Source organism: Chryseobacterium aahli (assembly GCF_022699665.1).
Taxonomy (GTDB): Bacteria; Bacteroidota; Bacteroidia; order Flavobacteriales; family Weeksellaceae; genus Chryseobacterium; species Chryseobacterium aahli.
This window is the reverse complement of record NZ_JALDNB010000002.1, coordinates 402734-460404: the sequence shown is the minus strand read 5'-3', so window position 1 is coordinate 460404 and position 57671 is coordinate 402734. Positions and strand designations below refer to the sequence as shown.

The window sequence follows — 57671 nt, the reverse complement described above, 5'->3', positions numbered from 1 at the left end:
AAGTACCTCACGCCCTTTTTTTGCAACCTGAGAAGTATTGTGAAGAAAAAATTTAAAAAAACCACCAATTAGCTACGCCGAACCACTTCGTTAGGTTTCTTCTCACCGATACCCTGTTGTAGAGAATTATATGAATTAGAATTTTTAGGTTAAAAACAGCAAATAGGTCTGGGTGTCAGATATTATCTATATCCATACAGGTCTGGTTTGGTTGTACCTTATTACGGTCATTGATCTGTTTGACAGAAAGGTTATTTTCGTCAATAACTGGAAAAAACATTACCCGAAGTATGAGCGGAATTGCGAAGCACATCACGAATACCAAAATAAAAACTAATAAGTAAAAGGAAATTGTTATGACAATGTTTTATTCCAATAACAATAATTTATATTTTTGAAGTTCAGCAGCAATAGTCTCAGCTTGTGGTCTGAAAAATGATAAATTTTTAAACATCTCATCATAATAAGCAATCCCATTCAGTATATTTTGTTTAAAATAATTCCATTTTTTTTGTTCCGTTAAATTTGTTTCAGATAGTTTTGAGATATGCTTTTTAAAGTAATCTACGTACATTTTTAATTCGTTGACAAACATATTTGGACGATAAGAGGATGAAAGGATATTACCATTTCCATAAATATGCTGTATCATTTGTGAAAGAGTCACTTCACTGTCGAAATAAGCAAGATTAGGCCCGGGGCAAATAACTACTCCTTGTTTTTCACCTTTTATTTCGATTCCGTGTTCTAAGTAAGCCGCATTTGCGAGACCTACACATAAGCATGATTTCTCTATAATTTCCTCTTTTTCTTTTGAAAATTCTTGTGAATTCTTAATATCTTTAGTTTTCAACAGCTCATCAAGCTTTAAATTCTGAAACTTTTTAGATGCTGTACAAATGCCTTTAGGTGAATATTCTTTATTTAAAGCCAATAATTTTTTAGGACAAGAGCTGCCATAATTCTTTTTTGATTTCCTGAGAATTTCATTGGATGAACCTCTTACTGTGTTAAATGGAACTCCTAATGGCGATATATTACTAAGGTAAAAATCATTCTCTTTTGACATTGCTAATAGTTTTCGGGTTTCAAAATCTACAGACGTTGCTTCCGGAACCAGTAAAAACGGTGAACCCCAGCCTACACTATCAATATTATAATTTTCTAAAAGAAATAGATGTTCTTCAGCAGTTCCCACTCCTCCTTGTACCGTAATTTTCATTAAAGACGGTTTGCTGGGAATATGTTTGTTTTTATTTTGAAGTGACGACACCATTAAAGTAAAAGCAGACTCAATCAGCTCATGTTTTCTTTGCTTGAATTCTTCTAAAATAGGACCCAATAAAAAGCCATCTGAAGCAAATGCATGTCCGCCACAGTTTAATCCTGATTCGATTCTGTATTCACTGACCCACAAACCCTTTTTCGCCAAAAAGTTACCTTGAATCATAGCAGATCTGAAATCGCTGACCTTGATAATGATTTGCTTCTTGAGATAATCGTTATTGTCAGGATAAAAATCCTCAAATTGTTCTATATAACTGTATAATTTAGGATTAAAACCGGCAGAAAGTACCATTGAAGAAGATAACTTACTTTTTGCAAAACCACGCAGAGATGAGTGAGCATCATTGTAGATATTAGGCAGCTGTTCATTTTTGAGAAAATTTTCCTTGTCGACTTTAGTCATAATGTTAACGTCAATGCTGCCAGGAGAAAGGTGTTTGTTTACATAGTTTTTTAAATCTGCCATTTGATCTCCTTTGCTCGAAATAAATTGCTGCAATTGTGCTTTTATTAATGAGGTATTGGGAAGTATGGCAATAAAGTTTTTCAGGGTAACTATATTGCTTATAAGATCTTTTTTGAAAGCTTGAAATTTATTATTGACAATATCATCTACCATGTTAAGATATGCTGTTATTCTTTCACAGCGGTAATCATAGGTCTTTGTTGAAATTGCCTTGTATTTTATATTAAACTTCTCACTGTAAAAGCTTCTCATTTTTTCGATAATCTCATCATCAATAATAGAAATCACAGATGATATTCCTAAATGAGCCAGACGAATAGGGGTATCGATAGTGTAAGCTAATCCCATCACAGGAATATGGAAGTTGTGTATAGGTTTGATATTCATTTTTTTTAATAAATAAAGTGAAATTGTTTGTAGAGTTTTAAAAAATGCCCTTGTCAAAGCAAACTCATTGAGATGGAAAAAGTGAATAGTTTAGAAATTTTGTAAACTAAGACAAAGGCAATATCTTCTTAATTATTGATTTATAAATTTGACGAGACATACTACTCCCAATTGGCTGCTTTACCTTGAGGTGCCGCACCACCCAAAGCTTCGGTAATTGGTGATTTTTCCTGATTGATGTGGTAAATGTAAGCTGCAACTTTCTCTGCTTCTCGTCCTGTTATTGTACCATCTTTGATGAATGGCCGCATGGTAGGATTATTGGGCGAACCATTTTCAAGCATCCAGAATACATTTTTGAAAAGACTTTTTTCTTTAATATTGATCCAATAAGTATCGGTTAGATTGGGGCCAATTCCGCCTTTTCCTGAATCTGAATGACACGATACGCAATTGGTTTTGAAAATCTGTTCACCTTCTGCAATATTATCAGCATTATATTTTGCGGTTTCTATATCAATTTGCGGGGTAGTTTTTTCATATTCTGCGATTGATGCAAGCATGGTTTTGGTTTCTTTGTCATATTCGGCATCAGGATGAGCATAATCTGTGAATGCAAATGCAATGATGTAGACGACGCAGAAGACAATTCCGAAATAGAAAAGACCAATCCACCATTTGGGTAAAGAGTTGTCTAGCTCTGTGATTCCGTCGAAACCGTGGTCGATAAGAAGGTCTTTTTCCTCAGTCTGAGATTGTTTTTTAAAGGCAGAGTTCCAAAGTTTCTGAAAATAAGGTGTTGATTTTTCTGTTAAATATTCCTTTTTCTCATCATCTGATAGCTTGTTAAAATTTTCGTTTTCTACTAAATCTCCGATAGAATGCATGATGAAAAGCAGAATGACAACAATCACAAGCAATGCCCAGAAAAATGGTGAAGTAAAGTAACCGGAATCTGATGCGAACATCTCGAATGCCATAAAGGTAAATCCTAATGTTACTGCGATGTATATTGATATTGGGGTTCTCGTTTTCATTTTAATTAAAATTTTTACGATTCATTATTTTACGCTTGCCGTTTTGATGTCGGTTGTTTTGATGTCTGTTCCTAATCTTTGCAAATACGCAATCATAGCGATAATTTCTCTTTGCTCAAGTGGAACAAATGTATTTCCTTTGGCGGTTTTTTCTTCTTCCATTTGATCTTTTACATCAGCTGCTTCAGAATAAATTCGCTTGACAATCGCTGCAGATTGATTATTTGCCCATTGATCTGCAGAATCGATTTGAGCTTTTGTGTAAGGAATGTCAAAAGTGTTTTTCATTAACTTTATCTTGTCAACCATTTGTGAACGATCTAGTTTATTGGTAATCAGCCAAGGGAAACGTGGCATGATTGAACCTGCTGATGTAATTCTTGGGTTGTACATGTGCTTGAAGTGCCATGAATCAGGATTTCTGTCGCCTTCACGATGCAAATCTGGACCTGTTCTTTTTGATCCCCATAAAAATGGTCTGTCATAAACGAATTCTCCTGCTTTGGAATACTGTCCGTTTTTACCGTCAAATCTCATTACCTCATCTCGGAAGGGTCTTATCATTTGAGAGTGGCAAGAATTACAGCCTTCTCTTATGTATAAATCTCTGCCTTCCAATTCAAGTGGAGTATAGGGTTTTACTGCTGATATTTGGGGTAAATTACTCTTTACCGTGAGTGTAGGAACGATTTCTACCAAACCACCGATTGCAATGGCAACAAATGCTAATATGGATAGGAGGTGAGGAGTTCTTTCGAGCCAAAGATGTACGCCTTCGCCTTCTTTTCTTGCACTTCCTACATTGGCCAAAGCTGGTGCTTCTGCTGGAACTTCTTTTTGAAATAAACCTGCTTTGATGGTTTTAAAAACATTAACGACCATTAAAATAGCTCCACTCAAATAAAATAATCCGCCTAAGAATCTTAATTTAAAATAAGGAATAATTGCAGTCACCGTATCTAGCCAGTTTTTCCATAATAAGGTTCCGTCCGGATTAAATTGTTTCCACATCAAACCTTGGGTAAATCCTGCAATATACATTGGTACGGCATAGAAAATAATTCCTAATGTTCCCAACCAGAAGTGCCAATTGGCGAGTTTTTTAGACCAAATTTCGGTTCTCCACATGATCGGTACCAAGTAGTAAACCACTCCGAATGCCATAAAACCATTCCATCCTAAAGCTCCTAAATGTACGTGACCGATAACCCAGTCTGTATAATGCCCGATTTTGTTTAAAGATTTTGTTGCTAAAAGCGGTCCTTCGAAAGTGGCCATTCCGTAACAGGTAATTGCAACTACGAAAAATTTAAGAATAGGATTTTCTCTTACTTTATCCCAAGCACCTCTTAAGGTTAATAGCCCGTTCAGCATTCCACCCCAAGATGGTGCAATCAACATGATTGAAAAACCAGTTCCCACCGCCTGAGCCCAAGCCGGTAAAGCAGTGTACTGAAGATGGTGAGGCCCTGCCCAAAGGTAAACGAAGATCAATGACCAAAAGTGAATGATTGATAATTTGTAAGAAAATACAGGTCTGTTGGCAGCTTTTGGCATAAAGTAATACATTAAACCTAAAACCGGTGTTGTTAATACGAATGCCACTGCATTATGACCGTACCACCACTGTACCAAAGCATCTTTTACTCCTGCGTAGGCAGAATAAGACTTCCAGCTTGTGAATGATAACGGAACTTCAAGATTATTGAAGATATGCAGCATGGCAACAGCAATCCACGTGGCAATATAGAACCAAATCGCTACATATAAATGACGCACTCTTCTTTTGGCAATCGTTCCAAACATATTGATTCCGAAAATAACCCAAGAGAATGTGATCAAAATATCAATCGGCCATTCGTGCTCAGCATACTCTTTTGAAGTGTTGATTCCCATTAAAAATGTAATCACAACGGCAATAATCATAATTTGCCAAGACCAGAAATGAATCCAGGAAAGCGTATCGCTGTACATTCTGGTTTTCAGAAGTCTCTGCATACTGTAATATGCACCGCAAAAGAAAGAATTACACACAAAAGCAAAAATAACAGCACTCGTATGAAGCATTCTGATTCTTCCAAAGCCTAAAGCTCCCTGCGAATTAATCAGCCCCTGAATGTTTCCGCTTCTTAAACTTTGGATAGTTGTATCATCAGTTCCGAATAAAAATTCTGGCAATTCCGGATAAAACAGCATTAAAGCGGCTGTTAATCCTAAAATAAAACCAATAATTCCGAATACGATAGTGGCATAGAGGAATGCCCTGACAATATTATTGTCATAGTGAAATTTTTGCGTCTCCATAATTCCTGTTTGTTGTAAAGAATGATTTTATTTCCTAGAAAACACTTTAAATAAAGGCTTTGCCGAAGTAAAAATAAATATCATGTTACGTGTCTAATGTTTTTTCAAAGGTAATGAGTAACTTTGGTAGAGACTATTAGCTTAGCTTCTAAAATATACCAAAAACTACTAAAGATAAACGGGATGAAAGTGTGTGGGCAGAATATCAGAAAAATCAGAAGAGATCGTGATTTAACGCAAGAATACATGGCATTTGAGATGGGAATTTCTCAAAAAGCATATTCTGATATCGAAAACTCAAAAGTGAAAATTAATCTTGAAATACTTACCAAAATTTCAAAAATTTTAGATATAAAACCTTCGGATGTTTGTAGTATTTCTGATCAATGTAGTGGTGGGGATTATGAAGAAAAGTATAAAGATTTACTTGAATTTATGAAAAAAAATAATCTTCCATTGCCAGAAGAACACTTATAATACCACTGATTTCAGAAAAGAAACAATGGATGTTCTTTGAAAAAATGAAATCATTTACATTATTGAAAAACAATTTTATAATGTCCTTTTTCGTCTTTTACATCAATACCCACACCTTTAAAGGTTAATTTATTAATTTGGTAACCATCACAACCACCTTTGAATTCTGACGATTCTATTGAAAAATTAAACACCTTAAGTGAAGAATAAAAAGTATAGTTTTTTGTACCATTGTAAGCACCCACATTTTCTAAGATAACTTTTCCGTCATCTGTTTTTGTAAGCGTTACCCCGACTTTATTTTCGTCACTGATTGAAAAGGGATCAAGAGTTCCATTGGTGATCAGGTTTTTGTCATCGGCATCAACGAATTCAAAAACAATCGGCATAGGAGCATTATAGCATTCTTCGCCGCAAGCTGTGAAAACAAAAGTCATTAAAAGAAAAAGTACTATTTTTTTCATAGGATAAAGATTAACTCGGTGAAATGTAAAGTTAATCATTAAACTTTTGTCTCCAAAATAAAAAAACGTTGCAGTAGGAGAGTATGAAGGGAGTTATTTGGCTTGCAAATAATTATAAAGATTTGGGTTGGAAAACTGTATGGAAATTTACTTCGGTAGCATAATCATTCTGGCGTTTCCACCTTCACGAATGACGATCAGTTTTCTGTTCACCATGTTTTGCAGGAATGCATTTCTCTCAGCAATTGGGAGATTCAGGATATGATCAAAGTCTCCGAAAAAGTTCCCATTATTTCCACCGGTTTCCTCGTGTTTTTTTCTTACTAACAGAAGTATTTGGTTTTCCATTTCTACTGAGTCCATAGCTTTTTATCGATTAAAAATTGCAGTTGATTACAAATATAGGTTTATAAAATTGTGAAAGAATGCCAATAGAATTTTAAATTAAAAAAAATAAAACATGAAAATAGCTGTTGGAACTTTGCTCTAAAAAGATGTTGAGAATTGATCTAAATTATTCTATGAAAGTCTTATTTTTCTTTAATTAAAAGACAAAAAAATCATTACAATAATTAAGAATCCGTATTTTTTTTAACGACATCAATCATGTCATCAATTCCAAATGGTTTGCCAATAAAGTCATCAGCCAGACATTCTGCCGCCTCGGAAGCAATATTATTAGATGTCGACGTAAGAACAGCAGGTATTTCTTCAGTATCAGGATCAGATTTTAATTCTTTGATAACCTGCGAACCTTTTACAGAACCTTTTATGTGATCATCTACAATTACAATATCCGGATCTATTTTATCAATATTCTTTATGGGGTCTGTGGTCAAAGATCCGGTCACATCAAATCCTTCTTCCTCCAGCACCTGATCCATTATTTGAAGGATATCTTTATTATCTTGTACAAGTACAACTTTCTTCTTCATTTTAAATGGTTAATAATACTGCGAATATAATCAATATTTGTATATTATTGAGCGTACTTTTGATGGTGAAATAATTTTTAAGGTTATTAAAATCTACTAGAAATACCAATCATCATCTGTGGTTTTGGTAACGAATTGACGTTTTTGTGTTTTACAAATCAGATTGTAAGACCTTTAGCAATTCAGTTTGCTGCATCACTTCATTTTTACTGCTGATCAGATTATAATTTGCCTGAAGCCAGTTATTTCTTACCACAAAAAAGGTATATGCATCCATCAATCCTTCTTTGTATTTTTCTTCAGACTTTTGGAAAGATAATCTTTGGTTTTCAAAATTCGATTTCAGCAGTGTATATTTTTCTTCAGAATTCTTAAACTGTACTTTTATAGAATTAATGCTTTTTGTGAGATTATTGATGACAATTTCCTTCTCGTAGTTATAATTAATGACATTCAATTTTGCGATTTCAACATTATTTTTAACCTGTAATTTATTAAATACAGGAATAGAAAGCCCGAAAGCAACCTGTTGACTCTTATTTCTTTTAAATTGATCAGAGAACAAATCTGCAGGCTCGCCTAAGGTTTTACTATAAAAACTTGACCAGTTGTATAACCCGTTGATTGTTGGTAAATAGGCAGATCTGGTAATACTTATATTTTTTTCTGCTGCTTTCGTATCTGCAATTACCGTTTTGTACGCCGGATTTTTCTCCAAAAGAGTTCTTACGAATTCGGGGTCATCAAAATTAAAGGAAGCCAGATTTTCCTCATCCATTTGAAATTCGATAGAGTCATCGCTTATTGCCAAAGCATTCAATAAATTTATTTTAGAAAGATCCCGTGAGTTTTTGGCAGAAACCCACTGTTCCTGCAGCGTTCCGAGGTTGGCTTTGATGTCATACACATCGCTTTTCGGGCGGTTTCCTATCTCAACCTCTTTTTCGGTACGTTTAATCTGATCCTCGATTCCTGAGATTTGAGTTTCCAGAACTTCGAGCCAGCTTTTGCTGTTTTGATAACTGAAAAACATTTGAATAACATTCAGTTTTACTTCATTCTGAGTCTGTTTCATTTTATAGATTGAGCTCTCTTTATTGATTTTAGACAATGAAATATTGAGGTAATTTCGCCAGTTCAACAATTCCCAGTTGGCTTGTGCGTATACATTGTCGTATTGGGTATTAATGGCTTCTCTTTGGTTATTGCTTTGATTAATACCTAATCCGAAATTATAATTATGATTAAGTCCCGCTTCTATTGACGGCAGCAGCATTCCTTTTGCGGCAGAAATCTGACGTTCATTTTTTTGAATATTTACAGTAGCCTGCTTAATCAGTGGATGATTTTTAGCTGCGTAATTCAAGCTTTCCTGAAGTGTCCAGCTTTGCTGAGCGGGAAAGAGATTTAATATTAGTATGAAGAATAGTTTTTTCATTTTTTTTTTGAATTATTTGATAACCATGTAAACCACCCCGTCAAAAATTCTTTCGAATTTTCGCCACCCCTCCAAAGGAGGGGAATCTGATTGGCGGTTATTCGTATTTCAAATGTTTTACAAGATTGATTTTTGTGGCTCGATAAGCTTTAAAACTAACGACAATAAATGTCAGAAGGAGAAGTGAAATCATGCTTAGAACATAAGGCCAAACGGGCATATCAATTCGATAAGAGAAATCTTTCAGCCATTCATTCATTGCATAATATCCAAACGGAATGCTTATTAAAACAGCAATTACACAAATAAGTAAAAATCTTTTCGTTAAATCCCAGATAATTGTTTTTTCGTCTGCACCTAAGGCTTTTTTGATGGCTACATCTTTTAATTTTTGTTCAATTAATAATGATGACAGAGCGAATAATCCTAACAATGCAATGACAAGGACAACAATATTTAAGATGGTAAAAAGAGTCTGTTGTTTTTGAAATTTTTCGAAAGTTTTGGCAAATTGCTTATCTACAAATTCATAGTTGATAGGGTAGCCCGGTTCAGCTTTTGTGAGCCAAAATTCTTTGATCTGCTCTAATGTTCCGTTAATATCATCTCCCGAAAGTTTGATCTGAAGATTTCCCATATTGTTTTTCGCCCAGTTTCTATCATAATTAAAAAACAACATGGGCTCTACAGGTATATCAACTCCATTGATATGAAAGTCTTTCAAAACACCGATAATTTTATATTTCTTTTTCTGTTCCCAACCCGGAAAAACTTCTTTTCCGAGAGCCTGATCTTTATTCCAGCCCATTTTTTTGATGAATGATTCGTTGGCAACAGTTCCGGAAATTGTATCAGAAGCATAGCGAAGATCCATATCTCTTCCTGAAGCAAATTTCATCTTATAGAATTTAAAATAATTGTAATCAATAGCTCCTACAAGAACATTCTCCACTGTTTTTGTAGTATCTAAGGCATTTTTCACAAGTGATGCATTTGCCATTCCCAATCCGATAGAGTTTACCGAACCAGTAATGTCTTCTACACCTGGAATTTTCAACACTTCATTTTTCAGACGTACATACTTTTTAAAATTATAATCATTCTCCCAATCTGTTTTATTAAACTGAATGTTCACAACCTGATCTCCTTTAAAACCTAGGTCTTTATTCATCATAAATTTTACCTGAGAATGAATGATCAGAGAGCAAATAATGAAAAAAGAAGAGATGATGAGTTGCGAAGTCAGAATAGAATTACGCAGCCAGACTCCGTTTCTGCTTCTCGAAAAATTTCCTTTCAGCGTATTAATCGGTTTAAAATTTGAAAGATATAATGCCGGAATTAATCCTGAAATGAATGAGAATACAATTAAAAGTAAGGCACTGTAGATAAATAGATTCGTGTCATTCAGTTTTATCTCTTTCCCCAAAAACTTGTTGTATGAAGGAAGCAGAAGTTCAACCATTGCAAAAGCCAAAATGTACGCTGTAAAACAGATGGTAAAAGTTTCCAGCAAAAACTGGAGAATCAGCTTTGATTTTGAACTTCCCACAACTTTTCTCACGCCTACTTCTTTTGCTCTTTGTGACGCCTGTGCTGTTTTAAGATTAATTAAATTGATGCCTGATAAAAGCAATATCAGCGCAGATAATCCCAAAAGAATCATAATTGATTTTTTGTCGCCTTTATCAATTCCTTCACTTTTGGCATCCAGCTTCATCTTACTTATCGGGGTGAGATACACTTTTGCGCTGTTCTTTTCATCATATTTTTCGCCCCATTTTTCGGAACTTATTTTTTCTTGTCGAGACTGCTGCTCAGAAAGTTTTTTTTCTAAAGCGGCAATATCTGTTCCCGGTTTTATTTTAAAATATCCTACATAGCTGTAATTTGTCCATTCTAAATTCTGTTTATCGATATTGGGATGTCTCATTATAAACCCAGGACGAAAGACTGTATTTCCCGTAGGGATTTTATAAACAGCAGTCACAACGTAAGATTTGTTTTCAGAATCGTCAAGCTTCAATGTTTTGCCGATACAGTCTTTATACTCATCTCCGAATAAAACCTTTGCTGTTTCTTCAGAAATTGCTACTTTGCTGTCGTCGCTTATTGCATTTTTAAAGCTTCCGGCAATTTTTTCCATCGGAAAAAAATCAAAATAAGAATCTGTTGCTCTCGCATTGGTTGTATAAGCCGACTTATTTCCATACATCAATCGTACTTTATACCCATACCATGAATTTGCAATAGCGAAATCTTCAATCTCAGAAAATTTTTCTTTTGAAACAGTTAATTCCGGATAACTGGAAACTACCATTGTACCGAAAGATGAGTTTCCATTTTCAACTAAATAAATATTGTCCTTATTCGGAATCCAGTCTTCATAAGATTTTTCGTCCTGCCAATGAATAAAAATCAATAGAAAAACACACAAACCAACACTTAACCCCAAAATATTGATGATTGTGGAAAGCCAGTTTTTTCTATAGTTGATGAATGCTATCTTGAGCCAGTTTTTTAACATAGTTGTTGGTTTTTGGTTGTCAGTTGATGGTTGTCGGTCGATGGTTTTTGAGAATAGCCTCCATCAACTATCAACCGACAACTATTAACAAATTTTACTCGTACTTCAGATATTTTATCAGATTCACTTTAGTAGCTTGGTAGGCTTTGATGCTTACAACAGTAAACGTTAGCAGAAGTAAAACCACAAGGCTGAGAATGAATGGTAAGATGGGCATATCGATTCGGTAAGCGAAGTCTTTCAGCCATTCGTTCATCAGATAATAACTGATCGGAATACTAATGATCACAGCGATTAACGTAATCCAAAGAAACTGTTTCGTCAAACCAAAAATCAGGATTTTGTCGGATGCGCCTAGCGTTTTTCTGATGGCAACATCTTTCAACTTCTGTTCAATCATTAATGATGACAAAGCGAATAATCCAAGTAAAGCCACCATCAAAACCATTGCATTTAAGATTGTAAAAAGTGTTTGTTGTTTCTGATATTTTACAAAACTCTCGGCAAATTTTTTATCAATAAAATAAGAATCGAAAGGATAGCCTGGCTCTACATTTTTCTGCCAGTAAGATTTGAGTCTTTTTATCGTTCCATCGATGTCATCAGGCTTTAATTTTAATTGAATGTTATACACCCCAAATCTTTTCCAAGTAGTTTCTTTATAATGGAAAAATGTGATTGGTTCCACCGTACTTTTCGGATTCCAAATATTAAAATCGTTCACAATTCCTACAATATGATACGGTTTGTTATCAAAACCCGGACGAATTTCATTTGTCAAAGCTTCATCATCTGTCCATCCAAATTTCTTAACAAAAGCTTCGTTTACCATAACATTTGAAATTGTATCGGAAGCTAAATTAGGATTCAGCCAACGTCCTTTTTTCAGTTTTACATTCATAAATTGGAGATAATTAAAATCCATAGAACCGTGTTGAGCATTGATACTTTTATCTCTAAAATCTACGTTTGAGCTACTGAATCTGCCACTTCCGGGAACTGCTTCTCCGAAAGAAATACTTTCAACACCTTCAATTTTACTTAACTCATTTTTCAAACGTTCATATTTCAGCCAAGGTTTTTCTACGTTCTCGCTAAAATTAACATACAATATTTGCTTCCCACTAAAACCAAGGTCTTTATCCATCATATATTTCACTTGTGAGTTTACAACTAAACCTCCTATAATGAAAAATGAAGAAATAATTAATTGCAAGGTCAGGATTCCATTTCTCAACCAAACGCCGTGTTTGCTTCTGGCGAAATTTCCTTTCAAAGTTTCAATAGCTTTGAAATTTGATAAATAGATTGCTGGAATTAATCCGGAAATCAAGGTAACCGCTAAAACCATCGAGAAAGAATAAAAGTAAATATGCCAATCATTCATCACGATTTCTTTGGCATAAAACTTATTGAAGCTTGGTAAAAGAAGCTCTGTCAAAGCCAAAGAAAGAAGATATGAAGCGAAACAAATGATAAATGTTTCCAATAAAAATTGAAGAACCAAACTTGATTTTGTACTTCCGATGGCTTTTCTTATACCGATTTCTTTGGCACGTTGAGAAGCCTGAGCTGTTTTTAGATTAATAAAATTTATGGCCGAAAGAATGACAATCAAAATAGAAAGTGTCAGTAAAATCATCATTATTTGGAGATCGCCATTTCCGAACCAATAAGCTTTTGCGTGAAGTTTTAATTTATCTAATGGTATCAGTTCACAAGTATTCGGACCATATAGTTCCATATATTTCTCAACAGTAACACCAGGAGCTCCTTCCTCATTGAGTTTTGCTCTATGTTCGAAAACTTCTTTTACCAATTTATTTTGCACAGCAACTATATCAGCATCGTTTTTCAACATAAAAAAACATCCGTAATTAAAACTTCCCCAAGCTTCTTTATCATTTTTTATCTGTTCATAAGCCAGAATTATAAATTCAGGTTTTATGATAGTATTTTCCTTTGGCAATTCATAAACTGCAGTTACAGCATAATTTTTACCATTAAATTTCACGCTTTCTCCTGCAACATTGGTTTTTCCGAAAATATTTTTGGCTGAAGTTGTAGAAAGAGCAACCGCATTTCCGCTTTTTAGAGCGTCTTTAAAACTTCCTGAAATCAATTTAAATGGAAAAAAATTGAAGAAATTTTCGGAAGTCGCTATTCCGTCTTGTTGATAAATCGTTTTGTTTTTGGTTGTCATCTTGAAACCCATTCCTGACGAACTAAAAAGAATAAAATCTTTCACTTCTGGAATTAGCTTCGCAGCGCGTTCCGCCATAGGGATAGAGATATTGCTTCCGTAAGTATTATCTTTTTTATAATAACTCTGAATCCCATAGATTTGATCCTTCTTCGGATTCCATTTTTCAAAGGATTCTTCGTCATTCCAATGCATCAGGATGAGCATAAAGCCGGTAAGTCCAATCGTTAATCCAAATAGATTGATGATGGTGGAAAGCCAGTTCTTTTTATAATTAATAAAGGCAATTTTAAGCCAGTTCTTTAACATAAGTGATAGTTTATGATTGATAAACGATTTTATAAACCTCAGAGAAACAGAATGGTTCCGAATCTCTGAGATCAGTTATAAAATGGATGAATGAATGTAATTTTTATAGAATCGATTACTCGAAAATCTTTGCATCTGCTTTTTCAAAAACATCTTTTCTTTGGGAAGAATGTTCTTCTGAGAAAATCTCACCGTCTTTCATATTTACAATTTTAGAAGCATAGCCTGCGTCGTAAGAAGAGTGCGTTACCATTGCAATTGTAGAACCCTCTCTGTGAAGTTCTGCGAGAAGATTCATCACTTCGTTTCCGTTGGAACTGTCTAGATTTCCGGTGGGCTCATCGGCAAGAATTAATTTTGGTTTTGTAACCAAAGCTCTTGCAACGGCTGCTCTTTGTTGCTGTCCACCGGAAAGCTGCTGGGGATAATGTTTTGCTCTGTGAGCAATGTTAATTTTCTCCATGATTTCTTCCACTCGTTTTTTTCTCTCGGAAGAAGAAATGCCGTTGTATATTAAAGGTAATTCTATATTTTCATAAACTGTCAGTTCATCAATCAGATTAAAATTTTGGAAAATGAAGCCGATGTTTTTCTTTCTGATATCAGATTTTTTCTTTTCAGAAGTTCCGATAGTTTCTATCGATTCAAACTGATAAGAGCCGGAAGAAGCGCTGTCCAAAAGCCCAAGAATATTGAGGAAAGTAGATTTTCCGCAACCTGAAGGTCCCATGATTGCTACAAATTCGCCTTCTTTGATATTTAAGCTTACATTATTAAGCGCATTGGTTTGAACGTCTTCAGTTTTATAAATTTTTGAAAGATTTTGAATATTGATCATTTTATTAATTTTTTAAAGGTTTATTTAAATAACTCATTGCTTCAGATAATTGTGAATCATATTTGACAGGATATAAAACATCATTCAAATTTCTTTTAACAATAATATTTGGCTTTATTCCAATTCCTACAAATTCTTCTCCGTTAGGTAATGTTACTTTTTTTGTACAGATCCAGGCAGTGGTGTTACCGGGTAGATCTATTTGTAATGGTTGACCTGTGCTTCCATTGGTAAAATCTCCAACTCTGATTATATTCTTTTCATTAAACAAATAAATTAGAAAATCTTCCGCAGCAGAAGCTGTATTGTTGTTTGTAAGTATCACCGTTGGGACTGAGAATTTAACATCTGACTTAACGATTGTTGGCTTGTACTCAAAATTGTGAAATTTTGTTCCCAAATAGGCTTTATACAAATTAGTGGCTTCTTCTTTAGATAATCCCCATTGATGCTTTCCATTGATGGTATCTTGAGCCGTTAGGAATGAACCAATTGCTCTTTCTGTCGGTATAATTTCTCTGCTGTAATTTTTAGCACCGTAGATTGTATCACTCTTCACAAAATACTTCGCAATATTTAATGCGTTTTTGCCACTACCACCACCATTATTTCTAAGGTCTATAATTATTTTTTTTGCCTTTTTAAGTTCAGTTAATTTTGATTCAAAACCGCTTACAGCAATAGCATCATCAAAGGTTTTGATGACAACATAAGCTACATCATCTTTCATCCATTTAAATTCGAAAGCACCATTATTTGGCAACGGCTCAGAACTTAATTCTTTCTCTTCGGTCTTGGAATGAATCAAATGGAACTTTTTAATTTCACCTTTTGGAGTTTTTATTTCTATATCAAATTGATCACCAGATAATCCTGATAATAAATTATAACTCGCTTGATTATTCAAATCATTTTCCGTAGAAGTGGATATATATGGAGTTACAAATTTTTGTTGATATTCATTAGGTGGCAGACCATTCACTTTTACAATTTCGCTCCCAACAGGAATTTCTTCTGCCTTGCTTTTATTTACATCGTACACAAATATTTTCCCTTGTACATTGGTCAAAAAAAGACGGTACGCTCCAAAATGAGTAGTCATTATCTGACTTTGAATAGCCTCGGGAAAATAAACTTTTGTATGCCCATCTTTTAGAATTGAACATAACTTTTGAAGTTCTCTAAAATATTCGTAATCATTTTTAGTTTTTTGAACATTTTCAATCGCTTCTTTATAGGCATCATTCCATTTTTGCGGTTCTACTTTGTACATATAAACAAAGTTGTAATTCGCATCGCTCCAAAACTTAGAAAGACCATATATCTTATCATTTGCAGATAATGTATTGGGAATCTGACTCTGTATAAGATTGCAGATAAAAAAAACAGAACATAATATTAATAATTTTATTTTCATAATACTTTTATTTTTGAATATCTAATATTTCATATTTCTTCAATTCGGTATAATCTGATGTAATGATGGTTTCTCCTTTTTTCAGTCCGGAAACAACTTCATAATACATTGGGTTTTCTCTACCGAGGCTGATGTTTCTCTTCGCAGCTTTATTGTTTTTCACCACAAAAATCCATTTTCCGTTGGTGTCTTTGTAGAAATTTCCTTTAGGAATCATTAAACTTTGTGTGTCTGCAGAGAGTTTCAGCTTTACTCCAAATGTCATCCCGATTTTTAGGTTTTCAGGTTTAGCATCAACGAAATTAAGTTCCACAGAAAACTGCCCATCTTTCACTTCTGGAAGAATTTTGGTAATAATGACTTCAAATTGTTGTGCATTAATTTCCAGACTTCCTTTAATTCCGTTTTGAAGCTTGTTAATGTAATATTCATCCACTTTTGCAATCAATTTGTAACCGCCCATCAAATCTACTTTACCAATGCTTTCGCCAGTTGTTAAATTTTGCCCCAACGAAATATTAAACGAAGATAATCTTCCCGAAACAGGCGACATAATTAGGAAATTATTTTTATTAGAACGAAGAATGCTCAGGCTTTTATCCATTTGATTGATAGAATTATTAATGGCTGCAAACTGAGAATTTCTGGAATTTTTTTCACTTGAAGCTCCTTTTTCCACAATCATTTTTCTTTGTTTCTGATAATTCAGATTTTGAAGACTGGTGTCATAATCTGTTTTCTTTCCGATTTCTGCATCATATAATCTTTTTTGAAGATTAAAAGTCTGCAAAGCCGTATTATAATCATTTTGAGATTGTAACAACTCCTTATCCTGATTGAATTCCTGATTCTTCAATTCTAAAAGCGAACTTCTCATCTGGCTGATCTGCTGCATAATTCCGGTTTCCTGATTGAGATAATTAAATTCTGTATTAGGATTGTAAACTCTTGCGATGGGTTGGCCTTTGGTTACCATTTGTCCGTCCTCTGCAAAAATTTCCTTTACAGCGCCACCTTCCAAAACATTAACTAAAGATGAATTGAGAGATTGTGTTTGTGCTGTAACCATCAGCATATCTTCAAATCTTCCTCTCGTAACTTCTTCTACCTGAATGTCTTCAAGTTTTACATTGTACGTTTTTTTCTGATTCAAAAAATACCATCCAAAAACCGAAACTGCCAACGCAGATGCAATGATGATTAATATTAATTTTAGTTTAGATTTCTTTTTTACTATTTTCGTATCCATATTTAAGATAACTAATTTACTTACAATATATTAGACAAATCAAATACCAGAGATTTAAAAATTTGTAAGCATCTGAAAATCTGAACGAAAATAATTTTAAATATTTTTAAACTGTTCATTAACGGACACTATTTGTGCGAAAACGGACATTTTTAGATGATTTGCAAAATATGATGTATAAAGTACAAAGTAGAAACTAAGCTTATGCGAAAAAAAGAAGCACATATTTTAATTGTTGATGATGACGAAGATATTTTATTTTCGGCAAGAGTTTGGCTCAAGAAATTCTTTACCGAAGTTACTTGTCTCAGTCAGCCGAAAAATATTCTGAAGTTTTTGTCTGAACAACAAGTTGACACCGTACTTTTGGATATGAATTTCCGGAAAGGTTTTGAAAACGGACAAGACGGATTGTATTGGATGCAGGAAATCAAAACTTTGGAACCCCAGCTTCCAATCATTTTGATGACGGCGTACGGCGAAGTGGAATTGGCTGTTGAAGCTCTGAAAAACGGTGCTTCAGATTTTATTTTGAAACCCTGGAATAATGAAAAATTATATGCTTCTGTGAATCTTGCAGTAGATATTTCCAGAAAAAATAAAAAACTCAATCAGTGGGAAAATGTCAGCGTAAAAACTAATCAATATCAGTTAGAAACTGCGTCTTTTGCAATGCAGGAAGTGATGGAACAAATCACGAAAGTTGCGCCGACCGATGCTAATGTTTTACTTTTAGGAGAAAACGGAACGGGTAAGTATGTTTTGGCAGAACACATCCACGAGTTATCTGAAAGGAAAAATCAACCTTTTGTTCACATCGATTTGGGAAGTCTTTCTGAGAATCTTTTTGAAGCAGAATTATTTGGTTACAAAAAAGGCGCTTTTACCGATGCCAATCAGGATTATTCCGGGAAGATTGAAAATGCGCAGAACGGAACTGTTTTTTTGGATGAAATTGGTAATCTCCCGCTACATCTTCAAACCAAATTATTAAGTTTAATTCAGAATCGAAAACTAACGAGAATCGGAGAAAACAAGGAAAGAAATTTGGACGTTAGATTTATTTTTGCAACCAATGAAAACCTTAAAAAAGCAGTTGCAGAAAGTCGTTTCAGAAAAGACCTTTATTATAGAATCAATACTGTAGAGCTTCAAATACCAAGTCTGAGAGAACGGTTGGAAGATATTCCTACTTTAGCGAATTATTTCCTTGAAAAGTACAAACAGAAATATCACAAACCCGATTTGGTTTTAAATGAATCTTTAATTACTGAACTCACAACTTACTCGTGGCCTGGGAATATTCGGGAACTCGATCATTGTATTGAGAGAAGTGTGATTTTATCTAATGAGAAAAACCTGAAATTGCTGATGCCTCAAGATGAAGAGTCAGAGAAAACGATCATCAATCTCAACATCGAAGAAATGGAAGGAATTCTGATCAAAAAAGCACTTAAAAAACATAGAGGGAATATTTCTCTCGCAGCGGAAGATTTGGGATTGTCGCGTGCGGCACTTTACAGGAGAATGGAAAAATTTGAGTTATAAATGAACAAGCAAAAATTTATCTGGCTTTTATTTATTCTTCTGGCGATTGTCAGTGGAATTTTCGCTTTTGATTTTTATTCGAAAAACAAATTGATCAATTTCGGGTTGTTTACCACAATAAGTATTGGATGTGTTATTTTGGCACAAGTCTCCGCTTTATCTTTCATTCAGAAAAGTGAAAAAATACTGTTGGCTATTCAGAAAAAAGACTTTTCTCTTTATCCGATTGCAGAAGGTAATAGTTTGGTTGATAATGCTGTAAAACTCTACTATCAAAGCAAAGAAGAGCATTTATCGCTGTCTTCGTATAAACTTTTGTACGAAGAAATTTTAAATCAATTGGAAATTGGGCTCATGATTCTTTCTGAGAAAGATAATCATTGGGAAGTATTTTATGTAAATCCGGTTTTTCTTGAAATATTGCAAATCCCGAAATATAATTCTTGGGAATTGTACGAATCTAAGACACCGGAATTTTATAAAATTATAGACGAAACCTATTACGAAAATTCACAGGAGTTTTTTGATATTTCGATCAATGAAAATGTAAAGCAATCTTTTTCTCTTCGTACCAAGAAAGTTCAGAATATCAAAAACCGTTTCTGCATCATCAGTTTGGAATCTGTGCAGAAAATTATTGAGCAAAAAGAAAAACTGGCTTGGAATAATCTGATGAAGGTAATTTCGCACGAACTTCTCAATACTTTAACACCCGTCAATAGCTTAATTCAAAATTTAGAATATATTGCCAATCAAGATGTTGTAGAGAAAGAGGATCAGCAAGAGATGAAGGAAAGTTTAACCATCATCAATTCAAAATCAAAACAATTACTGAATTTTGTGGACGATTACCGACAGGTTGCTGAACTTCCGAAACCTATTTTCAAAATGATTTCGTTGACAAATATTGTAGAATCTGCACTCGGTTTTCTGAAGCCGGAATTTGAGAAAAACCATATCGCCATCATCAATTCATTAGAAAATCAAACGATCTTTGCTGATCAAAAAATGATTGAAAGATGTCTAATCAACCTTTATTTAAATGCTATCTATGCTGTTGTAGACTCTTCTGAAAAAATTATAAAAACAGAAATCAAAATCATTAATAAAAGAACAATTCTGAGCGTAGAAGATAATGGAGTAGGAGTTTCTAACGAAATAAAAGATAAAATTTTCCTTCCTTTCTTCACTACCAGATCAAGCGGTTCGGGAATCGGGCTTACCTTAAGCAAGAGTATTATCGAAGCGCACAAAGGTTATTTAAACTATAAACCTTTAGAGCAAGGAAGCCGTTTTGAAATCTGGTTTTTGGAATAGGTCTTGATAATCTGGTGTTTTCGTATTTGTAACGGAATCCTATTCTGAGAAAAAATATTTTTAAAAATAATAATTTACAATTGAGTATAAGCGAGTTAGCTATAATAAAACCATCTTAACTAAATTTAACACATACCTGATGTAACAAAATTTCCCTTTACGGTGTCTTATAATTGAAAAAAACTCAGTTTTTAATGAAAACTATATTAGCACCAATTATTTTATTAGCGGGAACTTTAGCTTTCGCACAAACAACAAAAGATACTGTACAGTCGAAAGAAAAAGAAATTGAAGCTGTTACGCTAACCTATAAAAAACCTACCGTAGAATCAAAAGTAGACCGTACTGTTTTTAATGTTGCCAACAGCTCTATTCTTGCAGGAAACACCACTTGGGACGTATTACGTATGACTCCATTGCTGAGTGTTGATAATAATGATGCCTTAAAAGCTGAAGGTGAATCTGTAACCGTCTATATAAACGACAGAAAATCTGTTTTTACCGGAAAAGAGTTGAAAGAATACCTCCAGACTATTCCTGCAGATAACCTGATGAAAATTGAGGTAATTACAAGTCCTTCTTCGAGATATGAAGCAACAGGTTCTGTAGTCAATATTGTTTTGAAAAAGCGTGATGATGAAGGAATGAAAGGCAGTATCACTTTAAATAACCGACAGAATACGAAAAACTCTCAATACACCAATTTTAATTTAAATTATCACAAGAAAAAATTCACTCAAACACTTATTGGAAGTTACAGCGACAATATTTTTGTTCAGGAAAATTCTTTGCTTAATACCTTATACAAAAATAATGAGGTTACCAAAATTGATAACTACATCATTTACAAAGGTAAAAATCCGTCTATTTCATCAACTTCTGAATACGAACTCAATGATAAAAACAGCATTGGTACAATTCTCGAATTTTATAAAGGAATAAGAAGCAACAGCTCCGAAACCAATGCTCAGATTTTTGAAAATGATCAATTAAATCGTTCTTATTTCCAAAATCAGACTTCATCATCATCAAATCCGACTTTTGGAACGAATGTTTTTTATAAATACTACGACAAAGAAAAAAACAGAATTTTAGATGTTAATTTAGGTACAAATTACGATTCTGAAAAGGATAACAGTTATTATCTTAAAAATACAATAACCAATACAGGAGCAACTTCTGTAGACGAAATTGGAGTTTTAACTGATCTTCAAAACAGAAATTATTATTTGAAAGTAGACTATACTCAGCCTTTAGGAAAATCGGGAGCAACTTTTGAAGTCGGTGGTAAAATGGACTTTCATAATAACGTCGTTCCAAATTCTTTATATGGAATTCTACCTGATGGTTTAAGTAGAAATGATACATTCAGATATAAAGACAATATCAACTCTTTATATGCCAATTTTACGAAAACTTTTTTCAAAAAATTAGAGACGAGAGTTGGTATTCGTTATGAATATATTGATTATAAAATAGGTCAGGATATTGCAGGAACTTCAAGGAAAGATTCTTACGGACGATTTTTGCCTAATTTATTGCTGAAATATTCTTTTACAGACAAATATGATTTAAGTTTAACCTACACCAGAAATCTTTGGAGACCTTGGTATTCTGAGTTTAACCCGTTTTTATTGCCAAGAAACGACGGAATGTATACTCGCGGGAATATGGAATTAAATCCTAACCCAAGTGACAGAGTTTACATGAAGTTTGGCTTTATGAAAAAATACTTTCTTTCGGCAAGATATACCTTTACCAATCAGGACTACTGGACTGATTATGTGGTACAAACCGGAGCAACACCAAAAGATAATAAAACCATTTCGCAGGAAAGTAATTTTACAGGAAATGTGCACAAGTATTTCCTTTATGCGAACACCAATCAATCTTTCCTGAAGAATAAACTAAGTGTGAATCTAAGTTTTGGTTATAATTATATTGATAACAGCGATTTTAATGCAAGAAATGATCTTAAAGGAGCAGATTATATAAGTTTTTGGGCTGGATCCAGTAATTTAACTTACACCAATCTTTTTAATAAAAATATTAATTTGAGCGCTTGGGTAGAAATCTCAAATCAGAATAACGGAAATTCTTATGCTAACAAAACCAATGTTTTTCATAATATTTCAGCAACAAAGATTTTCCCAAAAACACAAATGGAAGTTAGTCTACAGCTAATGAATATATTTCAAAGACCCAATTTTGATGCAACATCTTACAGCCAAATCGGAACATTCAGAAATTCATCAAAATCTGACTGGTACGGTTTCTCACTTTCTTTTGTGAAAAGATTCGGAAATCAAAAAGTAAAAGAAAATACAAAAACCGATGTTGAGAAAAATAGTGGAGGAGGTAAATAACACAATGAGAATGATAACGGATGGTAAATTTTTACTGTCCGTTTTTTTTAGATAAATTTTAAATTGAGATATTGAAATTCAATTAAAAGTTATTTTGGAAGTTCCGGCGGGGTCAATCTTTGGGTTTTCGTACTCAATGTTCCCAAAAAAGCTTCTAATTGAGTGATTTCTTTTTCGTTCAAATCTAAAAACTTCAGCATTTCAGATTTTTGTGATGTTAAAGTAATTCCTTCGTGAACGGTTGATTTTTTCTGAGATATTTCAGAGTTTCCGTTGCTGTAAAAAGTAAGAACATCTCGCAAAGAGGTAAGTGATCCGTTGTGCATCCAAGGACCTGTACGAGTCAACTCTCTTAATGTGGGTACTCTGAATTTACCTGCATCATTCGGATCTTTAGTCACTAAATATCTTCCTAAATCTTCCTGTTTTGAACCAAATAAAGAAGTTCCGTCATTTTCAAATTGATTGTTCGAAAAATATCCTGAGCTGTGACAGTTCATGCATTGTGCTTTGGTACGAAAAAGATGCAGCCCCATCACCTCGTCATCAGAAAAAAGAGCAGCCTGCCCATCAATGAATTGATCAAACTTACTTTGAGGACTTATCAACGTTCTCTCAAAAGTTGCAATTGCTTTTCCTATCTTGTATTTAGTAACCTTTTTACTCCCGAATGCTTTTTCAAAAAGTACTTCGTACCCTTTTATTTTCGCAATCTTCCCTGTGGCAATGTCAATATGCTGATTCATTTCTCTTAAATCTTCGATAGGGATGTGGGATTGCTTTTCTATGCTTTCAGCTCTGCCGTCCCAAAAGAGAGATTTTGCAAAAGCTATGTTCATTATTGTCATTGCATTTCGGATGCCCAATTGGCGGTCGTGCCCGAAGGATAGAGTTCTATTATCTGTCCAGCCTAATTCAGGGTCGTGGCATGATGCGCAGGCAATTTGATTAGAAGCTGATAATCTTGGATCAAAAAAAAGGGTTTTACCTAACACTACTTTATCAATCGAGTAGGCATTATCTTCCGGGAATTCTACTTTTGGTAAATGTCCTATCTCAGAAAAATGAGGTATTGCCATCTCATCAAGTATGGGTTTTGGCCATTTTGAAGAGTCACCTGATGAATAGAGCTTTCTGATTTTATCAATGAAAGACTGGTCATGAGATATCTCCTTGTAAACATTGGTTTGCAAGCAGTTATTCAAAAAGAAAAAACTAATGAGTAAAATCAAAATCCAGCTTAAGGCATTCTTCATTCCCAAATATTTTTCAGCAAAAATAATGATTCTAAAATTGCATCGTAATTTTTTCGTCGTTAATTTGTTTTGATAAATGCTTATTCATTATTCATTAAAAAACATTTAGAATCTCGAAATTAATTGAGATGATTTTAAATAAAAAGCTCCAAAATCTAAAGACTTTGGAGCTTTTATTTGTTTAAGAATTTATAAAGTAAAAATAAGAACCTATTGAGTCGTCAGTTTTTCTATTTTCACAAGAACATCATCAATGTCAAAAGGTTTTGGGATAAATTCATCTGCTTGGCAAGACTGAGTTACATTCTCAGCTTTAGCGTGTGCGCTGATAATCATCACTGGGATATTTGAGGTTTCAGGTGCTTCTTTAAGCTGATTGCACAAATCTGTACCTAAACCATCCGGCAACATAACATCCAATATAAAGATATCGGGAACTACAGATTGGTCTCTGTTGTTGAATGCTTCCACAGTTGAGAAAGATCTTACATCATAATTTTCGAATGACAGGAGCAACTGTAATGCATCTCTGATGCCTGTCTCATCTTCTACGATAAATATTGTTTTCATATACCGTTGCTTGGCAAAAACAAAGCCAACAGATCACAGAGATAATAAAAATTTATAAAAATATTTTCAAATCATAGAATGATCTTGAGAATGTAAAATCGGAGAAAAAAAACAAAAGGCAAAACAGTGAAGTTTTGCCTTTGTTAATATAAAGTGAAATGGTGTGGTGTCTATTTATAAGTAATTATTTGATTGGTGTATTTCTCTTGTCATTTTTCTTATTTCAAAGATAGATTCGTTTAGTTCAATTAGCAAACTTGTGCTGTCATGATTTATAAATTCTTACGTAAAAATTCTTTAAAACGGCTTTTCAGTATATTCAGGCAATGATTTTTTATTTTTAATTATTAGTTTCAATAAAAAATATTTAGGAAAAATTTATAAATAAATCCTTAAATCAAGTGAACTTTATATTGGTAATATTAAATTTCATCCGACGATTATCATTGTTTTTATAAATGTATTAAACTATCAATGTTCAGCTACATCATTCCTTTAGAAGAAACTGAAGCGAATGTTACACATCGAGCCGCAAGATATTATAAGTTTGATACTAAAATATATAAGAAGAACAACAATAAACTTATCAAATAAATTCAAACTGTTTTATTGTTAAAATAATGTTATCATTTCCTTTGATGGGCAATATTTCAGCTATTATCCATTATATTTGATGTTTAAAGAATGTTTCTGCAAAGAAAATAAATGATTTATGAAGGATATTAAAATGATCGTGACAGATATGGATGGGACTTTTCTCAATTCAAAACATGAAGTAAGTCCGGAATTTCCGGAAATCTATGAAGAACTCAAAAAAAGAAATATTCTTTTCGTGCCCGCAAGTGGAAGGCAGATGCTAGGAATTACCAAATATTTTGGCGACAAAGAAAATGAAATGGCTTTCATCGCTGAGAATGGCGGCTACATGATTTATAAAAATGAAGAATTGTTTGCCGATAAGCTAGAAGAGCAATACGTTGAGGAAATTATCACAACCATAAGAGGAATTGAAGGAGCTACTGTGGTGGTTTCCGGTAAAAAGAGGGCTTATTACGAATCAATAAATCAAGATTTTATTGATTATATTGCTCAATTCTACACTGGAAATCAGTATGTAGAAGATCTCACAAAAAGTGTAGATGACAGCATCTTTAAAATTGCTGTTTATCATCCCGAAGGTTCAGAAGAACATTTGTATCCTGCATTAAAACTGTTTGAAAAATACAATCTTGAGGTTGTTGTTTCAGGGAAATTCTGGTTAGATATCATGAATAAAGATGTCAACAAAGGAAATGCGCTCGAAAAACTTCAGAAAACCTTAAATATAACGCCGCAACAGACCATGGTTTTCGGAGATTATATGAACGATATCGAAATGCTTAAAAAAGCTGAGTATTCTTACGCTATGGAAAATGCTCATCCGTCGGTAAAGGAAGCAGCAAAATTTGAGGCTTTGTGCAACAATAATTTTGGGGTAATGCAAACAATAAAAACCTATCTTAATTCAAATTAAGATAGGTTTCTATTAAATTTTAAATTAGATATTTTTTCAATCCTTCCATAATTCCCTGCCAAAGCATACTGAAAAAACTTCTGTCGGATTCTCGCTTTTTCTCAATCACGACGTGATCAGGTTCACCTGTAGATTCGTTTTTCACAAACCAGTTGGCTACTTTTGAGAGAAGCTTCCTTTCGTTACCTTTTTTATTCAGAAAATTCACATACATTTCATTGTATTTAAAGTAGAAATTTCCTGCAATACCAGCATTGTTTCCATAATAATCAAATTTCAGGTAATCGATATTTCCGTCTAAAGTAACGTTCAGATAAGGTCGTACAAAGAGATTTACATTTTCTGCAGACAGTTTTAGGATTTTTCCATTGATGGTAAATTTATCCTCCAAATTCATTACATCAAATTTCCAATTGACTTGTGTATCTGCTTTTCCGTAGAAAGCGAATCGAGCGTCAGCGTTAATTACAGTGGGTCTCCCTTTTATTTTTCCGTTATTAACATTCGTGATATTAATTCCAAATTTGTCGAAAGTTAATTTCCCTGGAATATTACTGTTCTCAGCATTCTCTTCATATTCCAAACTAGAATTTTTGATGGCAACATTTTTTACAAACATCGGCATTTTCATTCCACGCAGTTTTTTGCTGAAGAGATATCTCGCTTCGGTATCATCGGGTGGTGCGAGATCATGATAAATATTACAGTCTAGACCATCAATATCAACCTTGCTGATGTCAATTTGTTGATTTTTAAATAGTTTTGAATTGAAATCTGTAATTCCAATTTTTTTCACTGTAATCGTATACAAATCACTTTCTTTCGCAATCACTTTACTGAAACCTGCTCTCGAATATTTTGGAAGATATTTCAAATCTTTAATCTCAGTCTGTTTTCCGGAATTTTTCACATCACCTATTTTTAATGTGTAGTATTTTCCAGCATCCAAAAATACTTTCTGAGCAGTTATTAAATGACTTGAGAAATTGATTGGCAAATCTTTTTTCAGCTGCTCATTGTTTGAAACAATATTATTCAGCTGAATATCAAATTTACCAACAGCTAATTTTTCTTTACCCAAACTGCTTTGTGAAATTTTACCATTTGAAATTTTAATGAAACCAAGTTTTGCATTGAATTCAGGAGTTTCAGATTTTTCTTTTTTCGGCTTCGATTTTTGAGCGGCTGAAATTACTTTAATGTCCGGAGTTTTGACTTCCAAACCGTCAAACTGAATATTCAGTTTCTGACCGATATATTTAGTTTTATTGTTGATAATTTTAATTTCATCTGTAGTCACATTAAATAAATCTTTATGAGCACTTTTTCCCAACGCAATCATCTGGAATTTTTCAACGGTAATGTTTGAATTGCGGGAAGAGATTTTCTTAATTTTTAATGCCTGAAGATTGTTGGCTTTAAAATAAATATTGTCTGCTTCAATATCGTGATTGGTAAATCTGAACGGAATTTTTTCTTTTACCGTATTCTTATCAAAAACAATATTGGTCAGTTTAAAATTAAAATTGTCAACTGAAGCTGTTTTATCTTTATTGGCTTGCAAAACAGCTATTTTACCTTTTTGAAAATCAATATTTTTCAATCCGATTTTCATTTCAACTTCTTTCGGATTCTTATCTTTTTCTACAATGTTCTTTCCTGTTGATGTCACTTTCAAATCAGGATGGGTAAAAGTAATATCTGAAACAATCAAAGAATCTTTGCTGATATTAAAATCTGTTGCTAAAAGACGCTCAGAAGAAAAATCAAAAATGTTTTTGGCATTGTAATTTTCAGGTTTTTGAATAGGCTGCAGATGAAATTTTCTTAAATCTAAAGTTTTATTGGCTGCAAATATCTGGTCTGCATTGATTTGGTAAAATTCATTGACACCGATATGAACTTCCTTGGCATCAATTTTAAATTCTTTGAAAGCAAAAGGGATTTTTGAATCATCGTCATTCTGCTCAATATCTTTTAATTTGATATTGATGTTTTTTCCCATGAAGACCGGTTTGTCTTCAGCATTTGTAATATCAGCAAAAACATTACTAAACACGATGTTATTGATATGCAAATCTGTTTTTTTGGTAGACTTTTTTTCTTTATCTGTCTTTGGAGCTAGTTTAATTTTCAAATCAGAATCAGACAACAGAAATTGATCGGCGTGATAAGATTTATTGAACAAAACTTTCCAGATACTGAAATCATGAATCTCAATTTTTTTTATCGTTCCTTGTATCTGTGTAATTTTCTTATCGTTCGGATTTTTTGTAGAAATTTTAAGATCAGTTGCCGAAAAATCACCCGAAACCAAGCTCAAATCGAAGTTTTTCAATTGAAGTTGGTACGGTGTTTTTTTATTGATTAAATCTGGAAGCTTTCTTTGTAAAAAAAAGTCCAGCGCAAAAGGGAACGCTGCAAAAATTAAAACAATTACGACCGCAATTCTTATCAGCCATTTTTTGCGGTTACTTTTCTGGTTAGGGTTGTTTTTTTCCATCAGTGATTAGTTCAGATTTGTTAGCTAAACAAAACGTATTCCAATTCACGTAAATATCATTATTAAAACGATTTATGGATTATAATTTTTTAAAAGTAAATAAAATTAAGTAAAAATTTAATTTAAATAAAGATTAATCTTAATTAAATATTTCATTTTCTTCTGTCAGAATAATTGGTTTTCCGTCTGTAATCACGATGGTGTGCTCGTGTTGCGCCATATATCCTCCTTTATCGCCAACCATTGTCCAGCCGTCGTTCAGTTCTGTTGCGTAGGATGAGTCTGTCGAAATAAATGTTTCAATGGCCACCACAGAATTCTTCTTGAATCGTCTTTGGTCAAAACGATTTCGATAATTCATCAGTTCTTCCGGTTGCTCGTGCAAACTTCTTCCGATGCCGTGACCGCCCAGATTTCTGATTACTCTATAACCTCTTTTTTTAGCCTCGGTTTCCATCAAATGTCCTATTTCAGGAATTTTCACACCGCCTTTGATGTTGCTAATGGCTTTCCTTAAAATATCTTTAGAAGCATCTACCAATTTCTGATGGTGATGAACATCTTCACCAACGACAAATGAAGCGCCGTTGTCAGACCAAAAACCATTCAATTCTGCTGACACATCGATGTTGATTAAATCTCCTTCCTTCAAAATTCTCTTTTCTGAAGGAACGCCGTGACAAAATTCGTTGTCAACACTGATGCAGGTATGCCCCGGAAAACCGTAAGTTAAAAAAGGGGCAGATTTTGCTCCCAGATCTGATAATATTTTTGATCCGTATTCATCCAAATCTTTCGTTGTCATTCCCGGTTGGGCATATTTAATCATTTGTTTTAATGCAAATGCAACGGCGTGGCTGGCTTTCTGCATTCCGAGTAATTCTGATTCGTTTGTTATAGACATTGTGTGTGTTTAGATTGTTTTTGTTTAAAATACTATGTACTAGATGATAATTATTATAATGAAACTGATGAATTGAACTGTAAATCTCATCTAAATCACAAAATTAGTAATTTCATTTTGGTTAATAAAAATCGATCTGTTTTGTACTCAAAAATTTAAAAATAATTTTTTCATTTTCACCTATTCATATTCTATAATCTATTCCCAAACGTGAGCTAAATAAACGATAAGATAACTCAAAATACAAATCAGACTGTTTGTATTCAGCGGACGAAAAATATTTTGTCTTGAGTTTTCATACTTTATAAGATAATTTGCAATCGCCCAAAAAGCAGTAGAGAAACCAATATCCCAAAAATCAAATCGTCCGTTGGTGAAATTGAACAGCTGAAAAAATTCTAAACCTATTGAAAATATTAAAGGCAAAAAAAGGAGATTAATTTCTCTATTTCCGATTTTCAAGAATAAATTTTTAGACGTTAAGGTGATGCAGAAAACCCACAAACCTTCCGGTAATGAATTAATGATGTGTTCATTCAGCGATAAATTATTCACAATGATTTCTTTCAAACCAACATATCTATCCAATGAAATTAACGAAATAAAAAGATCGGTAACCACAGTTTTTTCCGTTCGATAAAATAAGTAAATGAACAAGCTTATTGCTAAGGACACAATGATTAAAAAATATTTCTTTCTCACGACTTGCAGTAAATTAAAAGTTTAAAATAAGAGAAAGCACCAAAATCAACCTCTTTCTCCAATCTGAATTTCTCTAAAGTTTTTAATTTTTCAACATGAAAAACAGATTTAAAATGAAATATTTTTGAGAAAAAATGAAAAGAGTAATCAATCACTTTTAGCCAATTTTTAGGAGTGAAATGATTGAGAATAAATATTTTTCCGTTCGGTTTTAAAACCCGGCAGCTTTCTTCCAATAATTTCTCAGGATTGTCTACGACAGCGATTGTGTGTGATAATACGATGTAATCAAAGTTTTCATCTTGAAATAGAAGGGTTTCTCCGTTCATCTGTAGCAGATTGATATTGCTTGGATTATGTTTTTTGGCAATTTCAAGCATACTCAATGAGGTGTCGATGCCTGTGATCCCATGAGTCTTGTAAAGAGGAAGATGAGCGCCGTTTCCAACGCCTATTTCAAGCAATTTCCCAAACGGAAGAGTATTGATTTCGTGAAAGAGTTTTCGTTTTTGTGGTTTTAAAAATACATCTACCAAAGGGTAGAAAACTGAAAATTTATTGTAAAAATTGGCTGTTTGCTGACTCACTTTTTTAAATTCATTTGGTTTTTTTGCGCATTCATAGACAAATTACGAATTCACTTTCTGGAAATCTAATTTAATTAAAATACTTGAGTTGGAAAAAATGCCTTTGATGTTTTTAATTTTTTCAAAAAATAGAAAGGTATTTGTTACATACAAATGTCATTTGAACTTAGCAAGGACACGTCAATAATTTTTTGTTCTTTTGCAAATTGTTTTTAAACCTTAGAAATTCCATGTCGAAGTTTGATAATATCAGATCTTTTGATGACTGCGAAGTCAATGAAGCAGTGAAAAGTATAGTCCGCCATCCCATGATGAAAGCGCTGATGAATTTCACATTTCCTGAAACTGATGAAAAAATTTGGTCAGAAAATTTGAAAGAAACATATTCAATACACGATTTTCAGAAGAATTTTATCTCGCACACGATTCGGAAAATTTTAGAAACGAGTTCTCAGGGATTAACTCATTCAGGATTTGATCAATTGGATAAAAATACGGCTTATCTCTTTGTGTCAAATCATCGGGATATTATTTTAGATACCTCATTGCTGAATTTGATTTTATTAGAAAATGGTCATGTGATGACCGCTTCAGCCATTGGAGATAATCTGGTTCAACAAACGTTTCTCCACAAATTAGCTAAACTCAACCGAAATTTCTTAGTACAAAGAGGATTGCCGCTTCGTGAACAACTGAAGAGTTCAAAATTGATGTCTGAATACATTTTTCAACTTTTATGTGTGGAAAACCGTTCAGTTTGGATTGCTCAGCGTGAAGGTCGTACCAAAGACGGAAATGACTCAACGCAGCAAGGTATTCTAAAAATGCTTGCGATGGCGGCTGAAGGAATTTCACTCCCAGAATTTTTAAAAAAAATTAAAATTGTTCCGTTATCGATCTCTTATGAATACGATCCTACAGATGTTTTGAAAATGCCCCAACTTTTAGCAAAGCATAACGATGAGATTTATGTAAAAGCCAAAGATGAGGATTTCAATACCATGATGAGTGGAGTATTGGGTCAGAAAAAACGCATTCACCTTCATGCAGGAAAAGTTCTAGAGTCAGAATATAATGAAATTGCAGCTCAATACGATCATAAAAACCGACAATTGCAAGCTATTGCGCAGGTGATCGATGATTCTATTATTCAAAACTATCAGCTTTGGCCAACGAATTTTATCGCTTACGATTTGCTTCACAAAACCAATCAGTTTTCGAAAAACTACACCGAAAAAGAAAAACAATTATTTGAAAGAAGGCTCGAAATGAGAATCGGTATTTCTGATGATGTTTTAAAAGAAGGTTTTTTGGCGATGTATGCAAATCCGGTAATTAATAAGATGAAATACTAAAAGCTTTAATTTTATTCTTCTTTCTTAAAGCTCACCACCTGATATTCTTCGTCAGTACAATACTTTTTGCAGCTTTCATCATCAAAGGCTTCAGGATCTTTTGAAAAATCCTCAATGTGTTTGAAACTTTCGTCAGTGTTTGCAGGAGTGATGACGATGTGATATAATTTTAGCAGAGATTCATCTGCATTTTTCACGGATTCTTTTTTGTGTTTAAGCGCTTCTTGGTAAGTCATAATTTCAATTTTTTATAGTGAAAGCATAGAACAAACTGTGCCAAATTTAAATGTTACAAAACCTTTCAAACATAATTTTATTTTAACGATTGATAATTTAAAAGATGAATTTCTGGTTTAATTTAGTTCTTGTGGTATTTAAGCTATTGAAGATGCGTAGTATTAATACTTTATCAGTAAAATATTATATATTACTAGTTTTCTTATTTTACGATTTACGGACTGAATATTCCTAAAATAATCCTGTGTTTTTTGAAAATTTGTAAGTATTTTTGGTAGCTTAATAAAAGTGTAACCTGTTTACCAGATTATTTTACGTCTTATGATTTTAATTGTTGATGATAACCAAAACAATATTTTTTCGCTAAAAAAATTATTAGAGTCTAAAGACTTTCAGGTTGATACTGCAAGTTCAGGAGAAGAAGCTTTGGGTAAAGCGTTGAAAAATAATTATGCATTGATTATTTTGGATGTTCAGATGCCCGGAATGGACGGCTTTGAAGTTGCCGAAACTTTTGCCGGATACAGCAAAACCAAAGAAATTCCTATTATATTTTTATCTGCCGTCAATACCGATAAAAGATTTATTACCAAAGGATATAAATCGGGAGGGATAGATTATGTGACAAAACCCATCGATCCGGATATTCTGATGTTAAAAGTAAAAACTTTCTACAATCTTCAGGAGAATAATCTTGCGATGAAGAAAGCTCAGCAAAGCCTGGAATTGGAGGTAAAAGGAAGAAGAGAAGCACAGGTTTCTATGAAATCAGAAATTGATCACTTTCAACTTATGCTTGAAGCTTTACCGCAAATTGCATTCACTTTAAATGAGGATGGTATCGTCAACTTCGTCAACAGAAAATGGTTTGAATATTCTGAATCTGACCAGCATTTTCCCGAAACCCATGTCGATGATCTGAATATTGAGGAAGAATTTCAGCGATGTAGGAAGAAAGGAAAAGCGCTTGAGCTGGAAGTAAGAATTAAAAATAGAATTACCGACGATTACAGATATCATTTACTAAGAATGTCTCCTGTTTATCAGAATGAAAAATTAAAAAATTGGGTCGGAACGTTCACTGATATTGAAGACCAGAAAAAGGTGGAAAAAGAAAAGGATGAATTCCTGAGTATTGCCAGCCACGAACTCAAAACTCCATTGACCAGCATTAAAGCATATATGCAGCTGCTGGATCGTAAACTGAAACGCAATACAGAAAATAGTGAAGGAGTCTTCGTAACTAAAGCTTTAGATCAGATAGAAAAGCTAAACACCTTGATTACCGATTTGTTAGATGTTTCTAAAATCGAAAATGGTAAGCTTAAAATCAATAAAAAACCTGCAGATTTAGAAAAACTGATTAACAATACGATTGATACAATTCTGCAGACCAACGATAATCCAAATGTGAAGATTGACCGTCACATCGGGAAAATTAATCAACTTATTCCTTTTGATGCCATCCGTATTGAGCAGGTTTTAATTAATTTTTTAACCAACGCTATCAAATATTCTCCAGAAAACAATCAGGTGATCGTTACAACATTTGTGGATGACGACGAAGTGAAAGTAAGCGTCACCGATTTCGGAATTGGGATTCCTGAGTTTAAGCAGGATGCAGTTTTCCGTAAATTTTACCGTGTTGAAGAATCATCAGTGCAGTTTCAGGGAATGGGCATCGGTTTGTACATTTGTTCTGAAATCATCAAGCAACACCACGGAACCATCGGTCTTTCGAGTAAAGTAGAAGAAGGTTCTACATTTTATTTCACATTACCTTTAAATTAATTTTATGCCGAAAAAAGTGATAAGAAACCTCCAGTTCGGAATTGGATTTTCTCTATTAATTTTAATTGCGAGTTCGGTCGCATCATATCTTAGCATCCAAAATCAGATGCAGCACCGCGAAAGCGTTTCTAAAAGCCGAAGATCAGTTACGGCTGTAAAAGACGTTCTGATTGCACTTTTAGATGCCGAGACTGGAAACCGTGGTTATCAGCTGACCGGTAAAGAAAGTTTTCTTGATCCTTACAACCGAAGTTTAGAAGCATATTCTCAGTCGATAGAAAAGGCAAAATCTCTCGATATCACAGAGTCTTCTCAGTTGGCTCGTCTTAAAGACTTGGAGAAAAATGTTGATGGGAATATCAAGAACCTTAAGCTTTTTGTTGAGAACAGAAGAAAAGGGATTGCTATGACGCAGGAGCAGATTGAAATGAGCAAATTGTACATGGATAAATGCCGAGCTCTCGTTCAGGACTTTGTACAGTTCGAGGAGAGCGGACTTGAGAAAAAAAATAAAGATCTTGACAGATCATCCAACACAACTGTTCTATTCATTGTTTTTTCATCTTTGGCAGCAATAATTGTAACAATCTTTTTCTATGTTAAATTGCGTAACGATTTGATCAGAAGAGATAAACTAGAAAAAGAATTAAAGGCGAAAGATTTAGAAATTTCAAAACGAGTAAACGTCATTCAGCAGGTTGCTAACAGAGTTTCTAACGGCGATTACAACCAAAGAGTGGAAGATGAATACGACGGAGATTTGGGTGATCTAGTAGATTCATTAAATCACATGACTGATTCTCTGAAAATATCTTTTGATAAAATAAATAAAAGCGATTGGAGGCAGAAAGGTTTAGCTTTATTAAATGAATCTTTGGTCGGAAATAAATCGGTGAAGCAGGTTACTAATGACGCTCTCAGCCAATTGATCGATTATGGAAACTGTATCAACGGTGCGATTTATCTGATGGATGATGAAAAATTGAAGTTGAGCAGCTCGTTCGGTTTAGAAAACAGTATGAAGCAGATCTTCGAGTCTGGGGAAGGAATGGTAGGGCAGGTTTTTGCACAGAAAAAACCGAAAGCATTCAATGATTTAAATGAAAATGATTTTGCAGTCACTTTTGCAAGCAGTAAAGTGAAAATCAATGCTATTTTATTGGTTCCCGTAATGTCTGACCGTTTGACGATTGGAGTTTTGGAAGTAAGTTCAAATGAAAACTTTGATCAGGACAAAATCGATTATTTTGTAGAAAGTTCAAGAAATATTGCCATGGCTTTACGATCTGCAAAAAGTCGTGAGAAAGAACAGCGTTTATTGGAGGAAACTCAGGCTCAGTCGGAAGAATTGCAGGTTCAACATTCAGAACTGGAAAATCTGAATACAGAACTCGAAGCGCAGACTCAAAAATTGCAGGCTTCAGAAGAAGAACTGAAAGTGCAGCAGGAAGAACTGATGCAGACCAATACCGAACTGGAAGAACGTTCAAAATTATTAGAAGAAAAAAATCAGCTGATTGCAGAACGAAATATTGAAATTCAGAGAAAAGCTGAGGAATTGGCTTTAAGTACACAATACAAGTCTGAATTCCTGGCAAATATGTCGCACGAACTGCGTACACCATTGAATTCAATCCTTCTTCTATCGCGTTTGATGGCAGAAAACCCTGATGAAAATTTAAATGAAGATCAGATAGAATCTGCAAAAGTGATTCAGAGCTCAGGAAGTAGTTTGCTGACGTTGATTGATGAAATTTTAGATTTAGCAAAAATAGAATCTGGGAAAATGTCTTTGGAATATCAGGATGTTGTGATTGATGAAGTCGTAAAAGATTTGAAAAATTTAATGAATCCTTTGGTTAAAGAAAAAGGAATTGAATTTAATATCAACATTGAAGATGATTTAGCTAAGACCTTAGAAACAGATCGTCTGCGTTTGGATCAGGTTTTGAGAAATCTTCTTTCAAACGCTCTAAAATTCACAAAAGAAGGAAGCGTAGATTTAAACATTAAAAAAGACCCTAAAAATAAAGATTTCATCATTTTCTCGGTAAAAGATACAGGGATTGGAATTCCTGCAGACAAGCAGAAAATTATTTTTGAAGCGTTCCAACAAGCTGACGGATCTACACAGCGTAAATTTGGAGGAACCGGTTTAGGATTATCTATCAGCCGTGAAATTGCCAAATTGTTAGGCGGTTATTTAGATTTAAAAAGTAAAGTCAACGAAGGAAGCGAGTTCAGTTTGATCATTCCAATAAGCGAAAGTCTGAAAGTAAATCAGATTGCTTCAACTGGAAATTCAGATCAGAATTTAGTGGATGTCATTTTAGAAGATGTTGAAGAAATCAAGCAGATTATTGATTATCAGGAAAATGAAATTGAAATGGTATTCAAGCACTTGGAAATTCCAGAAGATGTTGATGATGACCGAAATAACATTTCAGAAGGTGATAAGGTAATATTGATCGTTGAAGACGATACAAATTTTGCCATCGCATTACTAAAGTTTGCCAGAATGCAAAATTACAAAGGTGTTGTGGTTGTGAGAGGCGATCTAGCGTTATCTGCAGCGATGCAATACCGTCCTGCAGCAATTTTATTAGACGTTCAGCTTCCTGTAAAAGATGGCTGGAAGGTAATGGACGAGTTGAAATCTAATTCTCAGACAAAACCAATTCCTGTACACATGATGTCATCACTTCATGTGAAGAAGGAAAGTTTGATGAAAGGAGCAATTGATTTCATTAATAAACCTGTTGCGATGGAACAGATGACAGATGTTTTCAAAAAAATAGAAGATGCCCTTAAAAAATCACCACAGAAGGTTTTAATTGTTGAAGAAAATGCCAAACATGCAAGCGCATTGTCTTATTTCCTGAGCAATTTTGATATTTCTTTGTCAGTAGAAGATAATGTGGAAGACAGTGTAAGAGCCTTCAACAAAGATGGAGTGGACTGTGTGATCTTAGACATTGGAGCAAACAGAAGAAATGCTTACAAAATTATCGAGTCTATTAAAAGCTATGAAGGTTTAGAAAATCTTCCGATAATTATTTTCACAGAACGAAATTTATCAACTTCTGAAGAATTACAAATCAAGCAATATGCTGATTCGATTGTCGTAAAAACGGCGCATTCTTACCAAAGAATTTTAGATGAAGTTGGTTTGTTTTTGCATTTGGTTGAGGAGAAAAACAGCTCGGTAGAAACCATCAGAAATAAAACTTTAGGTTCATTGACAGAAGTTTTGAGTGGTAAAAAAATCTTGATAACCGATGACGACGTCCGCAATATATTCTCATTAACGAAAGCTTTGGAGAAATATAAAGTGGAAGTTGTGCTGGCAATGGACGGAGTTCAGGCTTTAGAGCAAATCAAAGAACATCCTGATGTAGACGTAGTTTTGATGGATATGATGATGCCGAATATGGATGGCTACGAAACGATTCAGGAAATCAGAAAAATGCCGAAGTTCAGAAGACTTCCAATCATTGCTGTAACGGCAAAATCGATGATTGGAGATCGTGACAAATGTATTGAGGCGGGTGCTTCAGATTACATCACAAAACCTGTGGATATCGATCAGTTGCTGTCTCTGTTGCGTGTTTGGTTGTATGAAAGTTAAATCAGAGGTACTCTCATGAAAAAGAAAATTTTGATAGTGGATGATGATCCACGAAATATATTTGCTCTAAAATTAACATTAAAAGCCCGCGGTTTTCAGATGGAAACTTCTACAATGGCGCAGGAAGCGATTCAGATTTTAAAAGATAATCCCACCATTGATTTGGTGTTGATGGACATGATGATGCCTGAAATGGATGGCTATGAAGCGGTTAAAATTATTCGCCAGACACCTTCTATCAAACATATTCCGGTAATCGCAGTGACCGCTCAGGCAATGGAAGAAGACCGACAGAAATGTCTGGATGCAGGAGCTCAGGATTATGTGAAAAAGCCGATTGATGTTGATGTGCTATTAACTGCTATAGAAAAACTGTCTTAAATGCTGGAGCCAAGTATTGTAAAGGACGAAGAAATCGAATTTCTAATCAAAGATGTGTACGACCTGTACGGATACGATTTTTCTTTGTACAGCAGAGCATCTTTCAAAAGACGAGTCAATCGTATTTGTCTGATCGACCGTTTTACCAGCTTTGCAGAATTGCGCTACACAGTTCTCAACGATCCTGATTATCTCAAACATTTCATCGAAGAAATTACGGTAAATGTGACAGAGATGTTCCGTGATCCTTATTTTTTCAAAAAATTGAGAGAAGAAATTCTGCCACAGTTGGGAACATATCCTTTGATCAGGATTTGGGTTGCAGGTTGTTCTACTGGCGAAGAAGCATATTCGATGGCAATTTTACTGAAGGAAGCCAATCTGTATCATAAATGTCTGATTTACGGAACAGATATTAATCCATCAGTTTTAGAAACGGCAAGATCAGGCGTTTTTCCGATGCATCAGATGAAAGTATATTCTGAAAACTATATGCTTTCGGGAGGAAAAGAAGACTTTTCAGATTATTACACTGCGAATTATGACAGTGCAAGGTTTGATAAAAGCCTGCAGGAAAAACTGATTTTATCGACGCATAATTTGGTTTCAGACAGCTCGTTCAACAGCTTTCAGTTGATTATCTGCAGAAATGTTTTGATTTATTTCGAAAAAGCTTTGCAGGAACGTGTTTTTAATCTTTTTGATGCAAGTTTAGAAAATTTGGGTTATCTGGCCTTAGGTTCGAAAGAAACTTTGCGGTTTTCTAATTTAGATAAATCTTATCATCAGATTGAAGACCAAAAAATTTGGAAAAAAGTAGATCATCAATAGATTCAGCATGAAAACACAAATGAGCCATACTGAATTAATTGTCATCGGAGGATCTGCAGGAAGTCTTCAGGTGATTATGGAAATGATCAAAAAGCTGGACGAAAATATGAATTTTCCGATTGTTTTGGTTGTTCATAGAAAAGCGTACTCAACGAGTATTCTGCCGACTTTATTGCAGCAATTTACTTCAATGAAAGTGATTGAAATTGAAGATAAAACAGAGGTTCAGAAGAATGAGATTTACATCGTTCCTGCTGATTATCATTTGTTGTTTGAAAGTAAAAATACAGTATCACTCGACAGTTCAGAAAAGATGAATTACTCGCGTCCGTCGATTGATGTGACTTTCAAATCTGCAGCTGAGATGTTTGGTGAAAACCTGATCGGAGTTTTGCTTTCAGGAGCCAGTGCAGATGGCGTGGAAGGTTTAAAATATATTAAAAAAAATAAAGGAATCGTCTGGATTCAAAATCCGGAAACCGCTGAAGTCGATTATATGCCGAAGCAGGCATTAGAGAGGGTTGATTATGATCTGTTAGTTGATCCTAAAGATTTGGCGGAGTTAATTAATCAGTTGTAAGTAGTAAAATAATTTCAATTAAATAAAATAAATTAAATATATGAACAAGAAGAAAATTTTGATTTTTGATGATGATAAAGTGATTCTTGAAGTGATCAGCATCATTTTTGAAGAAGGCGGCTATGACGTTGAGATTTCAGAAACGTCGCACGACATCATACAAAAGGTTTCACAGTTTCAACCAGACGTGATTTTGATGGATAATTGGATCCCTAATATCGGTGGTGTAGAAGCAACAAAGCTTTTGAAAAGCCATGAAGAATACAAAAATATTCCTGTAATCTATGTAACTGCCAATAATGATATTGTGGCTTTAGCAAAGAGTGCACAGGCAGATGATTACGTGGCGAAACCTTTTAATCTGGAAGATTTGGAGGAGAAAGTGGCTAAACATATTAAAGATTGATAAGATATCTATCGATATCAATTGATGAACATCCTCAATTTAAGAGATTGAGGATTTTTTATGAACAAAATTTCACATACACAAAGGCAATTTAAAATATATTTATCCGTTTATTCACTTTCAAGTCCACTTAATAAAAGCTTATCTTTAGGCTTTCAAATAAACTATTTTCTTAATAAACATCGAATAATGCAAGCAATCTATTGTAGAATTTTCACCACAATCGGGCTTTCGGTTTTCAGCATTACTGCTTTTGCTCAGGAACGGAGAACGATCAGTGGAACGGTACGAGACGGAAAGAATGGTGAACTCGTCATCGGAGCCACCATCAAAGTAGAAGAAGACCCAACCATCAATATCACAGCCAACGAATATGGTTTTTATTCACTTTCTCTGCCGCAGGGAAATTATACAATTGCCGTTGCATACGGAGGTTACGAGAACTATAGACAGACCGTACATCTTGATCAGAATGTAAAGTTAGATTTGATTCTGAGCCAGGAAAAAGAAAGAACTGCACAAATTGATGAAGTCATCATTTCAGCAGTGAAAAAAGATAAAAATCTGACTTCAGCTCAGATGGGAACCGAAACTTTGAGCATCAAAAGCATCGAAAAACTTCCTGTTTTGTTTGGTGAAAAAGATGTTTTGAAAACAATTCAGCTGTTACCGGGAATTAAGAGCAATGGCGAAGGCAGCAGCGGATTCAGTGTAAGAGGAGGCGCAACCGATCAGAATTTAATTTTATTGGATGAAGCACCGGTTTATAATGCATCACACTTACTAGGTTTTTTCAGCACGTTCAACAGTGATGCACTGAAAGATGCAAGCATTATTAAAGGGAACAGTCCGGCACAATACGGAGGTCGACTTTCTTCGGTGATGGATGTGAAAATGAAAGACGGAAACAATAAAGACTACAACGTCAACGGAGGAATTGGTTTGATTAGCAGCCGATTGAGTGTAGAAGGACCGATTCAGAAAGAAAAATCTTCATTCATTGTTTCGGGAAGAAGAACGTATGCTGATGTTTTCCTGAAAGCGACTGATGATTTTAAAGACAGCAAGCTTTACTTTTATGATTTAAATTTAAAAGCCAATTATCAAATTAACGAAAACAACCGTTTGTATATTTCTGGATATTTCGGACGGGATGTTTTAGGATTAGGGAATACATTTTCTACCGATTGGGGAAATACGACAGCAACTGTACGATGGAACAGCATTATCAACAGTAAATTATTCTCAAATACGTCATTCATTTACAGCAATTACGATTACAAAGTCAGTCTATCGAGCAACAACAATACTTTCGGATTAGATTCACAAATTCAGGATTGGAATCTGAAACAGGATTTCTCATGGTTTGCCGGGAATAAGCATTCAGTTCGTTTTGGTTTACAGTCTATTTATCATACGATTACGCCAAGCAGTGCTTCGGGAACGAGTGTAAGCAGTTTTCCGAGAAATTCGAGATATTCTTGGGAAAATGCATTTTATATCAATGACGATTTTAAAGCAACAGAAAAGTTGACGGTCAATTATGGTTTAAGACTGTCGATGTTCAGCGTTTTGGGTGGAGATACTTTCAATACCTATGACAATGGAGTTTTAACCGAAAGCCGATTTTTAGAAAAAGGAAAATTCGGAAAAACGTATGTTAATTTGGAACCGCGAATTACTGCCAACTACAGAATCAATGAAGTGAGCAGCATTAAAGGTGGATATGCTAGAAATACTCAGAATCTTCACTTGCTCAGCAACAGCAGCAGCGGAAACCCTACTGATCAGTGGATTGGAAGTAGCTATTCGGTAAAGCCTGAAATTGCGGATCAAATAAGTGCCGGATATAGCAGAAATTTCAACAACAATAATTACGAAATCAATGCAGAAGTGTATTACAAAACGATGCAGAATCAGATTGATTTTAAAAACGGGGCAGAAATCACTTTCGATGCTGCCGCTGATGTTGAAGGTGAATTGTTGTTTGGAAAAGGCAGAGCTTACGGTTTAGAAGTCATCGCAAAAAAGAAAAGCGGAAAACTGACAGGCTGGATTTCTTACACCTTATCAAAAACAGAAAGAAAAATAAACGGAATCAACGATAACAATTGGTACAATGCCAGACAGGATAAAACCCACGACTTATCAGTTGTTGCAACGTATGAATTGAATCAAAAATGGTCGTTCTCAGGGTTGTTTGTGTACAGCACAGGAAATGCAGTGACTTTCCCGACTGGGAAGTATGATTTGCTTGGACAAACGATTTTCCAATACAGCAAACGAAATGCTGACAGAATGCCCGCTTACCACAGAATGGATTTGAGCGCAACCTACGAACCCAATAAAAACAAACGTTGGAAAAGCTCATGGTCTTTCGGGATTTATAATGTGTACGGAAGAGAAAATGCCTACACCATTGCCTTCGAAGACAACCCAGATAATCCTGGAACAACCAGAGCAATGCAGACTTCACTCTTCAAGTTTGTTCCGAATATAACGTATAATTTTAAATTTTAATTTGATGAAAAACATATTTTTAATTATTGTTTCACTGTTTTTATTCACGAGTTGTGAGAAAGAAATTGACTTAGATTTAGAGGATCAAAGCGGAAATATCGTCATTGAAGCTAACGTAACCAATCAACCTGGACCTTATCAGGTGAAAATTACCAAATCGGTAGCATTTACAGAAAATAATATATATCCAATTGTAAGTAATGCTGTTGTTATTTTAAGTGATAACACCGGACAAACCGAAACCTTAAACCATGTAGGTCAGGGGATTTACGAAACCACGACTTTTACAACCGCACCCGGTAGAACGTATTCTTTAAAAGTTTCGGCAGAAGGAAAAGAATATACAGCGACGAGTACTATGCCGCAACCTGTTGTGCTTGAGGATTTGCAGCAGGATTCATTCTTGGTTGCTGGCGAATTATCGTATACACTTTTACCTATTTTTACAGATCCGGCAACTTTAGGAAACAGATATCTTTTCAGTTATACTTTAAATAGTAATCCGAAAAAAACATTTGAAGCGTTTTCTGATAATGTTAACAATGGAATGCTCAACCAAAGACCTTTGTTGCTTCCAAATGATGATGAAGACGGTGAAAGTGAAAAAACAAAAGTAGGTGACACAATTAATGTTGAAATGCAATGTATTGATACCAACGTTTTTACCTATTTTTCCTCATTATTACAAATTATCGATGGTGGCGGTCCCGGTGGCGGAATTACCCCTTCCAATCCGCCAAGCAACATCAGCAATGGTGCATTGGGATATTTTTCGGCACATACAGTCAGCAAAAAGAGTTATGTGATTCAGTAATATCATTTTAAACTTAAAAATACAATCCGACAGAAAATACTTTGTCGGATTTTTTGCGTTATAAATTATTTAATTTATTTCCATTATAAATTAGACTCTGAGGCTAGAAGTTTAGATTCAATCATAAGTTTTGCATAAAGTTTTGATTAAATTTGAAATAGTTGAATTAGTCATTGAGTTTAAATTCAAATAAAACTTACCAAGTCTCTCCTAAAAAACATCAGATATGTCTGACTCTACCAATCAAAACAGAAGATCCTTCCTGAAAAGCACGGCTATTGTAGCAATTTTCGCATCAATTCCAACGTCAGTAAAAGCTTTTTATCAGGATGTAAAAGATTTTATTCTTCCAAAGAAAACTGTCTTACCGATAAAAATTTCTGTCAACAAAAAAGTACACGAAATTAAAACAGACAGTCGCTCAACCTTGTTAGATGTTCTTCGTGAAAATCTAAATCTTACCGGAACGAAAAAAGGCTGCGACCACGGGCAATGTGGAGCTTGTACGGTTCATATTGATGGCGAAAGAGCACTAAGCTGCCTGACTTTGGTAGCAATGGTTCCCGGTAAAGAAGTAACCACAATTGAAGGTTTATCGAGCGGTGATCAGCTTCATCCCATGCAGGAAGCCTTTATAGAATGTGACGGTTTTCAATGTGGATATTGCACCCCGGGACAAATCATGTCTGCTGTGGCCTGTGTAAAAGAAGGTCATACCAATTCGGTAGAAGAAATTAAGGAATTCATGAGCGGAAATCTCTGTCGTTGTGGTGCCTACAACGGAATTGTAGAATCTATCCAAAAAGTTGCAGCGCTATGAAACCATTTACATTTGAAAAAGCAAAAAATTCTGCTGAAGCTTTAAAATTAAAGAGTTCAAACAGAGATTTTATATCAGGCGGAACCAATATTGTCGATCTTCTCAAGAAAAATATCGCACAACCCGACGGAATGGTTGATGTTTCATCGGCCTTGTCTAGCGAAATTAAATGGTCTGAAAAGTCAGTTAGTTTGGGAGCAATGGTTAGAAATACTGCGTTGACTACAAATTCTAATTTGCTTAAAAATTATCCCTTAATCACTAAAGCAGTTTTAGCGGGAGCTTCACCACAAATAAGAAATATGGCAAGTACAGCAGGAAATCTCTTGCAACGAACCAGATGTCCATACTTTTATGATGTGACCACTCCATGCAACAAAAGGAAAAAAGGAAGTGGTTGTAGTGCTTTGATTGGGGATAATAAAATGAGTGCTGTTGTGGGTTACAATGACCAATGTGTTGCAGTTCATCCATCAGATTTATGTATTTCTCTAAGTGCGTTGGATGCCAATGTTCATGGACTTACTTCTAAAGACGAAAAGTTTATGATTCCATTTAAAGATTTCCATAAATTACCTGAAAATACACCATGGTTAGATAATAATTTACCTCAAAACGCTTTAATCACTCATATTGAAGTTCCGAAAAATGAATTTTATAAAAAATATGCTTACGTAAAGTTACGTGAACGGACCTCTTACGCTTTTGCGATGATTTCTGTAGCATCAGCTTTACAAATGGAAGGAAATACAATCAAAGATGCAAGATTAGCTTCTGGCGGTGTTGCACACAAACCATGGAGATGGTACGAAGCAGAAGACTATCTGAAAGGTAAAAAAGCTTCTGAAGAAATATTTAAAAAAGCTGCAGAAATTGCAACAGAAAAAGTAAAGCCTCTGGCTCAAAACGGTTACAAAGTTCCGATGTTGAAGGGAGCTATCGAACTGGCTTTGCAAAATGCTTCCAAACTATAAACTGTTTTATTTCTAACAAATTTTAAAAAGTAAAAACATGGGATTTTTTGACGATAAAACTGATTTTGTACTACCTGTTGAAGGTCGTGTAGAAGGAATTGCAAAGGTAAAAGGACAAGGGAAATATGCCGCCGAATATAAAGTAGACAACCTCTGTTATGGCGTTTTGGTGACGAGTGAAATCGCATCTGGTTCAATTAAATCGATTAACACCGATGCCGCAAAACAGGCTGAAGGATTACTCGATATTATTTCACACCTTAAAAAACCTTCAGTTCCGGGGTTTGTGGATGAATCGAAGATAAAAGAATCAAAATTCGGACTTCCGGTTTTCCATACCGATAAGATTTATTTTAAAGGACAACCTATTGCTTTAGTAATTGCTGAAACTTTGGAAGAAGCTACTTATGCTGCATCTTTAGTGAAAGTAGAATTTACAACTGCTCCTTTTGAAGTAGATTTTAATCAGGCTAAAAATAAAGTAGAATTAAAACCTGCCGGAAAGGAAAGAGGTAACGAAAAAAGTTGGAGCAATTCACCATTTACGATAGACCAACAATACAACATCGCAGCCGAAATTCACAATCCAATGGAAATGCATGCAACTATTGCACATTGGTATGCAGAAGATAAATTAAGATTACACGATAAAAATCAGGGAGTCAATAGCGTACAGAAAACATTTTCCGGATTATTCGGAATTCCTGTCGATAATATACAGGTCATCAGCGAGTTTGTAGGTGGCGGTTTTGGTTCGGGTTTAAAAGTGTGGCCGCACGCTTTGGCTGCGATTTTGGGAGCTAAACAAGTCAACAGACCCGTCAAGTTGATGCTGACAAGGCCTCAGATGTTTCACTCTGTTGGTTATAGGCCTGCATCTTGGCAGAGAATAAAATTAGGTGCCAATCAGGACGGTAAAATTACGGGAGTTTTGCATCAGGCAAAAAATGGTTGTGCTATTTATGATTCTTTTAGTGATGGAATTACAAGAGTGACAAGATTGATTTACCAATTTGATAATCTTAAAACTGAAAATGCAGTCGTTCCTTTAAATCTCAGTGCACCAACATGGATGCGTGGCCCCGGCGACTGCACTGGTGATTTTGCAGTAGAATCTGCTTTAGATGAATTGAGCTATCAATTGAAAATGGATCCTGTTGAACTCAGATATAAAAATTTAGCAACAGAAAAAAATCCTGAAACGGGATTGCCTTGGTCTACAAATTTCTTGAAAGAAGCCATAGAAAAAGGTGCTAAAATGATCAGCTGGAATTTACGCAAGCCTACACCGGTAGCAACCATTGAAGGCGATTGGAAAATTGGATATGGAATGGCAGTCGGAATGTGGAATGCCGGACGAAACAAAGCCGGAGCAGGAATTAAAATGACCAAAGATGGAAATATTGTTCTGCAAACCGCAATGACCGACATCGGAACGGGAACTGGAACTGGAATGGTGAATATTATGCATGAGCGTTCCGGTATTTCACGAAATAAAATAAAAATTGAATTAGGAAATTCAGATTTGCCACCTGCTGGAAGTCAGGGCGGAAGTACAGGTTTATCATCAATCAGTGGAGCTGTGGCTGCAGTTTGTGACGCATTAAAATTAAAGCTTGCTGAATATGCTTCTGTGTCAAATCAAAAATTTCAAAATGCTGCAGTTGCAGATATCATACTTTCAGACAAAGGCATTTCTTTTCAGAAAGAAGGTGATAATTTCCTTTCCTATCATGATATTTTCAGTAAAAATAATTTAAATCTAATTGAAGTGGAAGCTTCATCAGAAGCGGGTGAAGAGAAGAAGAAGTTTTCTTTCTGTTCCTCAGCTGCGCATTTTTGTAAGGTAAAAGTAAATACCAAAACCGGAAAAGTAGTTGTCGATAAAATGGTTGTTGTTGTAGACGGTGGGAAAATCATTAATCAAAAACCGGCTGCCAATCAAATTTCCGGTGCTGCAGTTGGTGGAATCGGCATGGCTTTGATGGAAAAGATGTCTGTTGATGAGAAATTGGGAAGCATTATCGCCAATGATTTGGCAGGATATCATTTCCCTGTCAACGCAGACGCACCAATAATTGAAGTTGTGTTTATCAATAAACCTGATTTAAATCTTAACCCAAGTGGAGCAAAAGGTTTGGGTGAAGTAGGAATTATTGGTGCTGCGCCGGCGCTTGCCAATGCAATCTATAATGCAACCGGAAAACGTTTCAGGAATTTACCGATTACTCCGGATCAGTTTTTTTAGTTTAAGATTTTAATTTACTTCCAATCCGGCAAATACAAATTTTACCGCAAAATAGTTGAATTAAATCTATTGTTGCGGTTTAGTTTAAAGCTTAATTTAGAGATTATCTACCCAAAGATTTCAAAGCCCATGCAATAAGAAGCGGTTGCATAAATAATCTAACCATTCTTTTGTTGTCGGTATCTAAAACAAAGGCATCTTTTCTATTTTGATACTGCGAAATATTTCCCGGGAAGACAGCTGTGAAAAAAATGGCAGTGATTTTACCTAATGTTGAACGGTATTTTTTCGGGGTAGAAATAATACTTGCGTCCAAAGCAATTTCAACAATTCCGGAATATACAACGGTCTCATCTTTTTCTAACGGAACCCAATCGGGAACCTGAGCCTGAAAGTCTTTTCTGGCAAAAGTAAGGTGAGCAATTCCTGCTGTAACGAGCATAGTTCCGAGGGCAATTCTTGATATGTTTTTGGTGTTCATAATGAATATTTTATTTTTTAATAAAGACAAAATCGAGACCATTTAAGAAAAGTTATTTATTTAATAATTAAATTCAATATTTACTTTAGTAAATAATTATATCGTGTTGATAATGTGATTGTAATCATAATTAATTCAATTAAAATTCGTATATTAGCAATCACTACCAAATCTAAAATTTATGGAACGAATTAAATTTTTTCTAGACGATATGCCGTTTCAGAAGGCAAAGAAAACGATTGTTGAAAATGGTATTAATTTTAATGAAATAAAAGAATTCTTATGTGAAGCTGATAACTACAGTTTTGATCAGATAAGATTAAAATTAAAACCAAATTTAAATAAAATTGTTATCGACATTGCAACAGGAATACGCTATCCGGCATTTGATGATTTTACATCTAAAATCCAGCAGAGTAAATATGGATGTTATTTCGATTTGAAATAATTTTTCAAAAATTTACAAGACATTAAACTTTAATAAAGTTTTTAAGCAATTTATATTAAAAGTGAGAACCTTCGAATTTGAATTTCAGATTCGGAGGTTTTTTTAATTTAATTAATTTTTCATTGGCTTATTTTTTGACCTTACAACCGAAATTATATCACTATGTTTCTCTCAATATTTTTAAATTTTAGCTGGAAAGAATTTCTTTTGGGTGGCGAAGAATGGATCTTTCTGCTTGAAATTGTTTTGCGTACCATCATCATGTTTCTTACCATTATTATTGGTTTAAGGGTTTTAGGGAAAAGAGGGGTGAAACAATTATCTGTTTTTGAGCTGGTCGTTATTATCGGGTTGGGTTCTGCAGCAGGTGATCCTATGTTTTATAAAGATGTAGGAATCATGTCTTCGATTATTGTTTTTATTGTTATTATTTTGGTTTACAGTCTTTTGACTTATCTTATCGGAAGATTTAAAAAGCTTGAAAATTTACTAGAAGGAAAACCGATATGTCTTATACAAGACGGTGTCTTTTTAGTCGATAATTTCAAAAAAGAAAATTTAGGCAGCGACGAATTTTTTTCTGAATTACGATTAAAAGGAGTTTCACATTTGGGTCAGATAGAAACAGCTATTGAAGAGACTTCTGGAGATATTAGTGTGTTTTTTTATGATGAGAAAGATATCAAATTTGGTCTGCCGATAATGCCGCATTCTTTAGATTATCCTTTAAAAAACATTTCGAAAGAAAGTCATTACTCTTGTACATTCTGTGGATATACAGAAGAAAAACAAGTCGGAAATGCCGGAACCTGCAAAAATTGCTGTAAAGAAAATTGGGTTGAGGCGGGTAATAAAAAACGAATAACATAATATCAATATAAAAATCCCCAACTTAAAATAAGCTGGGGATTTTCTGTTGTAAGAACATATATAATTTGATTTGGGCGGTGGTTTCTACGCTACTGCTTCATTTTTAAATATATTCTTCATAGAAACTCCTGTTTCTTTTCCGAAAAGACAAGAGAATATATTTTGAAATTCATGAATGTACTTGCATTTAATTGTATTTCCATAAATCTTCAAACCTTCAACGATTTTCTTTGAACTTAAATCAATATCATACTTGATAAATGATTCCGGTCTTTCGTATCTGATTCTGTGATCTGAACTATAAGTTCTAGAAAACCCGAATTTTACTAACCAATCTTCATTGATGGTAATGGGGTTAATAGAATCTGCAGGTACAGCCAAAGATTGATAGTCATTTTCAATCTTTACAGAATAATCATTATTCTCATTGTGAAAAATCTCTGTAATCGTGAAAATCTGGCCTCTATAGTCTACCAGATTTTTAATTTTCAAATCTGTTACTTTCATAATAATAGTGTGGTTTGATTAATAGTTTGCAAATACTATGCCTCGCATTGCTCATGTGGTATGTAATATGATAAATAATTCTAAATTTTAGGTAAATTAGTTGTTAACTAAATTTTCAAACCCAGTTTAGCTTAGAAAAGTCTTCAATACTCATTAAATCTCAGTTTTCTATATCAAATCAGGATTGTTTTCTTCTTTTTTAAATTTGTAAAATAAAAAGATGTTCCACAGAATCATTTCGTAACCATAAACCATGTCTTCGATAGGTATCGTTAAGATTCTTAATCCAATTATTTTCTCAGGATTGTAGTTGACGATAGGAGAGTCGAGCCCAGTTCCGGTGAGAATTCCGTTGACTGCGAGAAATCCGGGCATTAATATTAAATAAATAAAGGAAGCTTTACCAATCCATCTTGTTTTCAAGATAAAATATAGAATGAAAAGACTGATTGCTGTGGTTAGAAATGTCACGAAAGGATAAATTTTGTTCTCAAAATAAACCGCTAAACAAAGTAAAAGAGTTATTGAGATAATGACAAATATCTTTTCAACACCTTCTTTCCAATCGAGTTTAAAGAATTTATCTAAACAAAAATAAGTAAACACACATGAAAAAGGAATGCAGATAAAAAACATCAACTCTTCAATCGGAAGTCCGAATAATCTTTTTCCGATTAAATATCGGTCATTAAACCACCAAACTCCAATATCAGTAAACCAAACGTCCCAAACGATAAAAAATATGGCCACTAAAAATGAAGCCATCAAAAATGCTTTAAAATGCTTGTGAAACCTTATCTTCGGATGAAATGAAAATAAAAAACAGATAATTACAGTGAAAAAATTAATTGCCAAATACGTGTATTGCCACATGATTTACTTTTTATTTTTATTAAAATACATTTTAAAATATTTCACAGGAACCCATAAAAATCCGAAACATTCTCCCATTTCTTTTCCGGTATGCTTGTGATGTTGTTTGTGAGCACGTCTTATCGCCAATAAATAAGGATTTTGGGTGTCTCTGAGAAATTTAAAACGTTGATGAATAAAGATATCATGAACAAAAAAATACGCCATTCCGTACAATGTAATCCCAATTGAAATGTAGAAATAAGCATTGAAATTATTGATTGTTCCGTAATACATCAAAGCTATTGTTGGGATGGCAAAAATGGCAAAGAAATAATCATTTCTTTCTAAGTCTCCTTCGTTGCTGTGGTCATGATGATCTCGGTGAAGTGTCCACAAAAAACCATGCATGATGTATTTATGAACCATCCACGTGATGCCTTCCATGATGAAAAATGTAGCAACAACAATTAGAAAATTCATTATTTATTCTTTTTTAGAATTAAACATTTCTTCCAGAATATTAAAACGGTAACTGAAAATTTGCTCAAGCTTATTTTTTACAAAAAGTTTGTGTGCAATTTCACCTAAAAATCCCATCGGAAGCTCGTAATCAACTGTGTCTCTTATTAAAACACCTTTTTCGTTAGGGATAAATTCATGATAATGATTCCACAATTTATAAGGTCCTTTCAGTTGAAAGTCAGTGAAACTTCTGCGTTGATCGACATGAGTAATTTCAGTTCGCCAATCCATTTTAATGCCTAAAAGTGGAGAAACATAGTAATCGATAGTCATTCCTTCGTAAATCTCGTCGTTTTCTAATTTTGTTCGGACGATGAAATTCATGTCTTTCGGAGTTATTTTAGAAAGATTATTGGCTGATGAAAAGAATTTCCATGCAGTTTCTAGATCACAGTTTAATTGTTGTTCACGTTTAAGTTGGTGTTCCATTTTTTTATTTTAAAGTAAATTTTAGATTCTATAAATAAGAGATTTTGTATTGAACATAACTGCTCATCATCAACGAAAATTTTCTTCCGTTTGAAATTCTGATTCTTTGATTGATAATTTTTTTTGCAGGAGTTCTTTTAATTTTTCTGAATAATGAAATATAATATCTGTAAGCAAGATAAACGCCAAATCTCGCTGAGTTTGGTAAATTTTTAATTCCTTCTAAAGCTTCTTTAAATTCCTGCTGAATATCATTTTCGATATGTTCTTTCACTGTATTATCAAAATACGCGATATCAACATTCGGGAAATAGGTACGCCCCAAAACCTGATAATCATCTTTCAAATCTCTCAAAAAATTGACTTTCTGAAAAGCCGAACCCAATTTCATCGCCGAAGGTTTCAGTATTTCATATTGTTTTTTATTTCCGTTTACAAAAATATGAAGACACATTAAACCCACAACTTCTGCAGAACCTAGAATATATTGTTTATACAAATCAGAATTGTAATCAATTTTCTGAAGATCCATTTCCATACTGTCGAGAAACTGATAAATCAATTGTACATCAATTTCATATTGGTGAATTGTCTCCTGAAAGCACTGTAAAATAGGATTTAAAGAAATTTTTTCTTCCAAAGCCTGATTTGTCTGCTCTCGGAAGCGTGTCAATAGAGTAGAACGGTCAAAATCATGGAAGCTGTCGACAATTTCATCCGCTAGACGCACATATCCGTAGATAGCGTAAATTGAATTTCTAATTTTTGGTGACAAAGCCAAAATACCCAATGAAAAACTGGTGCTGTACTGCTTTGTGGTCTGTTTACTGATCTTGTAAGAGAGATCGTCAAATAGTTTTTTCATAGTATCCTTGGTTATTTAGTGGCTTCGATGGCTGCAATTTTTCCCGAAATAATTGACGGTGGAACTCCTGGTCCCGGAACCGTCAGCTGTCCAGTATAAAACAAATTGCTTACTTTTTTATTTCTTAATGAAGGTTTTAAAACTGCCGTTTGGGAAAGTGTGTTGGCTAATCCATAGGCATTTCCTTCATAAGCATTATAATCTTCTTTGAAATCTTTGATACAATAGCTTTTTTTATAGTCTAATTTTGATTTTAAATCAGATATTTCAGTGTGTTTTTCAAGTCTGAGAATCATTTTATTAAAGTATTTTTCTCTTACTTCTTCACTGTCTTCCAAACCTGTCGCAACCGGCATTAATAAAAATACGTTCTCACAATTTTCAGGAGCGACATTTGGATCAGTCTTAGATGGACAACAAACATAAAATAGTGGTTTTGTAGGCCATTTTTTATCTTCGTAAATTTCGGTGGTATGTAAATCCAGATCATTCTCAAAAAACAAAGTGTGATGTTTCAGATTTGGAATTTTTTCGTTAAATCCTAAATAATAAATTAAACATGAAGGGGCGAAAGTTCTTTTTTTCCAGTAATCTTCCGTATAATTCCTGTATTCTTTCGAAAGTAAACTGTTTTCTGTGTGATGATAATCTGACGATGCGATTATGCTGTCAAATTCAATATCTTTTCCATTCACAGAAACGGCAGTAGCTTTGTTTTGATTGATTTTTATTGAATCTATATTTGAATTTAGATGAAATTGAACCCCTTGTTCTTTCGCTACATCTGCCATTGCATCAATGATTTTTGAAAATCCGCCCATCGGATACCATGTTCCGAGTTTATAACCGCCGTAATTCATCAAACTGTATAATGCGGGAATGTCTTTCGGGGCGGCTCCCAGAAAAATTACTGGGAATTCCATCAACATAATGAGTTTTGGATCTTTAAAATATTTTCTGACAAATTTGTGGAAATCGGATAATAAATCAAGTTTTAAAGCACTCTTAGCAATCTTTGGAGAAACAAATTCGAACCAGGAATGACAAGGTTTGTTGACGAAATCTTTCATCCCGACTTCATATTTGTATTGAGCATCTTTCATAAATTCATCCAGCTTTTTGCCTGCGCCTTTTTCTGTAGATTCAAAAAGATTTTTCATCTCTTCATAATCATGAGGAATCTGCATGTTTCCGTCCGAAAAAACCATTTCAAACTGCGGATTTAGCGGAATTAGTTCAAAAAAGTTTGACGTTTTTTTACCAAAATCTGAGAAGAAGTTTTCAATAATATCCGGCATCCAATACCAGCTTGGGCCCATATCAAAAGTGTAGCCATTATCTGTAACAAATTTTCTTGCTCTTCCACCTAAACTGCTGTTTTTTTCAAATACATGAACTTCGTGACCTTTCTGCGCAGAGTAAGCAGCAGCCGACAATCCTGAAAATCCTGAGCCTATGATTGCTATCTTACTCATATTAATTATTTTCAAATGTAAAATCTCTATAAACGGTGTTTATAAGATCTTTGCTGTCAATATTTTTGTTATAAATAGGATGATGGAAATGATCCAGTTTATTTAAAATCCGAATCAAGTCGATTTTTTCTGAACGAGTAAGATTTCCTGAAACAATTTTTGTAGCCTGACGAATCTTTTCCATTTGATTTTCAAGAGCTTTCAATCCTTTTTCTGTAATGTGAATTAATTTGATTCTTTTATCCTCATCTGAATCATTTTGCTCAATCCATCCTTGTTTCAGAAGTCGATTGATCACAAGATTTCCCACTGGTTTATCGTGAATGTTTTTTTTAATTAAATCGATTTTAGACATTGTCCCAAATGATTTAAGGGTAATTAAATAAATAAAATCTTCCTGAGTAGAAAAGTCAGAATCTGAAATCGCAGACTTTGAATATGTTTTTGCATATCGATTAAGGTGTACTAATAAGGTGCTGATAGCACTTTCTGCGCTTCTTCCATTTTCTTTTCCTTCCCAATCTGTGTCGTTATCTTGTATTGATTGTTTTTTAGATTCCTGATTACAAACCCATGCTTTAAAGCCTTCAATGGTTGAAGGATAATCTGAATTGGTATTATTCAAATTAAATTCCTCGAGAAGAGCTACAGTATCTTTTACTAAATCAAAATTCATTTCATTAAATTTAATTGTTTATAAATATACTATTTTTTAATTTAATAGTTTATTTATGTATTGTTTTCTAGCAAAAATGATTCCATAAAGTGATGATATGATTTATTTTCAAAAAAAATAAGACTCTGCACGCAAAGTCTTATTCTCCTAATTCTAACTAATTCTAAACTATGATATGAAATTTATTTTTTAATGATTTTTTTAGTTGTAATCTTTCCTGTTGATTTTTTGATAGTTACGAAGTAAACTCCTGTAGGTGCGTTTGAAATATCTACTTTCTCAGCATCGTTTTGAGATTTAATTATTCTTCCAACCGTATTGGTAATTTCAACAGATTTTATTTTGTCATCCCCTTTGAAATATATAATTCCTGTAGTAGGATTTGGGTATATAGCGGAAACTTCTTTTCTAGTATCACTTACTGATAAGGCAGATAACGAAATTCTTTTCACTCTTGTTGAACCCTGTGAGTATGCTAAAACCAAGTAATTATTGGTAGAATCTACGAACAAATCATTATAAGTAACCTGTCCATCCGAAACAAAATCTCCTCCTAATGTAGACCAGGTATTTGATGTGCTGTCAAATTTATAAACCGTATTTCTTAAATGATTTCCGTCACTGCTATCCCATTGACTTGCCACAACGTAAGGATTGCCGCTTGAAGTGACGGCAATCGCAAGATGCTGTACAGCCTTCAATGAAAAATTAGCGTTACCAACTTGTGACCAGACAGTACCATCCCATTTTTTTACATTAATTTTTCTTCCAAGAGCAGAAGTAGATATATAAGCTAAATATATATTATTACTGCCATCGATTGCAATATCAGAAGTGTATTGCTCCCCCGAAGACGAAGCATCTACAATCGCACCTCCCAGCATTGTCCAGGTATCTGTAGAGGTTGCAGTAGTTGAGTTTTCATAAACTCTTACTCCACTTAAGACATTACAGGTGTATACTTTATTATTTGTACCGATAACCATCTCTGCAAAAGTAGCACCGCCAGAAAATCCTGCATTTCCCACTTGTTCCCATGTATTATTTACTAATCGTCTTACTGTTCCGGAACCATCTGAAGCATAGGTGAATAAAGTGTTGGTTGGTGATACGGCAGATGCATGATAATTTATGGTATTTGTTGTAGCACTTGTCAAGGGCGACCATGCATTGCCACTGAATTTACGAACCTCTAATCCTGTACCCTGATTAGTATAAAAAACATTTCCTAAAGCATCTATTGAAAGGGAGTTGTAAAGAGCAGTACCTGAAGTTATTCCTGGAGCTCCTCCAAGATATGACCAAGATGATCCATCAAATTTTTGTACAGAACCTTTCGCCACAGAACCATCATAGTATGATAAAAAGTAATTTCCGGAAGCATCAACTACCAAATTATTGTAGCTAGAATTACCTGCAGAGACATTGGCTGATGCACCTACATTTTCCCATTGCTGAGCTTGTAAAGAAATAAAATTTAGAATAACCCCACAGGCTAAGAGTGTTTTTCTAAATGTAAAAAAGGAGTTTTTTTTCATGGTAACAAATTTTAGATTTTTATAATTATTGTATTACTTTTTTTAATTTTCAGGAATGAAAAAAGATGGACAAATCATACATGAAGAATGTTTAACAAATGTATGGTGTTGAATGATGAAACAGGAAAGTTTTGAAGAATTTAAAATGAAATCAGATACTCATTAGATACTCCATGAGCTATAAGCAAGATTGATGATTAATTTGCAATATAGGTTGTGCGAATTTTTAAATAACAATTAAGTTTTTAATTTAAAATAATGTGTCCAAGATCTAATTGTTTTGTAATAAAATATTAATAAAAGAAAGCCATTATCATTTATTAAATGACAATTGCTTTTTACATTGAAAATTTTCAAGCTTATTAAATATTATCTATAAATTGATAAATGTCATCGTTCGCAGGAATTTCCAATTTTTTTCTTAATCTGTACTTTTTATTCTGAACGGTACGAGTTTCTATAAAAGTATACTGAGCAATTTCTTTAGTTGTTAATTTGATTTTCAGAAGTGCACAAAACTCAATTTCAGATTGTTGTAAATCAGGATTTATTTTCAATAATTTATTAGAAAACTGTGGGAAAATATTTTCAAATGCAAATAAAAAAGATTCATCTTTATTTTTCACAAGATTGATGAGATGCTTGTATGTTTCCTGTAAATTGAGATCTTCTGCTTTTTTGCTTTTTCTTTTGTACTTAAAAATAATAAACCCGAAAGTTCCTATAAGAACTGCAAAAGCAATAATCCAAAATACAATTTTTTGAGAATCTTTTTGATTGTCCTCAATTTTCTCTTTTTCAATTACTTTTTGAAGCGAATTGTATTTACTTTGCAAAATATTCAGATCCAATTGCTTTACTTTTTGCTGGTAATAATCTGCACTGTCTTTCTTTCCTGTCTTATTATAAATTTCCTGTAAAGCAGTATAGATATTACTTTTATTGAGTTCAATTCCGTTTTTTTGACTAAAGAAAAGCGCTTTATGAAAATTTGCAATCGAATTTTTGTAGTCACCTCTGTATTTCATTACTTCTCCCAATACAATATGATTGGAAACCATTGCCTTGTCATAAGGAAGTTCTTTTGGCATTAATTTTATAGATTTTTTCACGTAATAATCAGCAGAATCTATATTGTACTGAATGTAAATATTAGCAAGATTTGAATAGTTTAAATATTGAAAATCAGAATATTCCTTAGGATTTTTAAGTTCTTTTCCCGTTGCTATTTCTTCAAGAATTTTTTTTGCGGCCTTTCTCGGCTGTTTGATATCCAAATAAATATTTGAATAACTATTCAGAATATTAGCTTTCGCATAAAATATTTTTTTTGAATTCGATTGATCTTTTTGTAGAATCTCATAAGCATTATTCAAATATATTATCGCCTTATCATGAAAGTTATTAATGGAGTAGGTTTCTGCTAAATAAACATTGGCCATTGCTTCGTAATAGGCATCTTTGAATTCACGGGATTTTTGCTGTAAATTTTCTGAAGAAACAATGAGACTATCTGTTAGATTTTTGCTGTAGAAATAACGACATTTTCTATCAAGTAGCTTCATCTCAGAAAGTGAATCTTTCAGATTGCGTGATTCTATTAATAAAGGTTCTAACTGCTGATAAGCTTTATCAATATTGCTTGTGAATAGTTTTGAATTTGTAGAAATCTTTTGTCTTAATTTTTCTATATGCGCAGATTGCTGGGCTTTTAAAAAAAAACTCGAAGTTAAAATAGAAAAATATATAAATTTCAGCAAAAGCCCTCTCATTCTAGTATATTAGATTATGATTTTAATAGATTTTTGTGAAGTGT

General features: G+C 33.9%; 48 protein-coding genes. 19 read left to right on the top strand and 29 right to left on the bottom strand.

All coding sequences use genetic code 11. From position 1 onward, the window contains the following. Positions 1-367: 367 nt before the first annotated feature. The 3 genes from MQX03_RS04430 to ccoN form a co-directional block, all read right to left on the bottom strand. Positions 368-2140 carry a hypothetical protein gene (locus MQX03_RS04430; protein ID WP_242801799.1) on the bottom strand — a complete coding sequence of 591 codons (1773 nt, stop codon included), beginning with the start codon at positions 2138-2140 and terminating at the stop codon, positions 368-370. Between the two features lie 161 nt (positions 2141-2301). Next, positions 2302-3177, bottom strand: coding sequence for a cbb3-type cytochrome c oxidase N-terminal domain-containing protein (locus MQX03_RS04425; protein WP_242801798.1), 876 nt, complete (start codon positions 3175-3177; stop codon positions 2302-2304). Between the two features lie 24 nt (positions 3178-3201). Beyond that, complete coding sequence (ccoN, locus tag MQX03_RS04420; RefSeq protein WP_242801797.1) at positions 3202-5481, bottom strand: cytochrome-c oxidase, cbb3-type subunit I; 2280 nt, start codon at positions 5479-5481, stop codon at positions 3202-3204. Between the two features lie 123 nt (positions 5482-5604). Here ccoN and MQX03_RS04415 point away from each other — a divergent pair, with 123 nt between their 5' ends. After that, positions 5605-5958, top strand: coding sequence for a helix-turn-helix domain-containing protein (locus MQX03_RS04415; RefSeq protein WP_242801796.1), 354 nt, complete (start codon positions 5605-5607; stop codon positions 5956-5958). A 59-nt stretch (positions 5959-6017) separates the two neighbouring features. Here MQX03_RS04415 and MQX03_RS04410 read toward each other — a convergent pair whose 3' ends face one another. The 9 genes from MQX03_RS04410 to MQX03_RS04370 all read right to left on the bottom strand — a co-directional run bounded on the left by MQX03_RS04410 (position 6018) and on the right by MQX03_RS04370 (position 17338). Further along, a complete protein-coding gene (locus tag MQX03_RS04410; protein ID WP_242801795.1) occupies positions 6018-6422 on the bottom strand; it encodes a hypothetical protein in 405 nt (134 codons plus the stop codon). Positions 6423-6569: 147 nt separating this feature from the next. Continuing rightward, positions 6570-6785, bottom strand: a complete 216-nt coding sequence (locus MQX03_RS04405; RefSeq protein ID WP_129533753.1) for a hypothetical protein — start codon at positions 6783-6785, stop codon at positions 6570-6572. 209 nt (positions 6786-6994) lie between these two features. Further along, entirely contained in the window at positions 6995-7357 is a 363-nt protein-coding gene (locus tag MQX03_RS04400) for a response regulator (protein ID WP_242801794.1), read from the bottom strand. Positions 7358-7508: 151 nt separating this feature from the next. Further along, a complete protein-coding gene (locus MQX03_RS04395) occupies positions 7509-8795 on the bottom strand; it encodes a TolC family protein (protein WP_242801793.1) in 1287 nt (428 codons plus the stop codon). 97 nt (positions 8796-8892) lie between these two features. After that, positions 8893-11322 carry an ABC transporter permease gene (locus MQX03_RS04390; protein WP_242801792.1) on the bottom strand — a complete coding sequence of 810 codons (2430 nt, stop codon included), beginning with the start codon at positions 11320-11322 and terminating at the stop codon, positions 8893-8895. A gap of 94 nt (positions 11323-11416) precedes the next feature. Continuing rightward, positions 11417-13834 carry an ABC transporter permease gene (locus tag MQX03_RS04385; RefSeq protein ID WP_242801791.1) on the bottom strand — a complete coding sequence of 806 codons (2418 nt, stop codon included), beginning with the start codon at positions 13832-13834 and terminating at the stop codon, positions 11417-11419. Between the two features lie 115 nt (positions 13835-13949). Beyond that, complete coding sequence (locus MQX03_RS04380; protein WP_242801790.1) at positions 13950-14672, bottom strand: ABC transporter ATP-binding protein; 723 nt, start codon at positions 14670-14672, stop codon at positions 13950-13952. A 4-nt stretch (positions 14673-14676) separates the two neighbouring features. Further along, positions 14677-16089 carry a S41 family peptidase gene (locus MQX03_RS04375; protein WP_242801789.1) on the bottom strand — a complete coding sequence of 471 codons (1413 nt, stop codon included), beginning with the start codon at positions 16087-16089 and terminating at the stop codon, positions 14677-14679. 7 nt (positions 16090-16096) lie between these two features. Beyond that, the gene (locus MQX03_RS04370; RefSeq protein ID WP_242801788.1) at positions 16097-17338 is read right to left on the bottom strand and encodes an efflux RND transporter periplasmic adaptor subunit; all 1242 of its coding nucleotides are present in this window, start codon (positions 17336-17338) and stop codon (positions 16097-16099) included. A 204-nt stretch (positions 17339-17542) separates the two neighbouring features. On the opposite strand from MQX03_RS04370, the gene MQX03_RS04365 reads away from it, so the two are divergent. The 3 genes from MQX03_RS04365 (at position 17543) to MQX03_RS04355 (ending at position 22569) form a co-directional block, all read left to right on the top strand. Further along, a complete protein-coding gene (locus MQX03_RS04365) occupies positions 17543-18886 on the top strand; it encodes a sigma-54-dependent transcriptional regulator (RefSeq protein WP_242801787.1) in 1344 nt (447 codons plus the stop codon). Then, on the top strand, positions 18887-20203 hold the full coding sequence (locus MQX03_RS04360) for a sensor histidine kinase (RefSeq protein ID WP_242801786.1): 1317 nt from the start codon (positions 18887-18889) through the stop codon (positions 20201-20203). A gap of 194 nt (positions 20204-20397) precedes the next feature. After that, on the top strand, positions 20398-22569 hold the full coding sequence (locus tag MQX03_RS04355) for an outer membrane beta-barrel protein (protein WP_242801785.1): 2172 nt from the start codon (positions 20398-20400) through the stop codon (positions 22567-22569). Positions 22570-22658: 89 nt separating this feature from the next. Here MQX03_RS04355 and MQX03_RS04350 read toward each other — a convergent pair whose 3' ends face one another. Together MQX03_RS04350 and MQX03_RS04345 are read right to left on the bottom strand one after the other, a co-directional pair. Next, a complete protein-coding gene (locus MQX03_RS04350) occupies positions 22659-23825 on the bottom strand; it encodes a cytochrome-c peroxidase (protein ID WP_242801784.1) in 1167 nt (388 codons plus the stop codon). A 210-nt stretch (positions 23826-24035) separates the two neighbouring features. Continuing rightward, the gene (locus tag MQX03_RS04345) at positions 24036-24395 is read right to left on the bottom strand and encodes a response regulator (RefSeq protein ID WP_229984760.1); all 360 of its coding nucleotides are present in this window, start codon (positions 24393-24395) and stop codon (positions 24036-24038) included. A 712-nt stretch (positions 24396-25107) separates the two neighbouring features. Here MQX03_RS04345 and MQX03_RS04340 point away from each other — a divergent pair. Continuing rightward, a complete protein-coding gene (locus MQX03_RS04340; protein ID WP_242801783.1) occupies positions 25108-25908 on the top strand; it encodes a Cof-type HAD-IIB family hydrolase in 801 nt (266 codons plus the stop codon). 19 nt (positions 25909-25927) lie between these two features. On the opposite strand, the gene MQX03_RS04335 is transcribed toward MQX03_RS04340, so the two are convergent. The 4 genes from MQX03_RS04335 to MQX03_RS04320 form a co-directional block, all read right to left on the bottom strand. Continuing rightward, positions 25928-28411 carry an AsmA family protein gene (locus MQX03_RS04335; protein WP_242801782.1) on the bottom strand — a complete coding sequence of 828 codons (2484 nt, stop codon included), beginning with the start codon at positions 28409-28411 and terminating at the stop codon, positions 25928-25930. Positions 28412-28550: 139 nt separating this feature from the next. Then, the gene (gene map, locus MQX03_RS04330) at positions 28551-29315 is read right to left on the bottom strand and encodes a type I methionyl aminopeptidase (protein ID WP_242801781.1); all 765 of its coding nucleotides are present in this window, start codon (positions 29313-29315) and stop codon (positions 28551-28553) included. Between the two features lie 198 nt (positions 29316-29513). Beyond that, positions 29514-29936, bottom strand: a complete 423-nt coding sequence (locus MQX03_RS04325; RefSeq protein ID WP_242801780.1) for a hypothetical protein — start codon at positions 29934-29936, stop codon at positions 29514-29516. Positions 29937-30013: 77 nt separating this feature from the next. Next, entirely contained in the window at positions 30014-30604 is a 591-nt protein-coding gene (locus tag MQX03_RS04320) for a class I SAM-dependent methyltransferase (RefSeq protein ID WP_242801779.1), read from the bottom strand. 230 nt (positions 30605-30834) lie between these two features. Here MQX03_RS04320 and MQX03_RS04315 point away from each other — a divergent pair, with 230 nt between their 5' ends. After that, positions 30835-31959, top strand: coding sequence for a 1-acyl-sn-glycerol-3-phosphate acyltransferase (locus MQX03_RS04315; protein ID WP_242801778.1), 1125 nt, complete (start codon positions 30835-30837; stop codon positions 31957-31959). 11 nt (positions 31960-31970) lie between these two features. On the opposite strand, the gene MQX03_RS04310 is transcribed toward MQX03_RS04315, so the two are convergent. Further along, on the bottom strand, positions 31971-32195 hold the full coding sequence (locus tag MQX03_RS04310) for a hypothetical protein (RefSeq protein WP_242801777.1): 225 nt from the start codon (positions 32193-32195) through the stop codon (positions 31971-31973). 322 nt (positions 32196-32517) lie between these two features. Between MQX03_RS04310 and MQX03_RS04305 the strand changes: the two genes are divergently transcribed. The 11 genes from MQX03_RS04305 (at position 32518) to MQX03_RS04255 (ending at position 47189) form a co-directional block, all read left to right on the top strand. Continuing rightward, positions 32518-33987 (top strand): hybrid sensor histidine kinase/response regulator, encoded by a 1470-nt coding sequence (locus tag MQX03_RS04305; protein ID WP_242801776.1) that lies wholly within the window; start codon positions 32518-32520, stop codon positions 33985-33987. 4 nt (positions 33988-33991) lie between these two features. After that, positions 33992-37615, top strand: coding sequence for a hybrid sensor histidine kinase/response regulator (locus tag MQX03_RS04300; protein ID WP_242801775.1), 3624 nt, complete (start codon positions 33992-33994; stop codon positions 37613-37615). Between the two features lie 15 nt (positions 37616-37630). Then, on the top strand, positions 37631-37996 hold the full coding sequence (locus tag MQX03_RS04295; protein ID WP_242801774.1) for a response regulator: 366 nt from the start codon (positions 37631-37633) through the stop codon (positions 37994-37996). Then, positions 37997-38827, top strand: a complete 831-nt coding sequence (locus MQX03_RS04290) for a CheR family methyltransferase (protein ID WP_242801773.1) — start codon at positions 37997-37999, stop codon at positions 38825-38827. Between the two features lie 7 nt (positions 38828-38834). After that, entirely contained in the window at positions 38835-39407 is a 573-nt protein-coding gene (locus tag MQX03_RS04285) for a chemotaxis protein CheB (protein ID WP_242801772.1), read from the top strand. Between the two features lie 40 nt (positions 39408-39447). Beyond that, positions 39448-39813 (top strand): response regulator, encoded by a 366-nt coding sequence (locus MQX03_RS04280; RefSeq protein ID WP_242801771.1) that lies wholly within the window; start codon positions 39448-39450, stop codon positions 39811-39813. Positions 39814-40002: 189 nt separating this feature from the next. Further along, complete coding sequence (locus MQX03_RS04275) at positions 40003-42333, top strand: TonB-dependent receptor (RefSeq protein ID WP_242801770.1); 2331 nt, start codon at positions 40003-40005, stop codon at positions 42331-42333. A gap of 4 nt (positions 42334-42337) precedes the next feature. Continuing rightward, positions 42338-43147, top strand: a complete 810-nt coding sequence (locus MQX03_RS04270; RefSeq protein WP_242801769.1) for a DUF4249 domain-containing protein — start codon at positions 42338-42340, stop codon at positions 43145-43147. 226 nt (positions 43148-43373) lie between these two features. After that, positions 43374-43967, top strand: coding sequence for a (2Fe-2S)-binding protein (locus tag MQX03_RS04265; RefSeq protein ID WP_242801768.1), 594 nt, complete (start codon positions 43374-43376; stop codon positions 43965-43967). Further along, on the top strand, positions 43964-44941 hold the full coding sequence (locus tag MQX03_RS04260; RefSeq protein WP_242801767.1) for an FAD binding domain-containing protein: 978 nt from the start codon (positions 43964-43966) through the stop codon (positions 44939-44941). Before MQX03_RS04265 ends, MQX03_RS04260 begins: the two co-directional genes overlap by 4 nt. 37 nt (positions 44942-44978) lie before the next feature. After that, the gene (locus MQX03_RS04255; RefSeq protein ID WP_242801766.1) at positions 44979-47189 is read left to right on the top strand and encodes a xanthine dehydrogenase family protein molybdopterin-binding subunit; all 2211 of its coding nucleotides are present in this window, start codon (positions 44979-44981) and stop codon (positions 47187-47189) included. A gap of 103 nt (positions 47190-47292) precedes the next feature. Here MQX03_RS04255 and MQX03_RS04250 read toward each other — a convergent pair whose 3' ends face one another. Next, positions 47293-47670 carry a DoxX family protein gene (locus MQX03_RS04250; RefSeq protein WP_242801765.1) on the bottom strand — a complete coding sequence of 126 codons (378 nt, stop codon included), beginning with the start codon at positions 47668-47670 and terminating at the stop codon, positions 47293-47295. 181 nt (positions 47671-47851) lie between these two features. Between MQX03_RS04250 and MQX03_RS04245 the strand changes: the two genes are divergently transcribed. Both MQX03_RS04245 and MQX03_RS04240 read left to right on the top strand, forming a co-directional pair. Continuing rightward, positions 47852-48118, top strand: coding sequence for a hypothetical protein (locus MQX03_RS04245; RefSeq protein WP_242801764.1), 267 nt, complete (start codon positions 47852-47854; stop codon positions 48116-48118). Positions 48119-48280: 162 nt separating this feature from the next. Continuing rightward, positions 48281-48988: a DUF421 domain-containing protein gene (locus MQX03_RS04240; RefSeq protein WP_242801763.1), complete on the top strand. Its 708-nt coding sequence runs from the start codon at positions 48281-48283 to the stop codon at positions 48986-48988. Positions 48989-49072: 84 nt separating this feature from the next. Here the strand turns inward: MQX03_RS04240 and MQX03_RS04235 are convergent, their stop codons facing one another. From MQX03_RS04235 to MQX03_RS04195, 9 genes are all read right to left on the bottom strand, one after another. Then, complete coding sequence (locus MQX03_RS04235; RefSeq protein WP_229984783.1) at positions 49073-49495, bottom strand: hypothetical protein; 423 nt, start codon at positions 49493-49495, stop codon at positions 49073-49075. A 168-nt stretch (positions 49496-49663) separates the two neighbouring features. Next, positions 49664-50368: a lycopene cyclase domain-containing protein gene (locus MQX03_RS04230; protein WP_242801762.1), complete on the bottom strand. Its 705-nt coding sequence runs from the start codon at positions 50366-50368 to the stop codon at positions 49664-49666. 3 nt (positions 50369-50371) lie between these two features. Next, on the bottom strand, positions 50372-50830 hold the full coding sequence (locus MQX03_RS04225; protein ID WP_242801761.1) for a sterol desaturase family protein: 459 nt from the start codon (positions 50828-50830) through the stop codon (positions 50372-50374). A 3-nt stretch (positions 50831-50833) separates the two neighbouring features. Beyond that, positions 50834-51301: an SRPBCC family protein gene (locus MQX03_RS04220; protein WP_242801760.1), complete on the bottom strand. Its 468-nt coding sequence runs from the start codon at positions 51299-51301 to the stop codon at positions 50834-50836. A 28-nt stretch (positions 51302-51329) separates the two neighbouring features. Continuing rightward, entirely contained in the window at positions 51330-52166 is an 837-nt protein-coding gene (locus MQX03_RS04215; RefSeq protein WP_242801759.1) for a phytoene/squalene synthase family protein, read from the bottom strand. Positions 52167-52177: 11 nt separating this feature from the next. Further along, complete coding sequence (locus MQX03_RS04210) at positions 52178-53641, bottom strand: phytoene desaturase family protein (RefSeq protein WP_242801758.1); 1464 nt, start codon at positions 53639-53641, stop codon at positions 52178-52180. Position 53642: 1 nt separating this feature from the next. After that, the gene (locus MQX03_RS04205; RefSeq protein WP_242801757.1) at positions 53643-54317 is read right to left on the bottom strand and encodes a MarR family winged helix-turn-helix transcriptional regulator; all 675 of its coding nucleotides are present in this window, start codon (positions 54315-54317) and stop codon (positions 53643-53645) included. A gap of 182 nt (positions 54318-54499) precedes the next feature. Continuing rightward, on the bottom strand, positions 54500-55855 hold the full coding sequence (locus tag MQX03_RS04200; protein ID WP_242801756.1) for a T9SS type A sorting domain-containing protein: 1356 nt from the start codon (positions 55853-55855) through the stop codon (positions 54500-54502). 362 nt (positions 55856-56217) lie between these two features. Then, the gene (locus tag MQX03_RS04195; RefSeq protein ID WP_242801754.1) at positions 56218-57627 is read right to left on the bottom strand and encodes a tetratricopeptide repeat protein; all 1410 of its coding nucleotides are present in this window, start codon (positions 57625-57627) and stop codon (positions 56218-56220) included. Positions 57628-57671 lie beyond the last annotated feature (44 nt).

Bases quoted from the DNA above. Each gene is read 5' to 3' on its own strand.
- MQX03_RS04430 (WP_242801799.1), bottom strand. From the start codon at position 2,140: ATGAATATCAAACCTATACACAACTTCCATATTCCTGTGATGGGATTA.
- MQX03_RS04425 (WP_242801798.1), bottom strand. From the start codon at position 3,177: ATGAAAACGAGAACCCCAATATCAATATACATCGCAGTAACATTAGGA.
- ccoN (WP_242801797.1), bottom strand. From the start codon at position 5,481: ATGGAGACGCAAAAATTTCACTATGACAATAATATTGTCAGGGCATTC.
- MQX03_RS04410 (WP_242801795.1), bottom strand. From the start codon at position 6,422: ATGAAAAAAATAGTACTTTTTCTTTTAATGACTTTTGTTTTCACAGCT.
- MQX03_RS04405 (WP_129533753.1), bottom strand. From the start codon at position 6,785: ATGGACTCAGTAGAAATGGAAAACCAAATACTTCTGTTAGTAAGAAAA.
- MQX03_RS04400 (WP_242801794.1), bottom strand. From the start codon at position 7,357: ATGAAGAAGAAAGTTGTACTTGTACAAGATAATAAAGATATCCTTCAA.
- MQX03_RS04395 (WP_242801793.1), bottom strand. From the start codon at position 8,795: ATGAAAAAACTATTCTTCATACTAATATTAAATCTCTTTCCCGCTCAG.
- MQX03_RS04390 (WP_242801792.1), bottom strand. From the start codon at position 11,322: ATGTTAAAAAACTGGCTCAAGATAGCATTCATCAACTATAGAAAAAAC.
- MQX03_RS04385 (WP_242801791.1), bottom strand. From the start codon at position 13,834: ATGTTAAAGAACTGGCTTAAAATTGCCTTTATTAATTATAAAAAGAAC.
- MQX03_RS04380 (WP_242801790.1), bottom strand. From the start codon at position 14,672: ATGATCAATATTCAAAATCTTTCAAAAATTTATAAAACTGAAGACGTT.
- MQX03_RS04375 (WP_242801789.1), bottom strand. From the start codon at position 16,089: ATGAAAATAAAATTATTAATATTATGTTCTGTTTTTTTTATCTGCAAT.
- MQX03_RS04370 (WP_242801788.1), bottom strand. From the start codon at position 17,338: ATGGATACGAAAATAGTAAAAAAGAAATCTAAACTAAAATTAATATTA.
- MQX03_RS04365 (WP_242801787.1), top strand. From the start codon at position 17,543: ATGCGAAAAAAAGAAGCACATATTTTAATTGTTGATGATGACGAAGAT.
- MQX03_RS04360 (WP_242801786.1), top strand. From the start codon at position 18,887: ATGAACAAGCAAAAATTTATCTGGCTTTTATTTATTCTTCTGGCGATT.
- MQX03_RS04355 (WP_242801785.1), top strand. From the start codon at position 20,398: ATGAAAACTATATTAGCACCAATTATTTTATTAGCGGGAACTTTAGCT.
- MQX03_RS04350 (WP_242801784.1), bottom strand. From the start codon at position 23,825: ATGAAGAATGCCTTAAGCTGGATTTTGATTTTACTCATTAGTTTTTTC.
- MQX03_RS04345 (WP_229984760.1), bottom strand. From the start codon at position 24,395: ATGAAAACAATATTTATCGTAGAAGATGAGACAGGCATCAGAGATGCA.
- MQX03_RS04340 (WP_242801783.1), top strand. From the start codon at position 25,108: ATGAAGGATATTAAAATGATCGTGACAGATATGGATGGGACTTTTCTC.
- MQX03_RS04335 (WP_242801782.1), bottom strand. From the start codon at position 28,411: ATGGAAAAAAACAACCCTAACCAGAAAAGTAACCGCAAAAAATGGCTG.
- map (WP_242801781.1), bottom strand. From the start codon at position 29,315: ATGTCTATAACAAACGAATCAGAATTACTCGGAATGCAGAAAGCCAGC.
- MQX03_RS04315 (WP_242801778.1), top strand. From the start codon at position 30,835: ATGTCGAAGTTTGATAATATCAGATCTTTTGATGACTGCGAAGTCAAT.
- MQX03_RS04310 (WP_242801777.1), bottom strand. From the start codon at position 32,195: ATGACTTACCAAGAAGCGCTTAAACACAAAAAAGAATCCGTGAAAAAT.
- MQX03_RS04305 (WP_242801776.1), top strand. From the start codon at position 32,518: ATGATTTTAATTGTTGATGATAACCAAAACAATATTTTTTCGCTAAAA.
- MQX03_RS04300 (WP_242801775.1), top strand. From the start codon at position 33,992: ATGCCGAAAAAAGTGATAAGAAACCTCCAGTTCGGAATTGGATTTTCT.
- MQX03_RS04295 (WP_242801774.1), top strand. From the start codon at position 37,631: ATGAAAAAGAAAATTTTGATAGTGGATGATGATCCACGAAATATATTT.
- MQX03_RS04290 (WP_242801773.1), top strand. From the start codon at position 37,997: ATGCTGGAGCCAAGTATTGTAAAGGACGAAGAAATCGAATTTCTAATC.
- MQX03_RS04285 (WP_242801772.1), top strand. From the start codon at position 38,835: ATGAAAACACAAATGAGCCATACTGAATTAATTGTCATCGGAGGATCT.
- MQX03_RS04280 (WP_242801771.1), top strand. From the start codon at position 39,448: ATGAACAAGAAGAAAATTTTGATTTTTGATGATGATAAAGTGATTCTT.
- MQX03_RS04275 (WP_242801770.1), top strand. From the start codon at position 40,003: ATGCAAGCAATCTATTGTAGAATTTTCACCACAATCGGGCTTTCGGTT.
- MQX03_RS04270 (WP_242801769.1), top strand. From the start codon at position 42,338: ATGAAAAACATATTTTTAATTATTGTTTCACTGTTTTTATTCACGAGT.
- MQX03_RS04265 (WP_242801768.1), top strand. From the start codon at position 43,374: ATGTCTGACTCTACCAATCAAAACAGAAGATCCTTCCTGAAAAGCACG.
- MQX03_RS04260 (WP_242801767.1), top strand. From the start codon at position 43,964: ATGAAACCATTTACATTTGAAAAAGCAAAAAATTCTGCTGAAGCTTTA.
- MQX03_RS04255 (WP_242801766.1), top strand. From the start codon at position 44,979: ATGGGATTTTTTGACGATAAAACTGATTTTGTACTACCTGTTGAAGGT.
- MQX03_RS04250 (WP_242801765.1), bottom strand. From the start codon at position 47,670: ATGAACACCAAAAACATATCAAGAATTGCCCTCGGAACTATGCTCGTT.
- MQX03_RS04245 (WP_242801764.1), top strand. From the start codon at position 47,852: ATGGAACGAATTAAATTTTTTCTAGACGATATGCCGTTTCAGAAGGCA.
- MQX03_RS04240 (WP_242801763.1), top strand. From the start codon at position 48,281: ATGTTTCTCTCAATATTTTTAAATTTTAGCTGGAAAGAATTTCTTTTG.
- MQX03_RS04235 (WP_229984783.1), bottom strand. From the start codon at position 49,495: ATGAAAGTAACAGATTTGAAAATTAAAAATCTGGTAGACTATAGAGGC.
- MQX03_RS04230 (WP_242801762.1), bottom strand. From the start codon at position 50,368: ATGTGGCAATACACGTATTTGGCAATTAATTTTTTCACTGTAATTATC.
- MQX03_RS04225 (WP_242801761.1), bottom strand. From the start codon at position 50,830: ATGAATTTTCTAATTGTTGTTGCTACATTTTTCATCATGGAAGGCATC.
- MQX03_RS04220 (WP_242801760.1), bottom strand. From the start codon at position 51,301: ATGGAACACCAACTTAAACGTGAACAACAATTAAACTGTGATCTAGAA.
- MQX03_RS04215 (WP_242801759.1), bottom strand. From the start codon at position 52,166: ATGAAAAAACTATTTGACGATCTCTCTTACAAGATCAGTAAACAGACC.
- MQX03_RS04210 (WP_242801758.1), bottom strand. From the start codon at position 53,641: ATGAGTAAGATAGCAATCATAGGCTCAGGATTTTCAGGATTGTCGGCT.
- MQX03_RS04205 (WP_242801757.1), bottom strand. From the start codon at position 54,317: ATGAATTTTGATTTAGTAAAAGATACTGTAGCTCTTCTCGAGGAATTT.
- MQX03_RS04200 (WP_242801756.1), bottom strand. From the start codon at position 55,855: ATGAAAAAAAACTCCTTTTTTACATTTAGAAAAACACTCTTAGCCTGT.
- MQX03_RS04195 (WP_242801754.1), bottom strand. From the start codon at position 57,627: ATGAGAGGGCTTTTGCTGAAATTTATATATTTTTCTATTTTAACTTCG.